The organism is Collinsella sp. AM17-1, assembly GCF_003470665.1.
In the GTDB taxonomy this organism is placed as follows: Bacteria; Actinomycetota; Coriobacteriia; order Coriobacteriales; family Coriobacteriaceae; genus Collinsella.
The window spans coordinates 243,585-301,255 of sequence record NZ_QRJZ01000001.1 but is presented as its reverse complement, the minus strand read 5'-3'; the positions used below and the strand labels follow the sequence as shown (position 1 = coordinate 301,255).

General features: G+C 58.0%; 52 protein-coding genes and 1 pseudogene (1 of these 53 only partly in view). 26 read left to right on the top strand and 27 right to left on the bottom strand.

The features are described 5' to 3' along the window. Nucleotides 1-206: 206 nt before the first annotated feature. Nucleotides 207-1,076: a patatin family protein gene (locus DW195_RS01250; protein WP_118205497.1), complete on the bottom strand. Its 870-nt coding sequence runs from the start codon at nt 1,074-1,076 to the stop codon at nt 207-209. A 319-nt stretch (nt 1,077-1,395) separates the two neighbouring features. On the opposite strand from DW195_RS01250, the gene DW195_RS01245 reads away from it, so the two are divergent. Both DW195_RS01245 and DW195_RS01240 read left to right on the top strand, forming a co-directional pair. Next, on the top strand, nt 1,396-4,113 hold the full coding sequence (locus tag DW195_RS01245; RefSeq protein ID WP_118205495.1) for an EAL domain-containing protein: 2,718 nt from the start codon (nt 1,396-1,398) through the stop codon (nt 4,111-4,113). A gap of 126 nt (nt 4,114-4,239) precedes the next feature. Next, complete coding sequence (locus DW195_RS01240; protein WP_118205493.1) at nt 4,240-5,769, top strand: diguanylate cyclase domain-containing protein; 1,530 nt, start codon at nt 4,240-4,242, stop codon at nt 5,767-5,769. A 284-nt stretch (nt 5,770-6,053) separates the two neighbouring features. On the opposite strand, the gene DW195_RS01235 is transcribed toward DW195_RS01240, so the two are convergent. Further along, nucleotides 6,054-6,374 carry a hypothetical protein gene (locus tag DW195_RS01235; protein WP_118205491.1) on the bottom strand — a complete coding sequence of 107 codons (321 nt, stop codon included), beginning with the start codon at nt 6,372-6,374 and terminating at the stop codon, nt 6,054-6,056. Nucleotides 6,375-6,708: 334 nt separating this feature from the next. Here DW195_RS01235 and DW195_RS01230 point away from each other — a divergent pair, with 334 nt between their 5' ends. From DW195_RS01230 to DW195_RS01215, 4 genes are all read left to right on the top strand, one after another. Beyond that, on the top strand, nt 6,709-7,332 hold the full coding sequence (locus tag DW195_RS01230; RefSeq protein ID WP_118205489.1) for a flavodoxin family protein: 624 nt from the start codon (nt 6,709-6,711) through the stop codon (nt 7,330-7,332). A gap of 17 nt (nt 7,333-7,349) precedes the next feature. Then, complete coding sequence (locus DW195_RS01225; RefSeq protein ID WP_055252194.1) at nt 7,350-7,691, top strand: arsenate reductase family protein; 342 nt, start codon at nt 7,350-7,352, stop codon at nt 7,689-7,691. 86 nt (nt 7,692-7,777) lie between these two features. Continuing rightward, a complete protein-coding gene (locus tag DW195_RS01220; RefSeq protein ID WP_117635529.1) occupies nt 7,778-8,908 on the top strand; it encodes a GTP-binding protein in 1,131 nt (376 codons plus the stop codon). A gap of 101 nt (nt 8,909-9,009) precedes the next feature. Next, entirely contained in the window at nt 9,010-9,609 is a 600-nt protein-coding gene (locus DW195_RS01215) for a tRNA (cytidine(34)-2'-O)-methyltransferase (RefSeq protein ID WP_117635530.1), read from the top strand. A gap of 183 nt (nt 9,610-9,792) precedes the next feature. Here DW195_RS01215 and DW195_RS01210 read toward each other — a convergent pair whose 3' ends face one another. The 9 genes from DW195_RS01210 to DW195_RS01175 all read right to left on the bottom strand — a co-directional run bounded on the left by DW195_RS01210 (nt 9,793) and on the right by DW195_RS01175 (nt 20,105). Further along, a complete protein-coding gene (locus DW195_RS01210; protein WP_118205487.1) occupies nt 9,793-10,854 on the bottom strand; it encodes a hypothetical protein in 1,062 nt (353 codons plus the stop codon). 9 nt (nt 10,855-10,863) lie between these two features. After that, the gene (locus DW195_RS10640) at nt 10,864-10,995 is read right to left on the bottom strand and encodes a hypothetical protein (protein WP_255413187.1); all 132 of its coding nucleotides are present in this window, start codon (nt 10,993-10,995) and stop codon (nt 10,864-10,866) included. A gap of 11 nt (nt 10,996-11,006) precedes the next feature. Then, nucleotides 11,007-11,651 carry a DUF4230 domain-containing protein gene (locus tag DW195_RS01205; RefSeq protein WP_118205485.1) on the bottom strand — a complete coding sequence of 215 codons (645 nt, stop codon included), beginning with the start codon at nt 11,649-11,651 and terminating at the stop codon, nt 11,007-11,009. Between the two features lie 144 nt (nt 11,652-11,795). After that, complete coding sequence (locus DW195_RS01200; protein WP_118205483.1) at nt 11,796-12,608, bottom strand: FxLYD domain-containing protein; 813 nt, start codon at nt 12,606-12,608, stop codon at nt 11,796-11,798. A 165-nt stretch (nt 12,609-12,773) separates the two neighbouring features. Beyond that, nucleotides 12,774-13,409, bottom strand: a complete 636-nt coding sequence (locus DW195_RS01195) for a recombinase family protein (protein WP_117582853.1) — start codon at nt 13,407-13,409, stop codon at nt 12,774-12,776. 189 nt (nt 13,410-13,598) lie between these two features. Further along, on the bottom strand, nt 13,599-16,091 hold the full coding sequence (locus DW195_RS01190; protein WP_118205481.1) for an excinuclease ABC subunit UvrA: 2,493 nt from the start codon (nt 16,089-16,091) through the stop codon (nt 13,599-13,601). Nucleotides 16,092-16,143: 52 nt separating this feature from the next. Beyond that, nucleotides 16,144-17,262: an AAA family ATPase gene (locus DW195_RS01185; protein ID WP_118205479.1), complete on the bottom strand. Its 1,119-nt coding sequence runs from the start codon at nt 17,260-17,262 to the stop codon at nt 16,144-16,146. 93 nt (nt 17,263-17,355) lie between these two features. Beyond that, nucleotides 17,356-19,359, bottom strand: coding sequence for a translation factor GTPase family protein (locus DW195_RS01180; RefSeq protein ID WP_118205477.1), 2,004 nt, complete (start codon nt 19,357-19,359; stop codon nt 17,356-17,358). A 257-nt stretch (nt 19,360-19,616) separates the two neighbouring features. Next, a complete protein-coding gene (locus DW195_RS01175) occupies nt 19,617-20,105 on the bottom strand; it encodes an N-acetyltransferase (RefSeq protein WP_118205475.1) in 489 nt (162 codons plus the stop codon). A 75-nt stretch (nt 20,106-20,180) separates the two neighbouring features. On the opposite strand from DW195_RS01175, the gene DW195_RS01170 reads away from it, so the two are divergent. Further along, complete coding sequence (locus tag DW195_RS01170) at nt 20,181-20,477, top strand: hypothetical protein (RefSeq protein ID WP_055310006.1); 297 nt, start codon at nt 20,181-20,183, stop codon at nt 20,475-20,477. Nucleotides 20,478-20,525: 48 nt separating this feature from the next. On the opposite strand, the gene DW195_RS01165 is transcribed toward DW195_RS01170, so the two are convergent. Then, the gene (locus DW195_RS01165) at nt 20,526-21,230 is read right to left on the bottom strand and encodes a class I SAM-dependent methyltransferase (protein WP_118205473.1); all 705 of its coding nucleotides are present in this window, start codon (nt 21,228-21,230) and stop codon (nt 20,526-20,528) included. Nucleotides 21,231-21,918: 688 nt separating this feature from the next. Between DW195_RS01165 and DW195_RS01160 the strand changes: the two genes are divergently transcribed. The 3 genes from DW195_RS01160 to DW195_RS01150 are packed head-to-tail and all read left to right on the top strand — an operon-like array spanning nt 21,919 to nt 26,313. Then, a complete protein-coding gene (locus tag DW195_RS01160) occupies nt 21,919-22,758 on the top strand; it encodes a transporter substrate-binding domain-containing protein (RefSeq protein ID WP_118205471.1) in 840 nt (279 codons plus the stop codon). Between the two features lie 12 nt (nt 22,759-22,770). After that, nucleotides 22,771-25,854, top strand: coding sequence for a mechanosensitive ion channel domain-containing protein (locus DW195_RS01155; protein WP_118205469.1), 3,084 nt, complete (start codon nt 22,771-22,773; stop codon nt 25,852-25,854). Nucleotides 25,855-25,914: 60 nt separating this feature from the next. Continuing rightward, the gene (locus DW195_RS01150) at nt 25,915-26,313 is read left to right on the top strand and encodes a hypothetical protein (RefSeq protein ID WP_118205467.1); all 399 of its coding nucleotides are present in this window, start codon (nt 25,915-25,917) and stop codon (nt 26,311-26,313) included. Nucleotides 26,314-26,497: 184 nt separating this feature from the next. Here the strand turns inward: DW195_RS01150 and DW195_RS01145 are convergent, their stop codons facing one another. After that, nucleotides 26,498-27,433, bottom strand: a complete 936-nt coding sequence (locus DW195_RS01145; RefSeq protein ID WP_158567870.1) for a LysR family transcriptional regulator — start codon at nt 27,431-27,433, stop codon at nt 26,498-26,500. Between the two features lie 195 nt (nt 27,434-27,628). Between DW195_RS01145 and DW195_RS01140 the strand changes: the two genes are divergently transcribed. Continuing rightward, nucleotides 27,629-28,030, top strand: coding sequence for a hypothetical protein (locus DW195_RS01140; RefSeq protein ID WP_117645806.1), 402 nt, complete (start codon nt 27,629-27,631; stop codon nt 28,028-28,030). A gap of 128 nt (nt 28,031-28,158) precedes the next feature. Here DW195_RS01140 and DW195_RS01135 read toward each other — a convergent pair whose 3' ends face one another. Then, nucleotides 28,159-28,974: a putative RNA methyltransferase gene (locus DW195_RS01135; protein ID WP_118205463.1), complete on the bottom strand. Its 816-nt coding sequence runs from the start codon at nt 28,972-28,974 to the stop codon at nt 28,159-28,161. 150 nt (nt 28,975-29,124) lie between these two features. On the opposite strand from DW195_RS01135, the gene DW195_RS01130 reads away from it, so the two are divergent. Continuing rightward, nucleotides 29,125-30,507 carry an MATE family efflux transporter gene (locus DW195_RS01130; RefSeq protein WP_118205461.1) on the top strand — a complete coding sequence of 461 codons (1,383 nt, stop codon included), beginning with the start codon at nt 29,125-29,127 and terminating at the stop codon, nt 30,505-30,507. A gap of 27 nt (nt 30,508-30,534) precedes the next feature. Here DW195_RS01130 and DW195_RS01125 read toward each other — a convergent pair whose 3' ends face one another. After that, the gene (locus DW195_RS01125; protein ID WP_118205459.1) at nt 30,535-31,401 is read right to left on the bottom strand and encodes a LysR family transcriptional regulator; all 867 of its coding nucleotides are present in this window, start codon (nt 31,399-31,401) and stop codon (nt 30,535-30,537) included. 158 nt (nt 31,402-31,559) lie between these two features. On the opposite strand from DW195_RS01125, the gene DW195_RS01120 reads away from it, so the two are divergent. Continuing rightward, nucleotides 31,560-32,462, top strand: a complete 903-nt coding sequence (locus DW195_RS01120) for a DMT family transporter (protein WP_117636901.1) — start codon at nt 31,560-31,562, stop codon at nt 32,460-32,462. A gap of 88 nt (nt 32,463-32,550) precedes the next feature. Continuing rightward, a complete protein-coding gene (locus DW195_RS01115) occupies nt 32,551-33,276 on the top strand; it encodes a uracil-DNA glycosylase (protein ID WP_117736490.1) in 726 nt (241 codons plus the stop codon). A 50-nt stretch (nt 33,277-33,326) separates the two neighbouring features. On the opposite strand, the gene DW195_RS01110 is transcribed toward DW195_RS01115, so the two are convergent. The 3 genes from DW195_RS01110 to DW195_RS01100 all read right to left on the bottom strand — a co-directional run bounded on the left by DW195_RS01110 (nt 33,327) and on the right by DW195_RS01100 (nt 36,509). Continuing rightward, nucleotides 33,327-34,007 carry an SDR family NAD(P)-dependent oxidoreductase gene (locus DW195_RS01110; protein ID WP_118205457.1) on the bottom strand — a complete coding sequence of 227 codons (681 nt, stop codon included), beginning with the start codon at nt 34,005-34,007 and terminating at the stop codon, nt 33,327-33,329. Between the two features lie 9 nt (nt 34,008-34,016). Continuing rightward, the gene (locus DW195_RS01105) at nt 34,017-34,739 is read right to left on the bottom strand and encodes a VUT family protein (RefSeq protein ID WP_233540776.1); all 723 of its coding nucleotides are present in this window, start codon (nt 34,737-34,739) and stop codon (nt 34,017-34,019) included. A 156-nt stretch (nt 34,740-34,895) separates the two neighbouring features. Continuing rightward, entirely contained in the window at nt 34,896-36,509 is a 1,614-nt protein-coding gene (locus DW195_RS01100) for a peptide chain release factor 3 (RefSeq protein WP_117563565.1), read from the bottom strand. 215 nt (nt 36,510-36,724) lie between these two features. Here DW195_RS01100 and DW195_RS01095 point away from each other — a divergent pair, with 215 nt between their 5' ends. From DW195_RS01095 to DW195_RS10710, 5 genes and pseudogenes are all read left to right on the top strand, one after another. After that, nucleotides 36,725-37,105 carry a GntR family transcriptional regulator gene (locus DW195_RS01095; RefSeq protein ID WP_118205455.1) on the top strand — a complete coding sequence of 127 codons (381 nt, stop codon included), beginning with the start codon at nt 36,725-36,727 and terminating at the stop codon, nt 37,103-37,105. Nucleotides 37,106-37,128: 23 nt separating this feature from the next. Continuing rightward, nucleotides 37,129-38,010, top strand: a complete 882-nt coding sequence (locus DW195_RS01090; protein WP_118205453.1) for an ABC transporter ATP-binding protein — start codon at nt 37,129-37,131, stop codon at nt 38,008-38,010. Continuing rightward, the gene (locus tag DW195_RS01085; RefSeq protein WP_118205451.1) at nt 38,007-38,708 is read left to right on the top strand and encodes an ABC-2 transporter permease; all 702 of its coding nucleotides are present in this window, start codon (nt 38,007-38,009) and stop codon (nt 38,706-38,708) included. Before DW195_RS01090 ends, DW195_RS01085 begins: the two co-directional genes overlap by 4 nt. Nucleotides 38,709-39,158: 450 nt before the next feature. Next, a pseudogene (locus tag DW195_RS10715) lies at nt 39,159-39,572 on the top strand (EamA family transporter); the annotation flags it as partial. Beyond that, complete coding sequence (locus DW195_RS10710) at nt 39,567-40,034, top strand: EamA family transporter (protein ID WP_370215080.1); 468 nt, start codon at nt 39,567-39,569, stop codon at nt 40,032-40,034. The pseudogene DW195_RS10715 and the gene DW195_RS10710, both read left to right, overlap by 6 nt. Nucleotides 40,035-40,195: 161 nt before the next feature. Here the strand turns inward: DW195_RS10710 and DW195_RS01075 are convergent, their stop codons facing one another. The 3 genes from DW195_RS01075 to DW195_RS01065 all read right to left on the bottom strand — a co-directional run bounded on the left by DW195_RS01075 (nt 40,196) and on the right by DW195_RS01065 (nt 42,622). After that, nucleotides 40,196-41,500: a chloride channel protein gene (locus DW195_RS01075; RefSeq protein WP_118205447.1), complete on the bottom strand. Its 1,305-nt coding sequence runs from the start codon at nt 41,498-41,500 to the stop codon at nt 40,196-40,198. A gap of 126 nt (nt 41,501-41,626) precedes the next feature. Beyond that, the gene (locus DW195_RS01070) at nt 41,627-42,160 is read right to left on the bottom strand and encodes a TIGR00730 family Rossman fold protein (protein WP_118205445.1); all 534 of its coding nucleotides are present in this window, start codon (nt 42,158-42,160) and stop codon (nt 41,627-41,629) included. A 36-nt stretch (nt 42,161-42,196) separates the two neighbouring features. Then, nucleotides 42,197-42,622 (bottom strand): potassium channel family protein, encoded by a 426-nt coding sequence (locus tag DW195_RS01065; protein ID WP_035136976.1) that lies wholly within the window; start codon nt 42,620-42,622, stop codon nt 42,197-42,199. 265 nt (nt 42,623-42,887) lie between these two features. On the opposite strand from DW195_RS01065, the gene DW195_RS01060 reads away from it, so the two are divergent. Then, nucleotides 42,888-45,692: a transporter substrate-binding domain-containing protein gene (locus DW195_RS01060; RefSeq protein WP_158567869.1), complete on the top strand. Its 2,805-nt coding sequence runs from the start codon at nt 42,888-42,890 to the stop codon at nt 45,690-45,692. A gap of 42 nt (nt 45,693-45,734) precedes the next feature. After that, nucleotides 45,735-46,214 (top strand): pyridoxamine 5'-phosphate oxidase family protein, encoded by a 480-nt coding sequence (locus tag DW195_RS01055; RefSeq protein WP_118205441.1) that lies wholly within the window; start codon nt 45,735-45,737, stop codon nt 46,212-46,214. 69 nt (nt 46,215-46,283) lie between these two features. Here DW195_RS01055 and DW195_RS01050 read toward each other — a convergent pair whose 3' ends face one another. The 4 genes from DW195_RS01050 to DW195_RS01035 all read right to left on the bottom strand — a co-directional run bounded on the left by DW195_RS01050 (nt 46,284) and on the right by DW195_RS01035 (nt 51,549). Then, nucleotides 46,284-48,476: an ATP-binding protein gene (locus DW195_RS01050; protein ID WP_118205439.1), complete on the bottom strand. Its 2,193-nt coding sequence runs from the start codon at nt 48,474-48,476 to the stop codon at nt 46,284-46,286. Continuing rightward, on the bottom strand, nt 48,473-49,342 hold the full coding sequence (locus DW195_RS01045) for an ABC transporter substrate-binding protein (RefSeq protein ID WP_117635835.1): 870 nt from the start codon (nt 49,340-49,342) through the stop codon (nt 48,473-48,475). The genes DW195_RS01050 and DW195_RS01045 overlap by 4 nt, the downstream gene beginning before the upstream one ends. Before the next feature lie 142 nt (nt 49,343-49,484). Further along, nucleotides 49,485-50,699 carry a MalY/PatB family protein gene (locus DW195_RS01040; RefSeq protein WP_117635836.1) on the bottom strand — a complete coding sequence of 405 codons (1,215 nt, stop codon included), beginning with the start codon at nt 50,697-50,699 and terminating at the stop codon, nt 49,485-49,487. 112 nt (nt 50,700-50,811) lie between these two features. Beyond that, nucleotides 50,812-51,549, bottom strand: a complete 738-nt coding sequence (locus tag DW195_RS01035) for a tRNA (N6-threonylcarbamoyladenosine(37)-N6)-methyltransferase TrmO (protein WP_233503087.1) — start codon at nt 51,547-51,549, stop codon at nt 50,812-50,814. Nucleotides 51,550-51,689: 140 nt separating this feature from the next. On the opposite strand from DW195_RS01035, the gene DW195_RS01030 reads away from it, so the two are divergent. The 3 genes from DW195_RS01030 (at nt 51,690) to DW195_RS01020 (ending at nt 53,396) form a co-directional block, all read left to right on the top strand. Further along, the gene (locus tag DW195_RS01030) at nt 51,690-52,517 is read left to right on the top strand and encodes a TipAS antibiotic-recognition domain-containing protein (RefSeq protein WP_118205437.1); all 828 of its coding nucleotides are present in this window, start codon (nt 51,690-51,692) and stop codon (nt 52,515-52,517) included. Between the two features lie 51 nt (nt 52,518-52,568). Next, nucleotides 52,569-52,814, top strand: a complete 246-nt coding sequence (locus DW195_RS01025) for a glutaredoxin (RefSeq protein ID WP_117635838.1) — start codon at nt 52,569-52,571, stop codon at nt 52,812-52,814. A gap of 315 nt (nt 52,815-53,129) precedes the next feature. Next, the gene (locus tag DW195_RS01020) at nt 53,130-53,396 is read left to right on the top strand and encodes a ribbon-helix-helix protein, CopG family (protein WP_055252530.1); all 267 of its coding nucleotides are present in this window, start codon (nt 53,130-53,132) and stop codon (nt 53,394-53,396) included. Nucleotides 53,397-53,554: 158 nt separating this feature from the next. Here DW195_RS01020 and DW195_RS01015 read toward each other — a convergent pair whose 3' ends face one another. Continuing rightward, the gene (locus tag DW195_RS01015) at nt 53,555-54,508 is read right to left on the bottom strand and encodes a tRNA-dihydrouridine synthase (RefSeq protein WP_118205435.1); all 954 of its coding nucleotides are present in this window, start codon (nt 54,506-54,508) and stop codon (nt 53,555-53,557) included. A 536-nt stretch (nt 54,509-55,044) separates the two neighbouring features. On the opposite strand from DW195_RS01015, the gene DW195_RS01005 reads away from it, so the two are divergent. Next, nucleotides 55,045-55,572, top strand: coding sequence for a DUF3592 domain-containing protein (locus tag DW195_RS01005; RefSeq protein WP_118205433.1), 528 nt, complete (start codon nt 55,045-55,047; stop codon nt 55,570-55,572). Nucleotides 55,573-55,635: 63 nt separating this feature from the next. Beyond that, the gene (locus tag DW195_RS01000) at nt 55,636-56,769 is read left to right on the top strand and encodes a hypothetical protein (RefSeq protein WP_118205431.1); all 1,134 of its coding nucleotides are present in this window, start codon (nt 55,636-55,638) and stop codon (nt 56,767-56,769) included. 36 nt (nt 56,770-56,805) lie between these two features. Here DW195_RS01000 and DW195_RS00995 read toward each other — a convergent pair whose 3' ends face one another. After that, a protein-coding gene (locus tag DW195_RS00995; protein ID WP_118205429.1) for an ABC transporter ATP-binding protein/permease crosses the window boundary here: on the bottom strand, nt 56,806-57,671 show its final stretch. It continues 2,389 nt past the right edge of the window; only the last 866 of its 3,255 coding nucleotides appear in the window; the start codon falls outside the window, past its right edge; it ends in the stop codon at nt 56,806-56,808.

Below are 57,671 nucleotides of genomic sequence, written 5' to 3'. Positions count from 1 at the left end.
ATATCTTCAGCAATGGAAAGCGCATCCCAGTTTGGACACCCATTCTGGGATGCGGTTTCCATATAGAGGCTTAACGGGAAACCGCATCCCAGTCTGAACGCATATTCCGGGACGAACTTTCCGAAACCCCACCGTTTGGGAAACTGTAACCCGTTCTGAGCGCTCATTCTGGGACGCGCTTTCCGCCGAGTCCGCGGCAGCTTGTCCTACCCCGCCAGATACGTTTCCAGCGCGGACAAAGACGCCTCCGCATCGTGGCGGCCGATCTGATAGATACGCTCAAGCTCATCGGGCTCGCGGCACAGCGACGGCACCTTTACCGATTCGCTCGGCCGCACCACAAAGACCTCGCCGGCAGCCTCGCGATGTGCCAGGTCATCAAGCGTGGCATTGTAGGCCTCATGCCGATGCTCAAGCGCCGCAACAAACTCCGGGTAGTGACGGAACACGCGCCGCAGCATGGGCATCACGCTGTTGGGCTGCTTCACAAAGCCCGCCGGCTGCGTGAGTACCACAATATTGCGGTCATACCCCTGCGCAAACAGCCAAGCACTGGGAATGGAATCGGCCACGCCGCCATCCAGATATTTATGCCCCTCAATGGCGACAGGACGCGTTGCCACGGGAATAGCAGACGACGCCCGAATCCACTCGATATCGCGCTCGTCGCCATACGGCAGATCGCGATAGACGGCCTTGCCCGTCTCGATATCGGTACACACGCACGTAAACCGCATGGGGCAGGCACGATATGTCTCCAGGTCGATGGGATCGCGCTCGATGGGCACCTCGTGATAGGCAAAATCTGCATTGAACATATCGCCGGTTCGCAGCCAGCTTGCTACACCCGCATAGCGCTTATCGGCGCAATAGGCCTTGTTGTAGCGAATGGCACGACCAATCTGGCGCGATTTAAAGTTGTAGCCAAACGCCGCGCCCGCCGAGACACCCACCATATGGTCGCAGGTCAAGCCACGCTCCATCCATACGTCGAGCACGCCCGCCGTATACATACCGCGGTAGCCGCCTCCCTCGAGCGCAAGCCCCACCGTGCGCGTCAGATTTGACTGTGCCATGCGACCATCTCCGTTCCTGCGTTTTAAAACGAAACAAGTATACCCGTCAACATATATCGCCTCAGTCGCATTTTCATCGAACATCGTCGCGTTACCGTTTGGCGAATAATGGCCGCCCGCAACATGGGCACCCCTACATAATTCCATACACTTGTTTATACTACTCAGTAGTTATCAGCAACGAACGTCAGCCGACAAATAAACCCAACGACGCAGCAAGGCGGGGGCTTGGAAACACGCGAGGCGTTGAGCAACAACGCGTGTGCACAACGAGCTCGCCCGACGCAATCCGCCCCGACCCCAGAAAGCCGCCTACAGCATGGATACCCCCAGCAATTACACTGAAACGCTCGAAAAGACCGTCCGCGACCTTCTCAAGCGTCAGGAGGATCTGGTCAGGACCGCCTTTACCGACCAGCTTACCGGGCTTGGCAACCGCGGCGGCTTTGCCCGTTCCCTCGAGGAGCTCTGGGAGCAGGACACCCCCGTTACCATGGCGTACATCGATATCGACAATCTCAAGCACTGCAACGACGTCTTTGGCCATGACGAGGGCAACCGCTATATTTTGCAGGTAAGCCTCTATCTCAAGCTGTATATGGAGGTGGACGAAGCGGCGTTTCGTCTGGGAGGCGACGAGTTTGCCATCCTGTCTACGATTGCAACCGAGGACGACCTCGCCGAACGTCTGGAACGCTGCCGAACGGTCCTGCTCAAAAACAACGATGCCGAGATGCCTCACTCGTTTAGCTACGGAGTGGCACACGCCGACCCCGCCCTGGGCGAAGCCCCCAATCGCTTGACGAACGATGCCGACCATCGCATGTACGACTACAAGCTACGTCATGCCGTGCACCTTGATCGACGCAATATCGCACAAGCCCACACCGACGACTTCGAAATAAGCGATCGAGTTTTCGACGCCCTTTCGATGCTCAACGAAGGCCGCTATTTCTTTATCGAGAACTTAGACAAACATCGAACCCTTTGGTCACAAGGCGCCTTGCGCGATCTTGGTCTTCCTTCGGAGCATATAGACAACTGTCACGATTATTGGAAAACGCGTGTCCATCCCGATGACCTTGAGGCCTATACCAACGACATCGACCAAATCTATGACGGCTCCAAACATCGTCACGTCATGCAGTACCGCGTGCGCAATGCCGCCGGCGATTACATCCTCGGCCGTGCTCGCGGGTTTCGTATCGACGGCGACGGAAATGTCCCCTCGCTCTATGTCGGCGAGCTCGTCAACCACTCGCTTGCCGAGACCGTCGACGCCGCCACGGGTCTCGGAACGCAGCGCACGCTGATCAACGCTATCGATGCCTGCCGTCGCGACCGTTGCGAGACGGGGCTTATAGCAGTGCGCGTTCGCGGCACGGCAAAGCTCAACGAGCTCTACGGGGCCGAGGCCGTCGACAACATGCTCGCCGAATACGCAGGCCGCATGCTGTCGATTACTCGCGGCAGGAGTCGCGTCTTCCGTTCACGCAACGCCCAGTTCGTCGTGCTCAGCAACGATTTGGACCATGAGGCGTTCGAGCAACTGGTCCATCATCTAAAAGAGGCCGTTTTCGCTCCCGTTCGAATCGCGGGCGACACTATTACCCCCGTCTGTCTTGTCGTTCCGGCCTTTTACGAGCACCTGACCAATCAAACGGCCGCCGTTTTAGGCGAACTCGACCGTCGCATTCGCACGGCCGGCGGGCTTGTTCCCAACGACAGCCTCCCCATACCCGAGGTGGAGCGCAAAAGCGCCATCGCCGAACGCATCGATCCGCTCACGGGTCTCTATCGACCCAGCGAGTTTATGCGCCGCGTCAACGAATTTCTCGAGACAAGGCGCAACGGCGCCTGGTGTATCGCCACCGTCGATATGGGGCACATGCGACTGTTCAACGAATGGCACGGACAGGCCGAGGGCGACCGCGTACTCGCCGATGTGGGCACGGTTCTCAAGGACATCGAGAATGCCGCCATGGGCGTCGCAGGGTACTGGGGCCAAGACGATTTTTGCGTACTCATCCCCTTTAAGCACGACACCGTCCATCAAATCTACAACCGCGTTCGCCAGGCCGTGGCCAAGCATGATGACGGCGTGGGCTTCTGGCCGTCCATGGGCGTCTACCCCATCGACTCCAACGAGGAAATCACCATCGATGCGCAGGCCAAGGCCATGTTTACCAATCGGCGCGCAAAAAACGACTTTAAGGAGCGCATTGCCATTTTCCGCCCCGAGGAATACGAGCACGAAATCGCGTTCCACCGCACGCTGACCGAATTCCAGTATGCGCTCTCAAACGGCCGCATTACCTACTACGTGCAGCCCCAGGTCGACATGGAAACCGGCGAGATCATTGGCGCCGAGGCACTCACGCGCTGGATTGACAAGGATGGCTCCCTCATTTCACCCGCTACCTTTATCCCCGCCCTCGAAGAAAGCGGTTTTGTGGTGACGCTCGACAAATACGTTTGGCAGGGCGTTGCCTCGTGGCTGCGCGAGCGCATCGATCGAGAGCTGCGCGTGGTTCCGATCTCGCTGAATGTTTCGCGCGTGGATATCCTTGCCTGCGACGTCGCCGAGCATATGGGGGCGCTCGCCGCCCAATACAACCTGCCGCCCGAGCTCATGCGCATCGAGATCACCGAGACGGCCTATACGGGAGAGTCCGAGGCCGTGGATAGGCTGACGGCTGACCTGCACACCCGCGGTTTCTCGACCTACATGGACGATTTTGGCACCGGCCAGTCTACGCTCGCGATGCTCAAGAACGTCAACGTCGACGTCATCAAGCTCGACCGCACGTTTGTACCCGCCGGCCGCGATCAAGGTCGCAGCGCGCAAATCGTTTCATCAATGCTCGAGATGGCACAATCGCTCCATCTGCCCGTTGTAATCGAAGGCGTCGAGACCAAAGAGCAGGCAAACATGTTGCGCCACATGGGTGCCCGCTACGCTCAGGGCTTCCTCTACTACCGCCCCATGCAGGCGGAGGATTTTGAAGCGCTGCTCGATGGCGGCGGCCGCAACTGATACGCTTACGCGCAAAACACTACCGCCGAAGGGGCGTTTGTCCCCATCGGCTAACTTATTCCCCCAATCCAAACCGAATTGGGGATATGATACAAACCACTGTTGTGCCCAAGGAGGTTATCCATCATGAACGAGTCGTATCGCCTGGGCGAGCAATCAATCATTACCCATCTTCAGCGACTCGCGAACGGGGCCTCAACCGCAGAGCTCGATGTCGCTGCACTGCCCACGGAGCTGCGCGCCATCGGCGAGCAGTTACAGAAGACATTTGCCATCCTGCAGCAAGAACGCGAGCTGCTTGAGCGCGGCGCCTATATCGATTCACTCACCAATCTTGGCAACCGTGGTGGGCTCGATTGCCATATCGACCAGCTCTGGCGCAAAGGTGTTCCCTTCACCTGCGCCTATATTGACATCGACCACCTCAAGCACTGCAACGATACGTTTGGCCACGCCGAGGGCAATCGCTACATTCTGAGCATCTGCCGCGCGCTTACCGAGACAATGGAACCCAATGACCTGCTGTTCCGTATCGGTGGAGACGAATTTGTACTTATATCCCCCACGACAGACGAAGCCGAACTCGAGCAGCGCCTGGAGCGGACGCGCGCCAACCTTATCGAGGCAACATCGGGCGGCAAAGCGCCCATGATCGCTAGCTTTAGCTTTGGCTGCTCGCGCGTCGACCCGCTGGCAGGCGATACGCGTCGCCAGATGACAAAGGACGCCGACCGCAAAATGTATCGCTACAAGCTCATGCACCGTGTGCAGCAGCCGAAGGAAAACGACGCATCCATGCACCCGATCGCCAATCAGCCTCCCTGCAACGACCGGGTGTTCCAAGCGATCTCCATGAGCTCCGAGACGCGCTATCCGTTTATCCTTAACCTCGATACCGGCGAATCGCAATGGTCGATTAATGCCGTGCGCGATTTTGACCTGCCCTCCCAGCATCCCTATAACTCGCTCGATATGTGGCTCGCCCGCGTTCACCCCGAGGACCGCGACAGCGTGCGCAGCGAGCTCGATATGGTGGTAAACGGCGCGTGGCACTTCCATTACATGCAGTATCGCGTCATGAATACCGCTGGCAAATATGCGCTGTGCGAGTGTACGGGCTACCGCTTGGATAGCACCGAAACCGAGCCCAACATGTATGTGGGCATTATCATCAACCGAAGCTTGGCGGATACGACCGATTCCGTGACCGGCCTGGGCGATATCCACGCCCTGGTCAACGCCATTGGCGAAATGCGTCGCGTGGCGCGCAAGGCAGGCCTGGTCGCCATCAAAATCGACGACATCGCCAAGGTCAATGCCCGCTTTGGCTTTGATGCGGGCGACCGCGTTTTGGCAGAAAGTGCCGCCTGCCTCATGGACTGTTCGCGCGGCAAGGGCCGTCTGTTCCGCTCGACCGGACCGATGTTCGTGGCGCTTTTCGATGACCTTGATCCCGAAGAGACCGACGCGATCGCAGAAGAAATCGAGCGGTTCTTGGGGTCGCCCGTACTCTTTGGCTCATTTGAATATCAGCCGCCCATTCGTGTGGCCACACTTCATCTAGATGCCGTCGACCGACAGCCCGTTTCCATTTTGAACGAGCTCAAAGCGCTACTTGAAGAGGCACCACAAGTACCGGGCACCAAGCTGGACTAGCGTTATGGGGCGCATGATGGTTAATTTCCGATCTCAACCGAACACATTGGGCAAATAGGTCGTACCCGCAGTTAGCCGAACGTCCCCGCAGTCCCTCCCGGGGCCCGGGGGCACCGTTTCGATACTCTTGGTTTACTTTGCCTGATGCAAATAAGTGCTCAACAAGATAGAACCTATCCCCCGCCACGGATATGCCCTCGAGTAAATCTGTTAAGCCAAGCCTATCAAATTCTATTGACAATTGGCTGCATTGGTCCATTTTGTCGTCCAGCCACTTCCGCTGGCTATCGCCTCATAAACACAAACCTAACGAGCCGCACGAACGACAAAGAGGCCAAGCTGAACAGAAGTAGAACCAAAACTTCAAAAACGCTGGTATTCCAATCGCGTACCCAGTCCTCTACCGCCCACAAGAAAAACAGCAGCCCCATCCATAACGTCACAGAAGAAATCAGCTTTGCGTAAGGGCGTATATCAATCTCGCTCCCCCTTTTTGTGACATCATATCCAGCAATTGAGCAGAGCCATCTTCCTCTTCGGTATTGGATTGAAAGGACAATCAAGGCAATCGAAGTCATCAAGCAAACAGCATCCTCTGTTTCCATAGAGTTTCCTTTGCTTTCCATCCTAGTTACGCATTCACAATCGAATCAAACCAAGTATGAATTACTCGATAGCAACCGCCTTAGTATAAACCATAGCCGCCGCAGCAGCCCGCCTTCCAAGGCCTCAAAGCTCGCCATCGAGGGCGACCCGCCCAGACCCCTTACAATCTGCTCGCACGAGGCCCCGCACTCCAACATCCTCTGGACCGTATCCCGCTCGTACCTGGTGAGCGTGCCTGCCGTGGGCCCTCGGGGCCGGCATCGTGCCCCACGTCATCTGCCCGCTCGTGCGATAATCCTCCGCAGAAGTCACCGACAGCAGAGGGAGTTTGTGATGAAGGTTCTTTTGGTCAATGGCAGCCCCAAGGCAAACGGCAACACGGCCCGCGCACTCGCCGAGGTCGCCGAGCAACTCAGGGCCGAGGGCATCGATACCGAGATGTTTCAGCTGGGCGCCAAGCCTATTCGCGATTGCATCGGTTGCGGCCAGTGTGGCAAGCTTGGCGGTCGCTGCACCTTTGACGACGACGTGGTCAACGAGCTGATCGCTGCCGCCGAACAGGCCGACGGCTTTGTCTTTGGCTCGCCTGTCTACTACGCGCACCCCAGCGGCCGCATTCTCTCGGCACTCGATCGCGCATTCTATGCCGGCAGTAAGGCCTTTGCGCACAAGCCGGGCGCCGCTGTCGCCGTTGCCCGTCGCGGCGGCACGTCGACCACGTTCGATGTGCTCAACAAGTACTTCACCATCAACCAGATGCCCGTCGTTGCATCTACCTACTGGAACAACGTCTTTGGTGCCATGCCGGGTGAGGCCGCCCAGGACGCCGAAGGCCTTGCCACCATGCGAAACATCGGCAAAAACATGGCCTGGCTGCTGCGTTGCATCGAGGCGGGAAAGGCCGCCGGCATCGAAGCGCCCCAGGCCGATCGCGCTAGGACCAACTTCATCAGGTAGAACGGCGGAACATAAATATGAACGTGCAAATCTTCGGCACCAAAAAGTCCTTCGATACCAAGAAGGCCCAGCGCTATTTTAAGGAGCGCCGCATTAAGGTGCAGTTTATCGACCTTAAGGAAAAGGAGATGAGCAAGGGCGAGCTCACGAGCGTGATGCAGGCGGTCGGCGGCATCGACAAGCTGCTCAACCCCAAAGCCAAGGACGAGGAGACGCTCGCGCTCATCCAGCACCTCACTCCCAGCCAGCGCTTCGACAAGCTGCTCGAGAACCAGCAGGTTCTGGCCGAGCCCATTGTGCGCAACGGCAAAAAGGCCACCGTCGGCTATTGCCCCGACGTATGGGGAGCCTGGGAGTAGCCTGTGTTTTTTGCCCGTGCGTGGGTATAAGAGCAGGCGTTTGGCATAAGATTCAACTGTAAGCCTTGTCTAACAAAGGAGGGCACATGCCCAACAAACCCGTGAAGATCATCATGCTTACCGGATACCTCGGTGCCGGCAAGACCACGCTGCTCAACCACATCCTCGCTAACGACGGCGGCATCCGCGCCGCCGTGATCGTCAACGATATCGGCGAGATCAACGTCGACGCCAGCCTTATCGCCGACGGCGGCCTTTCCGAGACCGACGACCTCATCCCGCTCACCAACGGCTGCATCTGCTGCACGCTTTCGGACGACCTGGCCAACCAGCTGCAGGGCATCGCCGATTCGGGCAAGTTCGACTACATCATCATCGAGGCCTCGGGTATTTGCGAGCCCATCCCCATCGCCTACACCATCTCGAGCTTCTGCGACGAGGCCAAGGTGGGCGGCGAGCCCAAGCTCGCGCTCGACAACATCGTGGCCGTGGTCGACTGCGCCCGCATGTACGACGAGTTCAACGGCGGTCGCGATCTGCTAGCCGAGGATATCGACGAGGACGACATCGAAAGTCTGCTCATCCAGCAGATCGAGTTTTGCTCCACGCTGATCCTCAACAAGACCGATACCGTCACGCCTGAGCAGATTGCCGAGCTCAAGGCCATCGTGCGCAGCCTGCAGAAGGACGCCGTGATTGTCGAGGCTCAAAACGGCGAGGTCCCCATGGAGGAGCTGCTCGACACCGACCGCTTCGACTTTATGCGCGCCTACAACTCCGCCGCCTGGATCGAGGCCATGGAACATCCCGAGGAGCACGACGACCCCGAGGTGCTCGAGTACGACATCGAGACTTTTGTGTACTCGCGCCGCAAGCCGTTTGACCTGCAGAAGTTCACCGATTTTGTTGAGCAGGAGTGGCCCGACGAGGTCATTCGCGTCAAGGGCCCGCTGTGGCAGACCGGCGATCCGGACATGTGCTACATGTTTGAGCAGGCCGGCCACCAGATGCGCCTGATGGAGAACGGTCTGTTCGTTGACTCCGCGCCCGAGGGCGAGAAGCAGAAGATCATCGACGAGAACCCCGAGATCATGCAGATTTGGGACGACGAGACGGGCGACCGCATGACGAGCCTGTGCATCATCGGCCGTCACATGGACAAGGATGCGCTCATCGCCTCCCTCGATGCCTGCCTGACCGACTGGCACCGCGCCTAGGTTTATCCAAGCGGGCATTTTTCTGCCTACGTAACCGCCAAACCACCACGAAGGTGCCTGTCCCCTTCGTGGTGGTTTTTCGTTCTGAGCCAAGGAGATTCATGTTCAACATTGTGCTGTATGCACCCGAGATTCCGGCCAATACGGGCAATATCGGCCGCACCTGCGTGGTTACCGGCGCCCGCCTGCATCTGGTGGAGCCACTGGGCTTTTCGCTCGACGACAAGACGGTACGTCGCGCCGGCCTGGGCTACTGGCAAAACTTGGATGTGACGACCTATGCCGGCTGGGAGGATTTTCTTGCGCGCAACGACCTCTCCCCCGCCGACGAGCGCCTACATCTGCTGACCAAAAAGGCACGCCGCACCTATGCGCAAAGCACCTACCGCGACGGCGACTACTTGGTCTTTGGCAGCGAGAGCTCGGGCGTTCCCGAGCCGCTGCTTGCCGCGGCGCCCGAGCGCTGCGAGCGCATCCCCATGCTGCGCGATTGTGATTCGCTCGATAATGCCGAGGCCTGGGAAGCCCACGAGGAATCGCTCGGGCATACCGAGGACAGCCATGAGGCCATCCTTCAACAGGATATCTGCGGCAACTTCGTCAACCCGGACGACTACCGCATCAGCGCACTCAACCTCTCCAACAGCGCCGCCATCGTCCTCTACGAGGCCCTGCGCCAGACAGGCTTTCCTGGAATGTGACAAAGGGACTGTCCCTTTGTCACATATTGCACCTACTGATTTAAATGGAATTAACCGGTTTTAAACGCTTTTAACTAGAAAAGATGCCAGTATATTACTAACTTTTACTGAGTTGCACCGTATGGGTTTCTATGCTTCCACCCCGTAAAGGACAGGAACCCCGCAGCAAATGGTCCCCACACATCAGAATTCAACTTCAAATACAAACGATTGCCGGAGTTCTCGCTTAGCTTGGCTTGTCAGGCTCGAATTCGCCCTTATGTTCAGTTTGCTGCATGCCTCGTCGATAGCCATAGCAAGTGATACAGACATGGTCATGGTCGTTTCACTTTTCAATTCGACCCGATAGCTCTTCGCCTTGTTTTTATCCTCTCCACCACATCTCGTCTCAATTAACAAGAGAACATCTGAGTCATGGGCATACCAATGGAGCTCAGGGCGCTGTGGAACCATGTCGCCCTCAAATTCCTGTGTAAACAGAATTTTCTTCTCGCTTCTCGTTGAATCGCTCAAGGAACCGTCGATTCGAACCGAGCCCTTCTTTCCCGCCTTGGCATTTCCCTTAACCTGGCGGCCTCGCCGAGTTTCCTCGTACTCCGTCACCTCCAGCTTGCAGCGCTTCGCGCCAAGCATGAACGCAATCCGTCTCAACTCGGCCATCTTGTCTTGTTGCATGGTTGCAAAATAAGAGTCAAGGTCAACAAAGCGAGACCGATCAAAAGCATCTATGTAATATGTGGAGTAAAGAGATGGTTTAGGATAGAAAGACAATTCGCTATCCCCGATTGCCTCGCGGTACAGATTGAAAATCTGCGTGCCCTTAACAGTATCCAGCCAACCAATAGCATCTCTACAGGCGTCGATGCCCCGGCGCTCATTTCCGTCAACAATTCGAATCATGTTCGGCAAATGGAATGAAGGACTCTGATAGGTCTCCTTGGTTACCGGCCTGTATCTATTAAGCTGCTGCTGGTATGCCCAATCGTTGACCGCGTCACCGATATCCGCAGCAGTACCTGCCGCACCATCGGCCGCATCAGCAATAGCTGCCAAGGCGTCATCGACCAGCGGAGTTGCAGCACGCATTGCACCATCGGCAACTTTCTGTACGGTTGCAACCGCGCCCGCCATCGCGCTTCCGGCGCCATCAACCAACCCGGCAGCGGCCTTACGGATATCAAAACTCTGCTTATGTCGCGGCGGCTCCTCCCTTTCGACAACAGCCAGATCGTCTTTATCCTCCATTGTGACCTCCTATTTCCGATAGTCGAAATCAACCGTATATTCATCGCCAAATGCCGAGTTGAAGGTAGTGTCGAGAAAGGTGGTGTAGTGCCCGATCAGAAGCGAGCCGGCCCCAGCGATCTGTTGCCGTTTATCCAACATGCTATTCACCCCTACTCAAACGCAACGTCAACATTGACGTCATCGCCGCATAAGGCTTTGACCTGTTTTTCGATAAGGGCGCAGGCTCTATCATCAGATTCTTGGAGCATATTGCTTTCCTTGACCTTCTTGGTCTGCTCTTTCTTTGCCTGTTTCAATAACGTGTTTAGATCATCCGTGCTTACTTGATTCCAGTTAAGAAAGCCATTGTCCTCAACATATTTCTTAAGCGTATTGGGGTCTGTCGAGAACGAGGCGATCTCCGAGTGAGGCAGTATAACCTTTACGCTCTTGACCTCTGAATTCTTATCGGCCATATTAGCCCGTACGATTGTAACCTTCATCTTATCGGCATCGATCCCGATGTCAGCTTTGCCGTCAATCGTTGCGACATATCGCTTAGACGTAAAGGGGTTTTCCCACCCAAGCGGATTGCCCGCCTCATCAATTGAAAGCAGCTGGGTGAAGTTGTACTCGTACGTCACGAGCTTAACGACTGGCGTGATCTCCTCGCGAATCGAATCATCGCTGATCGTTGTAGGATTACGCGTCAATGACATCCAGATACCCCAGGCAACCGCTAGAACCGTAACAACGACTAACCCGCCAAAGGCAACCTTTTGCGGTATCGTTGTAAGAAATTTTGTTTTTGCCATCCTGTTTCACCTTTCCTTTATTGCCCCGACGTTCCCATCATCTTCCAGCGCGAGCATGATGGCACGAATCATTCCGTCAACGGCTCAATGCAAAGCGCGACCGTTCAAAGAAAACGGCCGCGCTTTCTTTTCAATTCCCGCGAACTATTCCTTGACGCTGTAACCCGACACCGTCGGCGCAAGCCTCGAGGCGTCAACCTCGCTCATTACCTCAAACTTCACCTTCTCGCCAGGCGCCCAGGCAGATGTATCTGCGTAGCATTCTTCCGCCCTCACACCATCGGCATCGTAAAGGGCAACGTTTAGATAAACGTTTTCGAACGATATGTCAGAGGTATTTTCGACGATTGCGGTGTACGTATAGAGACCGTAGCCATCATCACTTTTCTCAAAACTCGCCGATGAGAGCAAACCGTTGATAACCTCATCGTTATGCGTCTTCTCCTCTACGGTCCTACCGTTCTTAATTAGCTCGTCAAACTCATCTTGATACTCGTCATCGACTGTTAAGTCATATCGATCGACCAGTTTCTTAAGCTGTGCGGATCGTGCATCGTAGGCCTTTTCCCATTCCTCGTAGTACTTAGGATCAGATTCCGCATACTTCTTGGTAACATCAAGCTGATTGTCAAGCAGGTTGAGATAGGCGATGACATCTTCCTGCATCTTAGCGTCTTTAAAAGGCGCCTTTTTGAGTTCTTTGTCGTTATCGATCTCGGTTTTAATTATCTCTTTTCGCACTTTATTCGAGCTTAGATCAGCATCCTCTCCAAGCGATTCGATATAATCCGACCGCTTTTGATAACCTTGAGCAATCACAGCCATTGCACGGTCATCGGCATAATCAGGTTCATCATTTTTCTTCTCAGACTGCGAACAGCCGCTCAGCAGAAGCGCCCCACAAAACACCATCGCAAATAGCGCGGTCACCAGAGCCATTCCATAACGCCTTTTCATTTCGTCCTCCTTTAAATACAAAACAAAACACGATATATAGCCCTCGTCAAAAAGCAGACATTTTGACGAGGGGAGTTAATTACACAGAGCCCACTCCTTCCCTCGATGTTTATCCAGTTCACGCCCTTGAACCAAATAGTGCCACCGCGTTCCCAATTCGTCTAGCTAAAGAGGACGAGCAGACGACAAACGGTCAAAACTGGTCGCGTCCGCCCGTCTCCAACGATCGAACGTCGAGACGCTGACGTTCAAAAGCGCAGCAGCCTCTCGCCTCGTAACCTCTCCCCCTTCGAATAATTTGATGACATCGCGATAGCTATCTGGGCGTTCGAATGCCGGCCTTCCAAATTTCACGCCACGCAAACGCGCCGACGCGATGCCCTCCGCCTGGCGTTGCTTGATGTTTTCGCGCTCTAGCTGCGCCACATAGCTCAAGATTTGAAGAACCAGATCCGCCATGAACGTTCCCGTAATGCCATCAGGCTGCTCGCGCGTATCGAGCAATGGCATATCAAGCACCACGATGGCAGCATTCCTATCCACCGTGATGCGTCGCCACTCATCGAGGACTTCACGATAATTGCGGCCCAAACGATCGATACTTTTGATCACGAGAACGTCGCCTTCGCGCAGCCTGCGAAGAAGACGCTGGTACTGGGGACGCTTAAAGTCCTTACCGCTTGCCTTGTCAGCATAAATCTGGCTCCGTTGCACGGGAAACCTTGCCAGCGCGTCTAATTGGCGGCCCAGGTTCTGGTCTGCGGAAGAGACACGCGCATACCCAAAGATTCGATTGTCCATAATTGCCCCTATCGGCTGCCTCTTGGCAGCATCAGCTCAAGCGAGAGCCCACTCACTATAGGGCGTGCAAATTTCGCGAATGGGTTGAGGCCATTTTGACCCTCACGCGAAAACTGTTCAAGCGCCATGCCGACAGATGCTGGCTTTAACGGGAATGTGACAAAGGGACAGTCCCTTTGTCACATTCGGTTATAGGTAGCGGCCGGTGATGCTTGCGGGGCAGGCCACGATGTCGCCCGGTGTGCCGACGCAGACGATTTGCCCGCCGGCATCGCCACCGCCCGGGCCCATGTCGATCACGTAATCGGCGTTACGGATAAGGTCGAGGTCGTGTTCGATCACGATGACCGTGGCGCCCTTGGCAACGAGTCCGTCAAACACGCTCAGCAGTACCTGAACATCGAGCGGATGCAGGCCGATGGTGGGCTCGTCGAACACGAATACGGCATCGTCCTGCACGCGGCCCATCTCGCTCGCAAGCTTAAGTCGCTGCGCCTCGCCGCCCGAGAGCGCCGGCGTGGGCTCGCCAAGTGTCAGGTAGCCCAGACCCAGGCCATGCAAGGTCTGCAGGCGCGCCTGAACTTTCTTGAGTCCCACCGTGGCGTCGAGGGCCTCGTCCACACTCATGTCCATGAGCTGCGGCAACGTGAGCAGACTGCCGTCCTTGCCCTCGCGATGAATATGCGAGGCTGCGTCTGCATAACGCGAGCCGCGACATGCAGGACAGACGATCTCGACATCGGGCAAAAACTGCACGTCAAGTGATATCGAGCCCGTGCCATCGCACGTGGGGCAACGCAAAGCGCCAGTGTTGTAGCTAAAGGCACCCGCTTTATATCCTGCCGCCTTGGCCTCGGGCGTACGGGCGAAGGCGCGGCGCAGCTCATCATGGATGTCGGCATAGGTCGCTACCGTCGAGCGTACGTTGGCGCCGATGGGCGTGGCGTCAATCAGGTTGGCGCGCGCGATGCCCTCGGCATCGACCCAGCGCACGTGCCTCGGCAGGCGCTCGCCGGCCGCTTGCGCCTTGAGCGCCGGGATGAGCGTCTCGAGCACCAGTGTCGTCTTGCCCGAACCCGAAACACCCGTCACAGCGACAAGGCGGCCGCGCGGGATATCGACTTCGAGTGGTTTGACGGTATGGATGGCATCGGTCGCCATGCGGATATGGCCTAGGTCGAACAGTTCGTCGTCAGCCACCTGCGGGCGCAGACGCTTGGGGTCCGAGCGCAAGAACGGCGCGATGCGGCTGCCCTGCGATTGTTCGACCTCGTCTACCGTACCGGCGGCGATTACATGGCCGCCGCCTGCTCCCGCAACGGGGCCCATCTCGACCAGATAGTCGGCTTCTGCCAGCACGCGCGTGTCGTGATCGACAACAACCACGGTGTTGCCGTCATCCACCAGATCGCGCATTACGCCCACCAGGCCGTCGACATTGGCAGGATGCAAGCCGATCGAAGGCTCGTCCAGCACATACAGCACACCCGTCGATCGGTTGCGCACCACGCGGGCAAGCTGCACGCGCTGGCGCTCACCCGTAGACAGCGTGGCACCGGCGCGGTCGAGCGAAAGGTAATCGAGGCCCAGGTCGACCAGGCGGCGGGCCGTACTCAAAAACGAATCGCAGATGTCCCCGGCCATGGGCCGCATCTCGGTCGGCAAGGATGCGGGCACCCCGCGCACCCACTCAATCGCCTCGCCCAGCGTCATGGCCGCCGCCTGCGCCAGATTGATACCGCGCACCTGGGGCTGGCGCGCGGCGTCGGAAAGACGCGTGCCGCCGCAATCGCGGCACGGTCCCTCGCGCAAAAAGCGCGCAACGCGCTTGAGCCCCTTATCGTCCTTAACCTTGGCGAGCGCATTCTCGACGGTATAGACGGCGTTGTAATAGGTAAAGTCGAGCGGCGTGGCGCCCTCGCCATTTTTGGGAACGTAGAGAATGTGCTTCTTAACTGCCGGGCCATGGAACACGATATCGCGCTCTTCAGGCGTGAGCTGGTTGAACGGCACGTCGGTGCGCACGCCCATCTCGCCGGCCACCTGCTTCATCAGATCCCACATCAGCGTGCCCCAGGGAAGCACCGCGCCCTCGTTGATTGTCTTTGACTCGTCGGGCACCAGGCTCGCCTCGTCCACCTCGCGCATGACGCCGGTGCCTCCGCAGGTAGGACACGCGCCGCCACTGTTAAAGGCAAGGTCCTCGGCACCCGGCGCATAGAACTCGCGCCCGCATGCGGGGCATGTGAGCGACAGACCCGCGGCCACGTTAAGGCTCGGCTCCACGCGCGCCCCGCAATGCGGGCACACGTGATGGGCGCAGCGGCTAAAGAGCAGGCGCAGACTGTTGTTGAGCTCGGTCATGGTGCCAAAGGTCGAACGCACGCCTGGCACGCTGGGGCGCTGATGCAGCGCGAGTGCCGCCGGCACGTGCAGCACCTCGTCCACCTGAGCGTGCTCTGCCTGCGTCAGCCGACGGCGGGTATAGGTGCTAAGCGCCTCCAGGTAACGACGCGAGCCCTCGGCATAGAGCACCCCCAACGCCAGCGAGCTCTTGCCCGAGCCCGAGACGCCGGCAATACCCACGAGCTTTCCCAGCGGAATATCGATATCGATGTCTTTGAGGTTATGGACGCGCGCACCGCGCACCTCGATAGCACTTGGTTGTTGCGACACCGTCATCGCTCCCCTTCCTGTTAATCGAATGTGACAAAGGGACAGTCCCTTTGTCACATCACTCGTGCCATAAAATGCGATCTCGAATGTACTCGCCCAGCATGGGCACGGTAAAACGGACGAGGCCGTATCCGGCGGCCTCGATGACGCGCTCGCGAATCAGGCTTGCGCGGTATTTGCTCGCCCAGCTCTGGGTGCGGTCGCAGCGCTCAATGATATCCGCCATACGCGTCGGCTTGCCCTCGTCAACCGCCATGGCCTCGATAAAGAGGCGCTGCGGGCTGCGCAGCCCGTAATACAGAGGCGCGTCAACCGCTTCGTAGAACTCAGAGACGGCATCCGCATGACCAACCTCGACATCGCACCCTTCAATGACCTGCGAGCCACGCCGGACAGCAGACCGCCACATGTAATATCCCACCAGCTGAACCATATAGGGATGTCCCATGCTCTTGTGCGCCGCAAGGTCCGCCGTCCCCGCATCAATGCAAAGACCAGCACATTCGACCGTCTGGATATATGAATCGCGCACCTGGGGCAAAGAAATCGCCCCCAACGTACGCTGCTGGGCGCGCCGCAAAAACGTCACGCTCGGCTCTTCGAGCAGATCGTCAACCATGCTGGGCAAGCCGGCAAAGACCAGCGCAAGACCGCGTTGCTCGTTATCGGGCAAGCCCGTGGCGTCCTGGTCTCCCAGCACCTGCTGATAGAGAACGGCGAGAGCCGCCAGTTCCTCGATAGACGCAGATTGAGCCTCGTCAATCGCAAACAGGATGCCCTTACCTGGACCGAGCTTCTTGAGACGTTCGTTGACCAGCCCTCGCAACGTCTCGCCTTTTGCCCGCGCCGCCTCAACCGACATCCGTCCAAACGATGGGCCAAACTCCATTGACGTCACAACGGGCTTATTCGAGCGGAGTGCGTCGGCCAAGCGGTCGCACAGGCCAAGCGAAGCGGAATCGGAGACAACCGCCCATCCGCGCTCACTGGCGAGACGCTGCAGCTCCCGCAGGAGAACTGTTTTGCCACAGCCGCGGTTTCCCGTAATGAGCATGAGCCTGCCCGGCGCTCCGGCGCCGTTATCGAGCCCTTCCCCAAAATCTTCGATGACCGACTCGCGACCGATGAGTATCGGAGGCCGCTTACCAGCCGTTGGCTTAAAGGGATTTGGATTCACATCGGCCTCCTCGGATTGGCAAAGGCTAGCAATAGTTATACCAACTTATACCGAGTTATACCAACTGAATGTGACAAAGGAGCTGTCCCTTTGTCACATGTGGCCGAAAAATTCCGCGTCGGCGGGGCGATAGGGGCGGAAGGTGGCGGGATCGATCTTTACGTGCGCCGCGGCGGGTACGTCGTACCATTTGACCGTATAGCCGGCGCCGTGGGCGCAAAAGACCGAATCGGGCGTGTTGGGCAGATCGGCCTCGGGCTCGTAGGCGGCCGCCTCGATGACGCGCTCGGCATCATGGCATGCCGCATAACCGGCGAACTCCAGGTACAGATGCCCGCGACCGCCCGTGTAGGCAGCCACCTCCAGCGCATAATCCTGCACCTCGGATGCCGGCACGCGACCCACAAGCTTCGCCCGGTCACCCATCACTGCCGGCGGCTCGTACTCGGCACCCATGCGCGTGGCATCCGAAAGCGCCCTGCCCACGCACTCCCCCGGCACCTCGAGCTCAAAGCGATACCACGGCTCCAACAGCACCGCCGCGCTGGCCTCGCGCGCCTGCATCAAACCCTGGCGAATCGCGCGGTACGTGGCCTGTCGAAAATCACCGCCCTCAGTGTGTTTGGCATGCGCACGGCCGCCCATGAGCGTAATACGTACATCGGTGATGGGCGAACCGGTCAGCACACCCAGGTGATCGCGCTCTATGGCGTTGGTGAGCGCCAGGCGCTGCCAGTTCAGATCGAGCTCGTCGGTCGAGGCAACGGTACCAAATTGCACACCCGAGCCCGCCGGCAGCGGCTCCAGGCGCAGGTGCACCTCGGCGTAATGACGCAGTGGTTCAAAGTGACCCACGCCCTCGACCGGCTGCGAGATCGTCTCCTTATAGAGAATGCCGCCGGGCTCAAACTCAATCGAAAGGCCAAAGCGATCGGCCAATACCCGCTGCACGACCTCGAGCTGCACGGCGCCCATCAACTGCAAATGAATCTGCTCAAGATGCGTATTCCAGCTTACGCCGAGCATGGGGTCTTCGTCCGCCAACTCGGTCAGCGCTTTGAACACCGCATGGACATCGTTATCGCCCGGCAGCACCGTATAGGTGAGAACCGGCGCAATGACGGGTGCATCGCACCCGGGCTCCGCACCCAAGGCGTCCCCCGGGCGAACGTGCGCAAGACCCGTCACGGCACAGATACCGCCAGCAGCAACTTCCTGGGCAAGCTCGTACTTCTCGCCGTTATAGATGCGCACCTGATCGACCTTCTGCTCCCATGCCTCGGCACCGGAGCGCCCCTCGATCATCTGCTTTGCATGCAGCGTGCCGCCGGTCACTTTTACCCAAGCCAAGCGCTCGCCGCGATCGCCGCGGCTGACGCGATAGACGCGCGCGGCGAACTCCGGCGGCCACGCCCTCTCATGCATCAGCGCGCACATGCCATCCAGCAGCTCGCCCACGCCCTGGTCCTTGAGCGCCGAGCCGGCAAAGCAGGGAAAGAGCTTGCGCTCGGCAACCATGCGCGACAGCGTTGCGACGGAAAGCTCGCCCGTCTCAAGAAACTCCTCGAGCGCGGCCTCGTCCAGCGCGGCAGCGTCCTCCCAAACGGCACCGCCCCTCAGCAGTTTGTTGGCATCCAGGCAGCCCTCGGAAAGACGCTGCCCAAGTTGTGCCAGCAAAACATCGCGGCCGGGATTCTCCAAGTCGATTTTATTGATAAAGACGAACGTCGGGATGCTATAGCGCGCAAGCAGGCGCCACAGGGTTTCGGTGTGTCCCTGCACGCCGTCGTTGGCCCCTACAACCAAAATCGCGTAGTCGAGCGCGCGCAACGTGCGCTCCGCCTCGGCCGAAAAATCCACGTGACCGGGTGCATCCACGAGCATGACGTGGGCATCTCCATGATCGAGCACAGCCTGCGACGAGAAAATCGTGATGCCGCGTTCGCGTTCGATAGCGTTGGTATCCAGGTGCGAGTCGCCGTCGTCCACACGGCCGCGCTTGCGAATGCGACCTGCGTTGAACAGCATGGCCTCGGCCAGCGTAGTCTTGCCGGCATCGACATGCGCCAAGATTCCAACGACAGCTTGCTTCGACATGGCTCTCCTCTTATTGCAAGCCCACCGCACGCGGCAACGGGCATTCTCGTTCCACACTGGATGATACAATTTACGGGCCGGCGGGCGAAGCGGGCCCTATCCCCCGACCGAGCTCATCGCCCCGCGTTGCCGCGCGGCGATTTTCGCAGGTTCGCGCCTTGCGAAAGCCGGCACCTCCCCTAACAGCGCAGCGACCAAAAATGGCCCCACCCGGGGCCATTTTCATGTACATGGATTGTTGATACGCGTCCTCGCTCTTATGCCTCGCGCAGCCAGTCGAACGCAACACGCGGCGTGCCGTCCGACACATACACGACGCCGGCGCGCTCGAACCCCGCTTTCATGCTCGCGCCCTGCATGGGCAGGTTGTCCGCGTGCGTGTCGATACGCAGGTGGTCAGCGCGCGCCTTGGCAAAGGCAAACATCGCGGCCGCGATACCGTGCACGGTGCCGTCGGACGCCACGCGGTGCAGTACGGCGTACGGAGTGTCGCTACGCCACTGACCGTCCTCGATGACGTCATAGCACTCGTCCGGGCCCGGCAAAAAGGCAAACGTCGCCACCACGCGACCGTCGACTTCGCACACATAGCTGCCACCGGCGGCGATATCGGCAGCCAGCTGCTCGGCCGAAGGCGTGCCCTCGGGCCACTGCGTGGCGTTGCCATGCGCGCGCATAAAGGCGCGGGCAGCATCATAGATGGCCATGACGGCAGGAATGTCGGTCTCGAGGGTTTTTCTGATCATCACGCGGCGACCTCACGTTTATTGGTATCACTTTGATTGAGCAATGATACCAGCGTTTGGAAAGGCAAGGAGCGGATGGGAAGCAAAAAGCGAGCCGCCTGGTCAAAAGCCAAAAGCGAGTTTTTGGGCGCTGCCACCGGCGGCGATATGAGCGACCTGTTTGCGCGCGAGGACGAGCGCCGCGATGCCCTGGACGCCGAGCGCGATGAGGCTTGGCGCTACAAGTCGTGCGAGCGCAAAAACCGCTACGACACACGCGCCGAGGCCGAGGCCGTTATGGCCGACTGCGAAAACCGTGGACGACGTGGCTTGGCCTGCTACAAATGTGAATACTGCGGCGGGTGGCACCTGACGTCGCACCCTTGGAAATAGGCGCCGCATCGGCGCGACGCTGACGGAGTGCCGGCCATCACGCGCAAACTACGGGCGCGGCGGCACCAAAACATCGTAGCGGACGGCCTTGCCCGCAAGCTGATAGCTCGGCTTAACGCCGGCAAGCAGCGGCCCCTTCACCGGCCGCTTGATAACAACCTTGCGCGGGTGCGGTGCAAGCGCAGCTTTAACCAGCGTCTCCTCATCGGCGCACGGCTGCTCCAAATGGTGCAAGAGCTGGAACTTCTTTTTAACCGCCGCGCTCTTGGTGCGCTCGGGAAACATGGGGTCCAGATACACCACGTCGGGAGCCGCGAGCTCACCGCGCTCGACCAGCTCAGCCGTATGGCGAAGGCCGGCAATGCTGTCCTCGCCCGCATGTAAGCGCATACGCGCCACGGCAGTCGCAAGCGCCGGATCATCCGCCGCGCGGTCCAAGGCATCCTTGAGGAGCGCCGCGATCACGCAGTCCTGTTCATACAGATCGACGGTAAAGCCCGCTGCCGCCAGCAGCAGCGAATCCTCGCCAAAGCCTGCCGTGGCGTCAATCGCCCATGGCTGCTCGATGCCTTTTGTGCGCGCAGCCTTCACCAGTAGCTCTTGCTGCAAACGGCCCTGCTTGAGCCGTGGAAGCATGCGGCCAAAATCGGCACGCAACTCCATCGTGCCGTCGGTGAGCGTAAGGCCCTCGGGCTTCCCGGTCAGCTCAAGCCCCGCGGCCCGAGCAACAGAAAAGGGATCGACGACGCCCATGGGCACTCCTTCACAAGCAAAACGGATACGCGGGCGCCGTTAATGTCGGCACCCAACCGTCCGCTATTGTCCCACATGCGACATGGCCCACAACATCCCAATGCAAAGCACCGCCATCAATCCCGTGCACACGGCAGCGATCACAGAATCACCCATGCGCCTTCCCAACGACCGCGGCTCACGCACTTGCCCTGCTCCGTACATCATGGCTCCTCCTTGAGACCAGCTCCTTGTTACGGCCCCATCATCTCAGCGCCGCACATGAGCTGCCATCGATTTGGCTTACGTCCAGCTTTCCTTTTTGAAAGGTTGAGGTGCGCAGGCCTAAAGCGCTTTCAGGCCGTGCTTACCCATCCCGCAATCAAGCAACTAAAAAGGGCCGATCGCGTTACTGCGCGATCGGCCCTTTACGTTTGCCCAGATAAAACCTGCCAAAACAAACCTGTCCCTTTTTGGCAGGTTGTTAGCTGTGGCGGTACTCGGCGATGATGAAGTCGGTATCGGTCTGAAGGGTGTCCAGGACCTAACGCCCATCGCAGCATGCTGACATCTATTTAGCAATAAAGTGCCCGATGCCGACAGATTTTATCCTCCGCCTCAACCCTTTGTTTACCTGCCGCTTCACGACTATTCCACAGTTACCCGTCCATATCATTAAAGAACTGAACAATCGTCGTGAGGAATGCAAATGGACCATTCAGTCACACGCCGAAATGCCTGCCGGCTGGCAATCTCGGCAACCGGAGCCGCACTTGCAGCCATGTTGCTACCAGCCTGCTCAAACGGCAATTCCGGCATGCCTGGCAAGGGCAAGCTGAGTGTAGGCGTCCGCTCGGATATCGTCGGGTTTAGCGAACGTAACCCCAACAACGGCAAGTACTACGGATTCGAAATCGACCTCACCAACGAGCTGGCAAACCGTCTCGGTTATGGAGACTGTTCGTTTATAACCGTAACGCCCGAGACGCGCGAAGAAATGCTCTCGTCGGGAAAAGTCGATTGTCTGATTGCTTGCTACTCGATAAGCGACGAACGCAAAAAGCTGTTTGACTTCTCTCCCGCCTATTACACCGATTCGGTAATTCTTGTTGTCGAAAACACATCGCTCATTCAATCCTTTTCCCAGCTTGAAGGCGGAACAATTGGCACGGTAGCCGGAACGAACGCCGCACCTCAACTTGCCGCGAAGTTTTTGGAACTGGGGCTTTCGGACGGCATACCCCGGCAACAGGATGCCGAGAGCGGCAGCATCGACTACGACACATGGCATCTAAGCCAATACGCGAGCTACGCCGAGCTTTCCCAAGCATTGGAAGCCGGCGACGTCGACGCCATGGCGACGGACGGCGCAATTGCCAAAACCTATCTCGATGGCGAGCGCACCGTCCTGCCCGATTTTGGCATCAACCCACAGCGTTATGCCGTCGCAACGAAGAAGGGCTCTGAGCTTTCGCCTAAGATTGCCGCCGAAGTGCGCTCAATGCTCAAAGACAAAACAGTCGATAAGCTCATCAATAAATGGAACTAAGGGAGCCTACCCATGTCCAAGCGATTAAAAAAGAAGTCTGTGGCGCTTGCCGTTGCCGTAACCGTCTGCGCATTGGCGATGGGACTCCTACTCGCCTCGATGCAAACGCGTCTATCGCAAGAGGAATACGCTCTGGAATTTGATCGCGTTGCCGCCGAACTCCCCGATCTCGTTAAAACGGCTCGGGCGGAAACGAAAGACAACACCCAAACATTTGATGACCTGTATCGCACGCGCGCCGCAAGCATCGCATTTATGGCGGCTAACGATGCCGGTTACGAAGCGACCGATGTCAAAATGGCCGAACTCAAGGACCTGCTCAAGGTCGATAACGTTCTCGTCGCCCGACGCGACGGCTCTATCATCGCCAAGGCAGCTGACACCAAAGCCGATTTTAGCCGCGCCCGCTTCAACCAGCTACGTCAGTGCTTCGAGACCGGCAAGCCCTCCGATCCGGTTGAGGTCGATCTTCCCGATCAAGACTGGCTCATGCGATACTATGCCGCCAAAATCGATGACGACACCATGGCCATCGTAGAACAAAATCCCCGAGAGCTGCACGCCCTTGTCAAGGACACCGGATCGACCGAGAGCATGCTCAAGAACATCTCACTCGGCAGCCACGGATTTGTCCTCGCCGTATCGGCAAAAACGCATCTGATCACCTACCATCCCGACCAGAACATGATAGGTACCGATGCACTCGACAACGGCATCGATATTAGCAATCTTGAGGACGGCAAAACATTCTTCACTTCCGTCAAGAACACAAGCCTGTACTGTCGCGTCAAGTTGGTCGATGACACCTATTACATTCTCGCCATTCCCGAAAGCGACACCGCCACCGCACGCAACATCACCGTGGGCGTCATCCTCTTTGCCTTCATCGCAATCGTCGCCGCCGTGGCGCTCTATGACCTGTTTGTCCTTGCGGATGACGAGCATAGCGACCAAGGCGATCACGAATACGTCAAGATCGGTCGCAACCTTAGGTTTAACCCCGCCGTGGGCAGGCGCGCAACAGCCTTGTCCGTTGCAGGACTCGTCTTGCTCCTGGCGGTAACCTTCTATATGCAAACGCTCTTTGCCCTTTCGAGCCAAGCGACGGTCAATCGAGAGCGCGTAGAGCAGATTGATCAAACGCTCAAAAACAATGCAATGCGCGAGGATGAACTTACGAGGCAATATAGTGACCACTACGCCACTACCTGCCATATTATCGCCTACATCGTTGAGCACAATCCAGAGCTCGCCACGCGAGCCGATCTGCACAGCTTGGCAGAAACGCTTGGCGTCGAGTCAATTTACCTCTACGACGGCGACGGCAATATGACGAGCTCGAGCACGTCACAACGATCCTATAGTCTTTCGACCAAGTACGGCGACTCCTCCTACGAGTTCCGCTCGCTTTTGGGCGGCAAGGATGAGTATATACAGCCCCTCTCTATCAACAGAACCACTGGCGAGACATATCAGTACATCGGCGTCGCACTCTACGATCAAGATGGCATTGCAGACGGAATCGCTCAGATTGCCGTGCGCCCTATGCGCTTAGAAGAAATGCTCAAGAGCACCAAGATCGGCGTGGTGCTCGACGGCATCAAGGCGGGCGCCGGAGGCTTCGCCTTTGCAATCGAGAAAAAAGACGGCACCGTTGCATATCATCCCAACAATCTTCTTATGGGGAAAAAGGCGTCCGAAATAGGACTGGCTGACGAGCACCTTGCAGACGGCTTTAGCGATTTCATTTACATCGACAACCAGAAACTCTACGCCTCCTGCCTAGAGACTGACGACTATTACGTTTACGTCGCGGCACCCGAAGACTCTTTTATGCACCAGCGCGTTCCGCTCACCATCGCAACCGGAATCATCGCCGCCATATGCTTTGTCCTTATCTACCCTCTGCTGACACTCGACACTATAAGAGTCGAAGAAAAACGTTCGAAGCGCGAAGACGATTTCACGGCAAGACGGCACAACATCACAGTCACGACATCCGACGGCCGTATCAAGCACAGCGAAAGTGCCATTGGCCGATGGCTCAACATTTCCTTTAAATGGGAAGACAAAACCCCCGAGCAAAAACTCGGCACGGTCCTTAGATGGTTTACCGGTATCGGAGTGTTTATCGTCTTTTTGGCCGTCTTGTTTAAAGACACTCTATTTGGCCCGCGTTCGGTATTCACCTACATTCTGGGCAATGACTGGCAGCGCGGTCTCAACATATTCGCGCTCACCGCTTCAATCATGTACGCCTGTGTGGCGCTCACAGTGTGCGCAATCGCACAGTCGCTTCTTCGCATGTTGTCCAACGTGCTTGGCGCGCGCGGCGAGACGATATGCCGACTTCTCTCGAGCCTGACAAAATACGGAACCCTCATCGCCATGCTCTATTGGTGCCTAGGCGTTTTGGGTGTCGACACCGCAACGCTTTTGGCCTCGGCAGGCATCATTACACTCGCGGTCTCCTTTGGAGCCAAAGACCTCATCACGGATATCTTGTGCGGGCTCTTTATTATCTTTGAAGGCGAGTTCCGCGTTGGAGACGTCATCTCGGTTGGCGGCAATACCGGCACCGTTATGGAAATTGGCGTGCGAACCACAAAGATCAATGACGGCAACGGCAATGTTCTACTGCTGCGCAATAGCTCGATTTCGAATGTCACCAATATGACCAAACTTAATTCTTACGCCAGCATGGACATCACCATACCGGTGGGAGAATCTCTACCCTATGTCGAAAAGGTGCTTAAAGACGAGCTCAAAAGTGTGCATGACCGCGTTCCCGCCATTATCGAAGGCCCCTTCTACAAGGGCGTGGTCGACCTTAGCAGTACCGCTATGACCATTCGCGTTGTCGCCACCTGCAAGGAGACAGACCGCGGCAGCGTCATGCGCTCTTTGCGCCGCGAGGTAAAGCTTATGCTTTCCCGCCGCGACATCGCCCCCTATCAACTCGTTTTCGATCATTGCGATGCCGTTGAGTCCGCTCCAAAGGCAGCTACCGCCGAGGAACTCGCCGAAGCGGACGAGTTTAACGAAGAACAGAAACTCGCCTCGCAAGATCTGGGCAACGAACCCCTCAATCAGTAATTCATGGCGCCAGGCAATACGTGCACGGTGCCATAACGGCTCAAGGGAAAGGAACTGAACATGAGCAACAACCGTAAAGTCCTAAAGGTCATGTCCATCATCTATCTATTGGGAGGTATTTTTAGCATCGCCGCGGGAGCGTTGGCACTCACTGCGGCTTCGGGCGACGCCAGCGGCGACCTCTCGGTTTACAGCGTTGTCGTCATCGTGATGGGCATCGTCGAAATCATCGCTGCCATATTGGGCATCCGTGCCTCAAATAACCCCAGCAAGATTGGCATCGTTTGGGTCTGGGCTATCATTTGCCTAGCATGCGCCGTTGTGAGCCTGCTGCTTTCCGAGCCCTTCTTGGGCGGAGTCGGCACCAGCGCCACCGATGTCACCGCCGTGGTCGTAAGTGCCGTGTACTTCGTTTTCGCCAACCGCGTTAAAAAGGAAAGCCAGGAGCGCCTGAGCTAGGCAACGGGCTCAACTGTACAAAGCGCCACGCATAAAAACCGCCCTCCGTTTCTCAGACAGACGAGAAACGGAGGGCGGTCTGCTATTGATGGCGTTTGCGTTCATTCGATTGCGACACACGGCACAATCGACAGTATGTCGTCAGGCAGCAAAGCCGACAGCGGCGAGCGCATCGACGGATATGCTAGCGAGCGGCGGACCCGTTGGCGCAACCCACCATGCGAATCAAGTAGTTTTCTACGACGTGATAAGCTTGGGGTTTTTCATCTTTAAGGGAAACTAGGCACACCGGAACTGTCAGGGCCCCTTTACCCGCAATGGGGACAACCTCAAACCCGCTAGCAATCTGACCGGGAACGGGAAGAATCGCATTTAAGAAAAAGCCGTGCTCTGCCACCAAAAACGACCCAAATTGAGCGGGGCCATCGATAATGCGCGTCTCACCAAGGACACCGCGGCTTTCGTACTGCCAAAAAATCGAATTATTAAAGTTATCAAACGCAGCCGACTGTCCTGCCGGATATGAGCTCAAATCAGCCACAGTCACAAAAGGCCTCTTAGCGAACGGATGGCCGGCGGCGACGACAATACCCGTGGGCAGGGTTCCCAGCTGCTCGCAATCATCATTGGTATTGTCATATGTGCCCACCGTAAGCAAGGCGTCGAGGTCACCCTGCTCGAGCTCCTGCTGAGCGATCCCGGGATGCACGGCACAAAACTTCACGCGCACGCGGGCACCACGCATGATAAGCGCAGACAACCCCTTATATAGCTTATCGTCGTTATCGAGTGCGGGAACGCACAGGCCAATCGAGAGTTCCGGCATCGCTTGCGCCCCAGAGGCCGACGGGACGGTCAGGTCGCATCCAAACGGATCAAAGTTTTCAACCTCACGATACGCCTCGACGGCGTTGCGAGCCTTGGCATAAAAGCTACGGGCGGCCCGAGTCGGCTTTACGCCACTATTTCCACGCTCAAAAAACTGAACGTTAAACAACTGCTCGAGCTCGCTAATTGACTTGGAAATGGCCTGGACGGTCACGTTGCACTGGTGTGCCGCAGCGGTAAAACTCTTCGTCTCAAATACGGCGATAAAATAGCCAACCTGCTTGATATTCACCATTCACCTCAAATAAATGCACAGTATGATCCAGTTAAGTAAAAACCTAGCACAACGCAAGTGCCGGCATGTCGCGAACGGAGCGTTCAACTATTGGATGAACGTACGCAGCGCCTTGTTGAATTACAATATGCTTCGCGACATGCGCCATGCATGCGCATCAAATACGTCATGTCCACTTCGAAAGGACCAGCCATGAGCTACACTCGCAAGACACTCAAAGTCCTTGCCCTCATTTACTTTGTTTTGGGCATCGCCAGCCTCGTCATCGCCGGCGTCGGCATCGCCAAGGGCAGCCTCGATTCCACGTACGGGTCGAACGCCATGCTCGCCGCGGCCGTACTTGTCATCAAGGGTCTTGTCGATCTTGCCGCAGGTGTTGCGGGCATCAAGGGCGCCAACAAGCCTTCGCAGGTGGATGGTGCGTTTAAGCTCGGCATCGTCGCCGCAATCGCCACGATTGCGCAGGCCGTGCTCACGCTTCCCGCGTTTGGCGGCGACGCCATCAACTTTGGCGCCTTTGTCATCGTGGTGTACGACCTATTCTTTATTCAGCAGGCACACGACATTAAGGCCGAGAACAAGGACCGCCTGTAAGCGCCCGCTTCTCATAACCTTTGTAGCCAAGCAACTAAAAAGGGCCGATCGCGCATCTCCGCGGTCGGCCCTTTACGTTTGCCCAGATAAAACCTGCCAAAATAAACCTGTCCCTTTTTGGCAGGTTGTTAGCTGTGACGGTACTCGGCAATGATGAAGTCGATATCGGTCTGAAGGGTGTCCAGGTTTGTCAGGCGCTCTTTATCGGCAGGGCGCGTGCGGTAGTAGTACGGCGTCATCTGGAACACCGCCTCGATATCGGCCTGCGTCTGAAGCGTAATATTCGCAGATACCCGTTGCGTTCCCACCAACTCGAGCTCGGTCGTCTTCGGCAGCTTCTCATCGTTGAGATATGGCGTGTCGTAGAGCACCTCCTTGAGCCCAAACAGATGCCGAGCACCCGGCACCACGGTGTAGAGCGAGCCCTCGGGCGCCAGCACGCGGGCAAATTCACGCTCGTTAAAGGGGGCGAAGAGCTCGGTCACCATATCGAAGGCGCCATCAGCCACGGGGATATCCTTCATGTTGGCCACGAAATAGGTCGCATCGCCGCGCTTGGCAGCCAGGCGCACCATCTCTTTGCCCAAGTCGAACCCGAAAGCCTCCACGCCCGGCACCGCACCCATGGCGCTCGTGTAGTAGCCCTCGCCGCAGCAAATATCGAGCAAGGTCATGGGGCCGTTCGTAGACGCGGCACGTTCAGACACCCGCTCGCGCACCTGCTCGACCATCGCATCGCGCAACGGCGCATAGTATCCACGGTTCAGAAAGTCACGACGGCTGCGCGCCTGCGACTTGGGATCGCCCATGGAGTCGCCGCTCTTGGACGAGCGCAGCAGATACAGATAGCCCTCGCGCGCACGGTCAAACCGGTGTCCGCCCGCACATGCAGCACCGCGCTCGTCGTCCACCAACGGCTCATGGCAAACGGGACACAACAACATGGCAACTCCTTAGCGCGAACAACACAACGCCCACCATTGTCGCACGCCTTCCCCACCTAGTCATTGGGACGTTCTTAAACGACTAGTCGATTAGGAGTATCATCGTCTGCGCAAATAAGGAGCGAATCGCATAGTAGAGATTGAGAGCGTATGGCTGATACCGCATCTAAGCACATTGACATGACCACCGGCTCACTGTGGCGCAATATCCCCCTGTTCGCCTTTCCCGTCGCCGCCACGAGCATCCTTGAGCAGCTGTCGAACCTCATCGCCACGGTCATCATCGGTAACTTCTCGGGCGACCAGGGAACCCTCGCCATGGCGGCGGTCGGTTCCAATGTTCCGCTTACCAGTCTTATGATCAACCTGTTTATTGGGCTGTCGCTTGGCTCCAACGTGGTCATCGCCAACGCCATCGGCCGCAACGATCAGAACATGGTCAAGCGCGCCGTCCATACCTCGATTCTGATGGCACTCGTGGGCTTTGTCGTCATCGCACTGGGCGAGATCTTTGCCGAGCCCATGCTCGCCGCGCTCAACGTCCCTGACGAAACCATGCCGCTCGCATCGCTCTACCTGCGCGTCTTTTTGCTCAGCATGCCCTCGATCTTGCTCTACAACTTTGAGGCCGCAATCTTCCGCTCCGTCGGCATCACCCGCATGCCGCTGCAGGCGCTTGCCGTGTCCACCGTCCTCAACATTGGCCTGGACCTCATCTTTGTCCCCGTGCTCCACTGGGGCGTCGCGGGTGTCGCCATCGCCACCGCCATCGCCTATACCGTCAGCGCAGTCACGCTCTTTATCCGTCTGCTCAAGACCGATTCCGTCGTCCGCGTCACCCCACGCGACTTAGGCTTAGACCCCGTCGCCCTCAAGCGCATCGTTAAGATCGGCCTGCCCGCCGGCATCCAAAGCGCCGTCTTTGCCGTCGCTAACATCATCATCCAGTCCGCCATCAACAGCTTGGGCACCGAGGTCATGGCGGCATCCAGCGCTGCCATGAGCCTGGAGTATGTGTGCTACAACCTGCTCAACAGCTTTAGCCAGGCTTGCACCACCTTTGTGGGACAAAACCACGGTGCCCGCCAGATCGACCGCTGCACCAAAACGCTCAAGGTCTGCCTGGTCGAAGGCGGTATCGTCGCACTCACCACCATCGTCATCATCGTCGGTCTGGGGCGCGAGATCCTGGCGCTCTTTAACAGCGATCCCAACATCGTCTCGATCGGCTATATCCGTGTGTGCTCGATCTTCCCGGCATACGCCTTTAGCATGTTCTACGAGAATATGTCCGGCTACCTGCGCGGCTTTGGCATCTCGCTCATGCCCGCCCTCATCACCATGATCTGTGTCTGCGGCATCCGCTTCTACTGGGTATTCTGCGTGTTCCCGCACTTCCGCACCTTTGCGAACATCATGATGGTCTACCCCATCAGCCTGGGCACCACAGCGTTCTTTATGGTCGTGGCGGTACTACTCTGCCACCCGGCACGCACCTATCGCGCCGCCCAAGCCAAAGCGACAGCCCGCTAAACACCGCACTCAACGCCATGCCAGTCATTAATTGACAATATGCGAGCTCATATAGTCGATAAAGTGCCTCGTGGCGATAGGCATGGTGTCCCAGCTGCGCCAGGCTGCCACTACGTCACGCGAGGGAGCATGCACGATGGGACGCACGCGAATATCGGCCCTCATGCCCTCGACGGTACGGCGATACAGCATACTCACGCCTAGGCCCTCCTCCACCATCGCCATGATGGTGTAGTCGTCGGTCACCTCGCTCGTCACGCGCGGCGACAGCCCATGCGCGGCAAAGGCATCGAGCACCAGACTCTGTTCGCCCTCATCCAACAGCACAAACGGTTCGGACGCCAGGTCGGCGAGCGTCACCTTTTCCTTTGCCGTCAGCGGATGCGCGGCCGGCAACAGCGCCACCAGCTCGTCGTGATAGACCACGCGCTTCTCGAGCCCCGCGGTAAATCCGCGTGCCGTAAAGCAAAAGTCAACCACGCCATCGTGCACCCACTGGGCGTTGCGCGTGTAATCGCCCTGCTTGAGGGTAAAGCGTACGCCCGGATGCAGGGCCCCAAAGTCGCGGATCACGCGCGGCAACACGGTACGGCTCACATTGGTAAACGTCGCAATGCGAATGTCGGCCGATGAAAGCCCCAGCAACTCCTGACGCTTGCCCTCGAGCTCGGCCTCGGCAGTTACAATCTGGCGCAGATACGGCAGGTACTGTTTGCCGTCGCGCGCAAGCGACACGCCCTGCTTGCCGCGCTCGATAATCGTGGTGCCCAGCTCGCGCTCGAGCGCTTTGACGGCCTGGCTTACCGCACTTTGCGTATAGCCCAGCTCGTCGGCCGCGCCCTTCAGGCTGCCGCAATCGACCACCATACATACAATCTGATACCGCGATGCCATCGTGCCTCCACATCGATGTAGCCGTAAAACGTTTTGCCAGCGCTTTTTCCGCCTACATTAGTATTACTTAATCATACTGAAGATACATTCGCTTTACTACATCTAAATCTGGGAGCAGAATCCTTTTTGCGAAACCGTTCTGTAACAAAAGGAGTCCCATGGATCGCAAAAAAGCAATCGCGCTCTCGTTTTCCGTTCCCGTCGCATGGGGCTTTTCGTACCCCCTCATGAAGATCGGCATGGACAGCATGAACGCCACGAGCATCGTTGCGCTGCGCTGCATCATCGCCTTTGTGGCCTGCCTGCTGCTCTTCCACAAGCACGCGCTGCGCATTAACCGCGACCTGATGGTTCGCGCCGCCATCATCGGCGCCATCATGGCAACCGAGCTCACCTGCATGTGCTTGGGCTCCAGCCTCACCTCCGCCTCAACCGCCGGCTTTTTGCAGAGCCTGACGGTCGTAATCGTGCCGTTTGCCAACGCAGCTCTGCTGCGTCGCGCCCCCGAGCGCAAGGTGCTCATTGGAACTGCCATCGTCACCTGCGGTATGCTGCTGCTCTCGGGCGCCGACTTTACCAGCCTGAATCCCGGCGCGATCATCATGCTGCTCTCGGCCTTTATCTATGCCGGCCACATTATCGTAGCCAAGCGCTTTGTCGAAGAAGTCGATCCGCTGGCCCTGGGTGTTTGGCAGCTGGGCTTCGGCGGCCTGTTCTCGGGCATCGCCGCATTTACCTTTGGCGGCTTTACGCTTCCCAGCACGCCGAGCGAGATCGTCGTTGTCGTCGCACTCGCACTCATCTGCTCTGCCTACGGCTTTATCACCCAGACGCTCGTACAGCCCCACGTGCCCGCCGAGACCACGGGCTTTGCCTTCTCGCTCGAGCCGGTCTGCTCCGCCGTCTTTTCGTTCTTCCTGGTCGGCGAGGTCCTGAGCCCCATCGCCTTCTTTGGCGCCGCCCTCATCCTCACCGGCGTCATGGCGGCAACCGTCGAGCTCCCGCGCCTTCGCTCGCAAGGACACGCTCACATGGCAGGAGCACCCGAGCACGTCTCGTAGGCCCCACTCTTCATACAGCCGCGGCATAAAGGCAACCGGTGCGCCTTTACAATAGATGCCAACAGAGCATCTGCCATAAAGGAGCCCCATGGACACCGCAACTCGCGACCGCAACATAGCAACTTGGTTGGGCGATGCGCCGCAGCCGGTACGTGACACGACGGACCAGCTGCTCGAGCGCATCGCCCTTTTACGTGCCGAGCAAACCATTTACCCGGCACAAGACGACATCCTCAATGCCCTCGCCTATACGCCGGCCGACCATGTCAAAGTTGTCATTTTGGGTCAAGATCCCTATCACGGACCCAACCAGGCCATGGGGTTATCGTTCTCGGTTCCCGCGACGCAAACCAAGTTGCCGCCGAGCCTGCGCAACATCTATAAGGAACTCAAAGCCGATCTGGACTGCCCCTTTCCTGCCACGGGAGACCTAACCCCATGGGCACAACAGGGCGTCCTGCTCCTTAACACCACGCTCACCGTGCGCAAGCATGCCGCCAATTCGCACGCCAAGCTGGGCTGGAGCACGCTCACCGACTATATTATCGAACGCTGCTGTCAGCTGCCCCAGCCGGTAGTCTTTTTGGCATGGGGTCGCTTTGCCCAGCAGATGGTCGAAGGCAAGCTCGCCGCGACCGGCGCAGGCAAGGCAGCCGGTAAGTTCTGCCTGGCCTCCACACACCCCTCGCCGCTTTCGGCCAACCGTGCCACGGCAGAACTCCCCGCTTTTATGGGGTCGCGCCCCTTCTCGGCATCCAATCGTCTACTCGAACAGCACGGCTCGATCCCCGTCAACTGGACTTGCCTCGGCTAAAAATCGATACATCAAAAACGCGTCCGACGGCTTTCCATCGGACGCGTTTCCTATTCGGGCCAAATAAACTGGGTACGGTCTGCCTCGCCACCGTCAATGAGCAGGCTCTGCCCGGTCATAAACCGGTTGGTCACGCCCACAAAGTAGATCCACTCGGCGATCTCTTGGGCGGTGGCCCAGCGTTTAAGCGGCGTGAGCTCCATAATCTGGTTCCACAGGTGTTCGTCTTCCATCACGCAACGGTTGAGCGGCGTGATAACGCCGCCCGGGTCCACACTGTTGGCGATGGCCTGCGGCGCCAAGCGGTTTGCAAGGTTCTTGGTGTAGGCGATAACGCCGCCCTTGCTGGCAGCATAGGCGGGAAACTCCGATCCCGTATGCCCGCTCGCCGACCCCACATTGACCACGGATGTAATAGCCGGCGCCGGCTTGGCGGCAAGCCCCTCCCCCACAAAGGCGTAGCGCTCGGTCACGTTGATGGTGCCGCACAGGTTGGCGGCAATATCGTCGGCCGAGTCCTGCGTACCAGCAACATTCACGATCACCTGGGGTTCAAGCTCGCCTGGAAACGAGTCCGGCTCGCGGACATCAACGATCAGATGGCGATAGCGCTCGTGCTCGACGGCCGCCGGCAGCAGATCAAAGCCCACGACCTCGTGGCCCTCGTCCAAAAAGCGCTGCACGCACGCGGCTCCAATGCCGCCCGAAGCGCCCGTGATCAAAACCCGCATAGGTGCTCCTTAGGCAGCTGCGTGGCGCTCGAGGTACTCGGAGCCCACATTCTCGCGCTCCCAGCCGCGCACGACCTTATAGCCCACGGGGCTCAGAAAGACCTCGCACAGCAGCTCGGCGACAGCGCCGGTCAGCGAGCACATAAGGACCTGCACCCAGGTCCAACCAAAGAACGTGTGGCTCACCACAATGGCAAAGACCAAGTTGTCGATAAACTGGCCAACACCCGTGGACACATAAGAGCGGAAGGCAAAGCTCGCAAAGTTATTCTTTTTGAGCATGCGGCCGAGCGACTGGTTGAGTGTGGAGTTAACCACGGCAGAAACGAGCATTGCCAGCGAAGAGCCCAGCACCACGTACCAGGTGCCGCCGATGGTGGCGTTAAGGGCGGTGTTGACCTCGATCATACCCGTGTCGTAGTAGGCGCCCCACATGCCGGGCGTGAGCGAGCATGCCCAAAAGCACAGACTCACGGCCAGATTGACCAGCAGCGCGAGGATAGAGATTTTGATGGATGCCTTGGCGCCAAAGCGCTTGCAGATCATGTCCTGGCACAAAAACGAAACCCAGCTCACCACAAAGCCGCAATCGAGTGCCAGATACGGCAGGCTGATGAGCTCTTTGTTGGCCAGCAGGTTCATCATGATGACGCTCACGAAAAACAGCGAAACCGTCGCCGCGGGAATGCTCCGCAACAGGACCTTATAGTCCTCCATGACCTTCTTGATCATTATGTACTCCTTTGGTTTTAGGTTTAACGAGCAGGATATCGGACCCGAACTGCTCGGACGCCCCGGTCTTGAGACGACGGTGGGTATGATAGCCGCTCACACGGCATCAGGCAAGCAACCGGCGCGGCAGCCCCGCAGGGCCACCGCGCCGATGCGTTAAAACGCTACGTTGCCAAACTCCGACAGGATCAGGTCGGGGTTGTGGTCGGTTGCCCAATCCACGTTCCACGGACTCGTGAACAGCAGCAGCTTACCGCCGCGCATGTCCTCGACGCGCAGCGTGTCGCGCGTAAGCGAAAGGCCCGGGATATCGATGGTGTCGGGGTCGTTTTGGATCCAGCGAATGTCCGTATAGGGCAGCGGCTGGCGACGAACCTCAACACGGTACTCGGCCTTGAGGCGGCGCTCGAGCACCTCAAACTGCAGCACGCCGACCACGCCCACGATGACGCTCTCCATGCCGGCACCCAGCTCGCGGAAGATTTGGATGGCACCCTCCTGGGCAAGCTCCTCCATGCCCTTCACAAACTGCTTGCGCTTGAGCGTGTCGACCTGCGTAATGCGAGCAAACATCTCGGGGGCAAACGTCGGGATCTGCGGATACTGCACGTGGCGCTTGCCGGAGCACACGGTGTCGCCGATGCTAAAGATGCCGGGGTCGAACAGACCCACGATATCGCCGGCGTACGCCTCGTCCACAATGGCGCGGTCGTCGGCCATCATCGAGGTGCCCGTGGCCAGCTTGAGCTTGCGGTTGCCCTGCATATGGAAGGCATCCATGCCGCGCTCGAACTTGCCCGAGCAAATGCGCACAAAGGCAATGCGGTCGCGGTGGTTCTTGTCCATGTTGGCCTGGATCTTAAAGACAAAGCCGCTAAAGTCGTTCTCGGCGGGCGCGACCGGCTCGCTGGTGAGCGTATCGGTATAGGCGCGCGGCGTCGGCGCCAAGCGCAGGAACTCCTTAAGGAAGGGCTCCACGCCAAAGTTGGTAAGTGCCGAGCCAAAGAACGCCGGACTCAGCTTGCCACAGGCCACGGCATCCAGGTCGAGCTCATCACCGGCGCCATCGAGCAGCTCGATGTCGTCCATCAGGTTCTTATGGTTCTCCTCGCCAATAAGCTCATCCATGGCGGGATCGCCCAGCTCGGCCTCGACCTCGGCGACCTTCTTGGTGGCATTGGCGTGGCCGTCGCCCTCAAAGGCGATAACGCGACGGGTCTGACGGTCGAACACGCCGCGGAAGTTGCGGCCGCTGCCAATCGGCCAGTTCATGGGATACGTATTGATACCCAGGACGTTCTCGATCTCTTCCATGAGCTCAAACGGATCGCGAGCCTCGTGGTCGAGCTTGTTCACAAAGGTAAAGATGGGAATATGGCGCAGCGTACAGACCTTAAAGAGCTTTTTGGTCTGGGCCTCGACGCCCTTGGCGCCGTCGATGACCATGACCGCGGCGTCGGCCGCCATAAGGGTACGGTAGGTATCCTCCGAGAAGTCCTGGTGGCCGGGGGTATCGAGGATGTTGACGCAGGCGCCGTTATAGGTGAACTGCAGAACCGAGGAGGTAACGGAAATGCCGCGCTCCTTCTCGATGTCCATCCAGTCCGAGACGGCGTGCTTGGCCGAGCTCTTGCCCTTGACCGAGCCGGCGGTCTGGATGCTGCCGGTATAGAGCAGCAGCTTCTCGGTAAGCGTGGTCTTACCGGCGTCCGGGTGGCTGATGATCGCGAATGTGCGGCGCGACGAGATTTCATCCGACAGGCTTGCCATGCGGATCCTTTCTTGCATTGAGTGCATTACGTCGTTGTAACCGTACTATTGTAGCCGCGAAATCCCGCCATAGGGCACCTATCAGGACAAATTCATCAGTCAGGGCCCGGGCAGCCGGCCCAATCCGAATTTGTCTCTTGCGTAACTGTACATAGTGTATATATACTGTGCTTACCGGTTATATACACGTGTAGCCCAACAGCTAAGGAGCCGCTGTGGACATCATCCTATCCAATTCGAGCGACAAGCCCATCTACGAGCAAATAGCCTCGCAAGTCAAAGCTCAGATCCTTTCGGGCACGCTTGCTGCGGGAGCCAAACTCCCCAGCATCCGTGCACTCGCGAGCGATCTTGGCGTGAGTGTCATCACCACCAAGCGCGCCTACGCCGACCTGGAGCAACTCGGCTTTATCTGCACTGTGCAGGGCAAGGGCTGTTTTGTCGCCGAGGGCAACCAAGAACTCTTGCGCGAAAATCAGCTCTGCCATATCGAAGAGCTGCTCGCACAGGCAGCAACGCAAGCCGAAGCCGTGGGCGTCACGCGCGATAAACTGCACGAGATGCTCGACCTGGTAGCCCCCGAAACCATGCAGTAACCATCTGCAAGAAAGGCTATGCCATGCAAAACTTGCTAGAACTCAAAAGCATCTCACGCCGCGTGAGCGACCGCTTTTCGCTACGTGGCGTCACGTTGGCCGTGGAGCCCGGCCAAATTGTTGGCTTTGTGGGCGCAAACGGCGCCGGCAAGACGACGACCATTCGCGCCACGCTTGGGCTTATAAAGCTCGATGCCGGCGAGGTGCACCTGTTTGGTCAGCGCTGTGGCACCGACGCGCCCGATGAGTCGCAACGCCACCTGCGCTCTCGCATCGGCCTCGTGCTGGACACATGCCCCTTCCCCTCCACGCTCAAGGTCGGCCAGATCGAGGCGCTCGTAGGCCCGGCGTACCCCACGTGGGACCGCGAAACGTTCGCCGGATTCATCAACCGATTTGGCCTCGATCCCAAGACAAAGGTCAAGGACCTCTCCCGCGGCATGGGTATGAAGCTGCAGCTCGCCTGCGCGCTCAGCCACAATGCCAAGCTGCTCGTTTTGGACGAAGGCACCGCGGGCCTCGATCCCATGGCACGCGAGGAACTGCTCGATGAGCTGCTCGCCTTTGTCGCCGACGGCCAGCGCAGCGTGCTGCTCTCGAGCCACATTACGTCTGATCTCGATCGTGCTGCCGACCGCGTCATCTGCATCGATAACGGCTCGATTGTGTTTGACCTGCCACGCGAGGACATTACCGACCGCGCCGGCATCGCCCACTGCACCCAGGCACAGGCCGCCGAGCTCATGGCTTGCGTCGAAGGCACCCGCGCCGCCCGCCACGCCTACAGCGTGGACGTGCTCGTGCCCAACCACCGCGAAGTGCTCGAGGCCTTCCCCGAGATTCCCTGCGATCGGGCAACCATTGATGACTATCTTCGCTTCATGCTGAAAGGGGCTTTGAAATGAAACGCGCCATTATGTCCGAGCTTCCCATCGTTCGCACGCTCGTCCCGAGCATCGCAGGTGTCGGCCTGTTCATCTTCGTCGTGCTGACCGCCGTCAGGGCATCGAATGGTGATTCCGACATGAGCGCCGCCGGCGCCTTCGCGATCAGTGCCATGTCGCCTATCATGGCCATGACGTCGCTGGCCGGGCTCGACAACCAAAACGGATGGGAGCGCTATCGGGCAACGCTGCCCATCTCACGCAAAGACATCGTCAGCGCACGCTACCTGTGCATCACTATTTTCTCGGTCATCATGGCGTGCGCGGCCGTGCTGTTGAGTATCGTCGCCATCCCGATCTTAAACAGCGTGGGTATCCCCTCCACGGGAGAGACCGTCTTTGAGACCGCAATCGCCTCGGCAATATCGATGCTTTTCTCCCTCATGGCGGTGTTTTTGGTACTGCCTCTGTTCTTTCGATTTGAACACATGAAGGCGCAACGCCTATCCGTTGGTCTGTACGCCCTATTCATGTGCCTTATCATGGTCACGCTAAACTCATTCAACCCCATCAGCAACCAGCTCATGTCGATTGCAGGGACGAATCCCGATCTTGCCGTCCTCGGTTGCCTGTGTGGTGCCGTCGCGCTGGCAACGGTCGTCCTTGGCGTTGTCAGCTGTGCCATCAGCACCAAGGTCTACCGGGCACGCAACCTGTGATCGACAGCTAAAGGACTTGGGCGGCGCCCCACCTCATTTACTAGATAAGAGAAGCAGCAACAACGTCGCTACCACCCTTCACGGCGTACCGTTTAGATCTTGGCGACCAAAGAGAAGCCGACAGCATATCGAGGGTGAATGTTTTTCCGAGAAGTGAACGAGTAAAATCAGTACCCTGTATCATCGACATTTTTATGGGCTTAGTTCCTGCGCTTTTTGCCAAGAAATCCAGCGGTTTTATTCGAAAAAAGCCTGCATGCTCCAGGGGTCCATATTGACTCGTTCACTTCTCGGAAAAACATTCACCTTCAATTCGAGCCTTAACCAAATGGCTCCCCGCAACATGACCCCCGTCTCGCCGCGGCCATATCAAACCTTCATGGCGGGGCGGTATCCTCATGTCCATAAAACTCGCAGGATAAACCCATTATCCAAGGAGGCACCGCACCCGTGTCGTGGGTCGTCGCAGCATTTGCGTCAGCATTCTTTGCCGGCATCACATCTATCTTGGCCAAATGCGGCATCAAGCAGACCGACTCCGATGTCGCGACGGCCATTCGCACCTGCGTGGTGCTCGTTTTCGCCTGGGCAATGGCGGGTATTTCTGGATCCATTGGAACCATTGGCATCATCGAACCCAGATCATGGCTCTTTCTCATCCTCTCGGGACTCGCTACCGGAGCTTCGTGGATCTGTTACTTTAAGGCGCTGAGCATCGGAGACGTCAATAAGGTCGTACCGGTTGACAAGATGAGCACCGTGCTCGCCGCGCTGATCGCCATCGCGCTTTTTGGTGAGACGAGCAACCTTGCGGTTAAGCTCGTGGGAACCGCCGTCATTACCCTCGGCACGTTTTTAATGATCGAGAAGCAGCAATCCGCCGGACCCGAGCAACAGCAAGACCGGACCTGGCTCGCTTACGCCCTCGGCGCCGCCGTGTTCGCGGCACTCACGTCCATCCTCGCCAAGGTTGGCATCGAAGGCGTCGAGTCCAACCTGGCCACGGCAATCCGTACCTGTGTGGTACTGGTTATGGCATGGGCAATCGTGGCAGCTAAAGGCAAGATGGGCCAAGCCGTGCACATAGACCGCTACGAACTCGTATTTCTCGCGGCATCGGGCATCGCGACTGGAGCATCGTGGCTGCTCTATTACTATGCCATCGCCGCAGGCCAAGTGAGCGTCGTGGTGCAGATCGACAAACTATCGATTGTCGTATCGGTACTATTTGCGCGCCTGGCATTCAACGAAAAACTCTCGCGACGCAGCGCCATCGGTCTCGCCCTCATCGTCTTGGGCACTGCGGCGCTCGCGGTTTGGAAGTAGCGCCGATGCCGAGCGAGATCTAGGCGCTGGCCGTGGTTTGTTGCGCCGTTCCACCTCCGTCATCTGGCATATTTTATTCATGACTGTTGGAACAGCAGCCCAGCAGACGCTACATTCTCACGCCGGGCCTGGGATGCCTGTATTGGCCGCGCACCACCACGTTACTTGCGCAGCGGCTTGGGCAGCGGAATGCCGGCGGCGATAACGGCGGCGATGATCATACAGACGATACCCTTGAGCGGGAAGCACATGAGCAGCAGGCCCACGACCATGACGGGCTGACGCATAACGGCGCCCATCGTCGAGGCGGTGCAGACGGCAACGCAAAAGACCGGATCGGCGCCGGTGAGGATGGCAAGGCCATAGCCCAGACTTACGCCCGAGAAGATAACCGGGAAGAAGTGACCGCCGCGCCAACCAAGGTTGATGAGGGCGGGCGTCAGCATGGCCTTGACCAGACCGGTCGCGATAAGCACACCGGCGGGGATGGTCAGATAGGTCTCCCTGAGCACGTCGGCCTGGGTCTCGCCGGCAAACATGGTGTAGGGCAGGACCGTGCCGCAGATGGCGAGCGCCAGACCAGCCAGCATTGCCTTAACGACAGGACGCTCTCCTATGGCACGGGCAAACGCTTCGCTCGCGTACTCAGAGACAAAGTACAGCCAGCCGCAGATTGTTCCAATCAGCGACAGAGGAATGAGCCAGGTAAGCTCCAGGTTGCCCACCACGGCAGCCTCGAACCTCGGCATACCCATGCCGCCGCCCATAAGCTGGCCGAGCAGCAGGTAGGTGCCCAGGCCGCCGGCAATCGCGATGCCGTAAACCACGGTCTTTTGCGCCTTGGGCAGCCTGATGGTGATCTCGCCGGACGTGGACTCATCGTCGGCGTCTTCGCCCTGGCCGTCGGCGCTACCGGCAAGCGGTGCCACAAAGCCAAAGACGGGCGCGGTAAAGAGCGCCGTCAACGCGGCCTGGGTACCCAGCAGCGTAAGCTCCCTAAACTCGGCGCCGAAGCGACGCATGCGGTCGCCAACCCAGCTGCACAGACCCGCGATAACACCAGTCAGGCCGGCCTCCGGTCCAATACTTCCGCCAAACAGCAGCGGCAGCAACGCCGCGAGCGAAAGCTTGCCCAGGTTGTCATACGGGTAGCGCCCGTCTTGCTTAACCTTAGCCATCACCTGGTTGAGGTCATCGGTCTTGGTGCCCGTAAGCTTTTCGTACAGACCGATCAGCAGGCCGCCCAGCAGGCAGACAAAAAACGGGTACGGCAAAAAGCCAAACGGGCCACTGGCAAGCTCGGGCGAAGCGACGCCCAGCGCGTGCGGAATCTTGGTCCATAGATAGTCGATGCCGTGCTCCATCGCGAAAAAGAACAGCCAGACCGCGGCACCTGCGAACGCACCGGTCACGGCAACGCTAACTAAAAACAGCGCGCGGTTTGTGGGTTTGGCAAGGTTATCCATCGGGTCCTCCCGCGGTCAAAGTCGACATAGTTACGTTTTATTGTAGGGCGGGCACGGCGCGGGCGGGCTAACCATCTGCGCCGCGAACGACACCGTTGGGCGCCGCACGCGCGGCAGGCCCGAGGCCTAGTTGTCGATAATCGATGCGATTTGGTGCAGGTTATCGGCAAAGTAAATCCCCTGCTGGCGCTGCGGGCTCGATAGGCCCTTATCGATCATATGCTCGAGCAACGCCTTGAGGTCGTTGTAGTAGCCCCCGAGGTTGTACAGGATGCACGGCGCATCGAGATGCCCCAACGACACAGCGGACATGACCTCGGCAATCTCCTCGAGCGTGCCCGTACCGCCCGGGAAGGCGATGAACGCGTCGCCGAGCTCGATCATCTTGGCCTTACGCTCGGTCATGCCGCTCGTCACGATAAGGTCGTCGATGCCATCGTGCTGAAACTCGGCCTCGATAAAAAAGCTCGGCTCCACGCCCGTCACATAGCCGCCGACATCGAGCACGCTATCGGCGAGCGCACCCATCAGACCCGACTTGGACCCGCCGTATACCAGCGCGTGTCCGTTGGCGCCAATCCAGTTGCCCAGCTCCTGCACCGCGGGCAGAAACGCCGGGTCATTACCGACGCTGGCACCCAGATACACGGTGATATTCATATTCAGTCCCCCCTCATCGTGGCGTGCGGCGCCCCTCTAGCGTTGGCGTCGGCGATATTCGCGCACGCGGCGCGACAGGTCGGCGAGCTCATCGCGGTCGAGCTCTTCCAGGTGCTCAAGATCGTCCATAAAGCGCGCCATGGTGTCCTTTTGGCGCATCTTGATGAGCGTATTGCAGTAGTTCACCGCCACGCCCGTGAGCATGGCGATGTAGAAGATGCTGATGACGCTCAAAACGACGGTGATAGCGCGGGCAACCGGAGTTTCGGCCGGGATATCGCCAAAGCCGATCGTCGATACAGTCTCAAAGCTAAACCAGAGTCCATCGCCAAACGTAAGGGTCGTGGGCTCGGACAGCCAGACAGCCGTCGAGCACAGCAGGTAAAAGATAAGAAACAGGCCCGTGATGCGCGCAAAGCCAGCCTGGCGCAACACGTCGGCAAGTGTCCTCAACTTGTTCATCGCGACCCCTTTTCCAGACGTCCCATCACGTTCGCTCGGTATTGTCCCACAACCGGCAGCTGGGGACGTTCCTTTTGTGTCGGCAGAAAGGGACTGTCCCCAACTGCCGGCACAAAAGGAACGTCCCTAAGTGCCAACTCCGGCAAAGAGTGTCCCCAGCGACTAGTCGTTTAAGAACGTCCCCAATGACTACCCATCTGCCGGGTGTTAGGGTGGCTGAGCTGGTATCCTTATGCGGTATTATCTCAACTCGATAGGATTGTCTGTGAAACCTTCCGCCGTCCTTCGCTTAGCTCTATATCGCACCCTAGCCGTCGCGCTTGCTGCGCTCACACTACTGAGCGCCGTCATGCCCACCCCGGCCTTTGCCGCCGACTCCGACCAGCAGGTCAAGACGGTCCGCGTCGGCTGGCTTGTCAACAACGAGGGGTTCCAGGAAGGCACACCGGGCGAGCGCCTCTCGGGATGGGGTTACGAGTACCTCCAGACCCTCTCGTACTACACCCCTGGCTGGCAGTACGAATACGTGTCCGGCACCTTCACCGAGCTCATGGACATGCTCGAGAAGGGCGAAATCGACCTCATGCCCAACATCTCGCATTCAGTAGAACGCGAGCAAAAGTTACTCTTTTCCTCAAACCCCGAGGGCACCGAGCGCTACTACATCTACGCCAAGCCCGATCGCGACGATCTGGCCAAGGGTGACCCCCAGGCACTCCAAGGCCTCACCATCGGCTGCAACTCTGGCGTTATGCAAACCTTCGTCGGCCAGCAGTGGCTCGCCAACGAAGGCGTCACCTGTACCTATAAAGAAATCGACACCGGCGGCGCCCTCTTTGCGGCACTTTCAGACGGCGAGGTCGACGCTGTCATCATGAACGACACCATTTCGTCGCCCGATGCGTCGCCCATGTTCTACGTAGGCTCGAGCGACTACTATTTTGCCGTTCCCAAAAGCCGCCCCGATCTGATGAACGACATCAACTCGGCCATGGCGGCAATCAACCGCACCAACCCGCGCTACAACGACGAAGTCAAATCCAACTACTCGGCGCAAAATAGCGGATCCGCATCACTTACCAACTCCGAACGGTCGTGGCTCAAGGCCAATAACAACACGCTTACACTTGGTTATCTCAACAACAATCTCCCCTTCTGCAACCAAGATGCAAACGGAGAAATGGAAGGGTCACTCGTCTCACTCGTTACGACGCTCCACGACAAATATGGCATTACCGTACACACGCTCGCTTTTTCAAGCAACCAGCAAATGACGGAAGCGCTCTCAAAGGGAAATATCGACATCGCCCTACCGGCATTTCGCGACTACTGGCTTGCCGAGCAAATGGGAACCGTTCAATCGATTTCGATGGGAACGATCTCTCTTACCGCCATCCACGCCACCAGCGATCTCAACAAGGATCTCCGCAATATCTGTTGCACAGGGTTTTCCATCGTCAACCGCAGCGAATTAAAAACTATGTTTCCAAATGCAAATGTAACCGAGTATCCGTCTGCAGACGACATGCTTTCTGCCCTTAAGGACGGAAGATCAAGCTGCATCGTTGTTCCCAACGCACGGCTGGAAACCATCCGAGATAGCTACGATATCAGAGACTACGAGATACAGGAACTCTCACGCACGGCCGAACTTTCTTGCCTTATGCGACGCGGAAATCCCGAATTATTGAGTATCGTCAACAAGGGCATCATCAACGCCGGAGAATCGCTTTCTGCGAGCAATTATTCCTCTACGTCGTATAGCGCACAGGAATCAGACGCGTTCAGATTTATATATCGTCATCGTAGCTCGATTGTCGTCATCATCGTCGGTGTACTGTTGACTGGGGTAGCGGTTCTAACCTGGGCCCTGCAGCGAGCCAGAGTAGAGCAAAACAAGGCACTCGCCGCCAATGCGGCCAAAACGGCCTTTCTCGCCCGCATGAGCCACGACATCCGCACGCCGCTCAACGGCATCCTGGGCCTTATCGAAATTGAGGAATTGAGAGAAGGCGACATGCAGGTCGCCCGCGAAAGCCGCGCCAAGGCGCGCGTTGCCGCCAATCACCTTCTGTCACTGATTAACGACATCCTCGAGATGGGCAGGATCGAGGAGCGCAAAGTGACGCTCGAGCACGAATCATTCAACCTTAAAGAGCTGTGCGACAATGCGCTCGTACTGTGCAAGCTCCGCGCATCGGACCGCGGCATAACCATGCTCGACACCAGCGAGCCCTACGCTGTCGACCAATATATGATCGGCAGCCCCACCCATATTCGGCAGATCCTTGTCAACCTGCTCGACAACATCATCAAGTACAACAAGCACGGAGGCACCGTCACGTTCTCATCGACCATCAAACCGGTCGACGACGAGCACGCCGTGTTTTGCTTTAGCGTCTCGGATACCGGCATTGGTATGACATCCGAGTTTTTGGCACACATCTACGAACCGTTTGCCCAAGAGGGCAACGATGCCCGCAGTAAATTTCAGGGAACTGGCATGGGCATGCCGATCGTCAAATCGCTCATAGACATGATGGGCGGCACGATTGAGATTTCGAGCGAGGTCGGCGTGGGAAGTACGTTCAACGTCCAGATTCCGCTCGATATCGACAAGAACCCTCAGGCAAGAGAAGGCGCGGGCGAGCAGGCGATCAGCTGCTCGCTTGCCGGCATGAACGTTCTTTTGGCCGAAGACAACGAGCTCAATGCCGAAATTGCCCAGGCCCTGCTCGAAAGCGAAGGCATCGTCGTAACTCGCGCCGCCGACGGCAAAGAAGCGGTCGAACTATACACTAGTCGTCCCGCCGGCAGCTTCGATGCGATCCTGATGGACATCATGATGCCGGGTATGGATGGCTACGAGGCAACTCGCGCGATTCGTCTGAGCGAGAAGGCCGATGCAGCCGACATCCCCATCATCGCGCTCACCGCCAATGCCTTTGCCGAGGACGCCAAGGCGGCACACGATGCCGGCATGAACGCCCATCTGCCCAAACCGCTCGACTTTAACAAGCTCAAAAACATCCTCGCCCGCATCAAGAAAAACGGAACTGTTTCGCTATAGTTTGTGCCCACCCACCATGCACAGTTAGAAAGGAAGCCAACGATGTTTAGGCCCTTACGCCGAAAGAAACGCGCCATCACTGACGAGGAAGCGCGCGAGTTGCTCGCTATCTGCAAGCGCGGCGTCTTTGCCGTCAACGGCGACGATGGCTACCCGTATGCCATTCCCGTCAACTACTTCTTTGACACCGAGCACGACAAGATTTATTTCCATGGCGCCAAGGCTGGCCACAAGGTCGATTCACTCAGGCGTGATGACAAAGTCTGCTTTACCGTTTACGGCAACGAGTGGTACAAGGACGATGACTGGGCTCCCTACGTTATGAGTACCGTGGTCTTTGGCCGTTGCCGTCTGGTAGATGAGGCCCCCGCGTTTATCGAGGACAAAGTCCGCCAGCTCGCGCTTAAGTATTACCCTTCCGCCGAAGAAGTCGAGGAGGAAATCGCCAAAGACATCAAGGGCGTCCAACTCTATGAGATTTCGATTGAGCACCTTTGCGGCAAGCAGATTCAAGAAAAGTAAGCCCAAAAACAGGTCCTGCAAATAGCAAAATGGCTCGGTTCCAACCAGTATTGGAACCGAGCTATTTGTTTATGAAGCGTCGGCAGCTATGTGCGCAAGCGCCTCAACGAGATCCTGAGAACTCACGGGTTTGCTCAGATGCGCGTTCATGCCCGCCTCGCGCGAAAGCCTACGGTCGTCGGCAAAGGCATTGGCGCTCACGGCGATAATCGGCGTGGTCGCGGCGTCCTCGCGATCGAGCGCTCGAATCTGACGCGTGGCCTCAAGGCCATCGATGCCGGGCATCATGATGTCCATCAATACCACGTCGTACTCGTGCAGCGCACTCGCGGCAAACGTCTCGACGGCAGACTCGCCATCTTTGACATGTGTCACGACGGCACCGGCGCGGTCGAGCGTAAACTGTGCGATCTCGGCATTCAGGTCGTTATCCTCTACGAGCAAAACGCGCAGGCCCTGGAGCACGTCGCTGTCGCCTGCATCCACGCGAACTGCCTGGGGAATCTCGGAACTCTTGCACTTCTCAAACGGCAGGCAAATGGTAAACGTCGTCCCCTGCCCCAAGGCGCTCGTAAAGCTCATGGTTCCGCCCATAAGCTCGACCAACTGTTTGGCAATAGACGCGCCCAGGCCAGTTCCCGATGAAGCGCCTTCCACCTGTTGTTCCTCGCGGCTGAACGGCTCGTAGAGGTGCTGTTGAAACTCCTCGCTCATGCCAATGCCGTTATCGGCGATCGTGTATTCATAGACGGGGACACCGTCCACCGGCTCCACCTCGCGGCATGTCAGGCGAACATAGCCGCCCTGGCGGTTGTACTTGACGGCATTACCGGCAATATTGAGCAACAGGCGCTTGAGGTGCGTCACGCTCACCCGGGCATAGGGATGATCAAGAGTCCGTTGGTCGCAGATAATTGTCACCAGGCGCTCCTCGGCCTGGCGCTCCAGGATATCGCACACCTCACGGTTGAGGGCCACCATATCTGTAGGCACGAGATTCAGGTCGACCTGCCCGCTCTCCAAGCGGCTCATATCGAGTGCCTCGTTCGCAAGGTCGAGCAACAGTCCCGACGCCGTCCAGATCTTTGAGCGGCACTCAGTCTGCTTTTGCAAGTCGTCCGCGTTGGCATTGCCCACCTCGACCATACCGCGAATGCCGTTGATGGGCGTGCGCAGGTCGTGACTCATGCGACGCAGGAACTCCGTCTTTGCAGAGTTGGCAGACGAAGCTTCGCGCGCCGCTTTTGCCAGTTTGTCGCCATAGTCGCGCTCCTGCAGCAACAGGTCGGCAAAGCGTTGGCTCTCGGCGCGGCGGCGCACCAACACAACAGTGGCTATAACACCGCCGTAGAGTGCCAACACGCTGGCAACAACAGCGGCAACAACCTCAAAGTAACGCTGCGCGGGAGCATAGGTGTACACGTAAAAATCGCGCGCTTTACCAAATGTGCCCAGATACCACTCACCGCTGTCGTTAACCAATCTGACCTTACCAGCCAGGCAACGCTCCTTAATGCCGTTGACAACGATGGCATCCGTCGCAGGCAAATCGAACACGCCTGACACGGCGGGCTCAACAGCGTTGGTCGCAACGACCTTACCGTCGTTTTCGATCACGATATTGCCGCTATCGATGGTCTCATAACCATCGAGCAAGCTCTGCAACTTGAGCGTATTGCTCGCGACCGCCTTGGCGCTCTGGTGCCTCACCGCGACAACGATGCCCTCACCGTCCCGCCGGGCCACGCAGCCAATGTCTGCGACCGAATCGTCCGCAAGCGTAATGCGAGCGGTATAGGACTTAAGCGGATGGGCTGCCACCTCCAGCACAGGCGCCTCTTTGAGATTCGCGGCGAGCGACTCGTAGCCCACGTCATCCTTCGAGGACTCGGACACCAAGTTGCCCGATGCATCCGTTACGATCAGCGCTGTCACATTAAACTGGTCAGCATATTGCTCCAACGTAGCGTTATCCACCGAGCCGTCGCGCTCCATATCGCGCGCCGCCTCTCCGGCGATCTCCATAACGCGAATCAGGTTTTTGGTCGCATAGGCGCTGTTGAACGCATCGTAGGAAAGGCTCTGTGTCGCCACGTAATCGACAACGTCGGCAAAGCGCTGCTCGGCCTGAGCTGTCGTGTAGGCGTAGCTCGTCACGCCGGCAACAATCGAGAGCGCTATCCCCAACAGGACGACGATGAGCCATTCCCGTGCCGAACGATCGCCCCGCTCCTGAGCGGTGTGGTCGGACGCATCAATCATGACAGGCCCTCCACATTCAAAAAGGGCGAAGGGTCATCAAAATACTTTGACACCAGGCGCTCCATGGTGCCATCGGCAAGCATTTCTTGGTAGGCATGGGTGAGCTTAACGTCGATGCCGCGTGTGTCGTTGATATCGAAAGCGGTGCCCAAACCAACCTCTAGCAGCGGCTCAGACAAAATGCGATACGTCACGCCATAGTCTTTTTCGTAGGTGAGCAGCGAGGACTCATGCGCGGCGATGGCGTCGACTAGGCCCTCGACAAGCGCCGGGTTCAGGTACGAGCGGTCCGAAAAGCTGTAGAGCTCCTTAATCTGCGGAACGTTTTCATTGGTGTGATTGAGCAGAATCGATTCGGGCTTGGTGGTGGACTGGACCGCCACGACCCTACCCTCAAGATCGGCAAGCGTGTAGATATCGCTTTCGGGATCGACAGCAACCACCTGTCGGCTCGCAAGGTACGGCCCCGCCCAGCGATACTCGCCTTCGCGGCCCGTCATACTAAAGCTGCCCATGACGCAATCGAGCTCGCCGCTCGCCAGCAGCTCTTTCTTCTTTTCCCAGTCGATCAGCTGGTACTTTGGCTTGTAGCCAATGCGGCCCAAAGCCTCGGTCAAAATATCGACATCCAGGCCAACAATATCGCCGTACTCGTTGCTATACACAAACGGTGGATAGAGGTCGCTGCCAACGTTGAGCGTCTTAAGGTTGTCGTCTTTGACCTGCGAGGCGGCTGCGCCTTCTGATGCAGACGCCGCGGCCCCATCATTCAACCCGGAACAGCCAGCTATCGCCACGACAAAGGCGCCCACCACTGCAAGCGCAACAAACAACGATATGGCGGCCGAGCGACGAGGTCTTTTCATCGAGCTCCAGACGATCCTGTTTACAGACTCAAGAGCAAAGATATTAGCAGACAAAACCGCGCTTGCGCTCAATGGTTACAGATGCTTTACCATACGGGGCCTTCCAGCCAATCTGGCAGACAGCCCCGCATGCAGCACTCACTTACCGTGCATTAAAAACGTAGCGGTCCAAGCGGTCGCACGCCTCCCTTACACGCGAAAGCGGCAGCGCCAGATTCACGCGAATGTGGCAAGGTCCATGGAATGGACGGCCGTCCTGATAGCCCACGCCCACACGCGCCCCCTCGTCGAGCAGCCACTGAATATCGTGCCCATGCACGCAGCACCACTCCGTGCAGTCCAGGAACACCATATAGGTGCCCTGCGGGCGCGAATAGGACACGCCCTCAAAATGCTCGTCCACGTAATCGCAGAAGTAGTCAATGTTGCCCTCGATAACCTCGTTGAGCTCATCGAGCCACTCGTAGCCCTGCGGCTGGTAGGCGCCGATAAGCGCATGCATCGAAAGGACATTCATCTCGTTGTAGTGGGTCTTATTGGACACGGCGCACACGCGGTCGCGCAGCGTCTCGTTATAGATGATGTGGTAGCTGCCGACCAGGCCCGCCAGGTTAAACGTCTTGCTGGGCGCATAGAGGGCGACCGTGCGCATGCGGGCATCCTCGCTCACCGACTGCGTCGGGATATGCTTGTGACCGGGCAAGATGATGTCGGACCAAATCTCGTCCGAAATCACCACGCAATCGTGCCGGCGATAGATGTCCATGGCGCGCTCGATCTCGTCGCGCTCCCATACGCGGCCACAAGGATTGTGCGGCGAGCAGAACACCGCGGCGTGGATGTGGTTTTGGGTGAGCTTGCGTTCCATGTCCTCAAAGTCCATGCGCCACACGCCCTGGTCGTCGAGCTTAAGCGGGCTGTGGACAATGCGATAGCCCGCGGCTTCGATGGACTTGGTAAAGCCGATGTAGGTAGGGCTGTGGACCAGCACCGCATCGCCCGGCTGGACATACGCCCGCAGGGTCGACACGACACCGCCCAGCACGCCGTTTTCGTAGCCGATATGCTCCGGGAGCAGACCCTCGACGCCATTACGTCGGCTCTGCCATTCGATGATGCGGTCGAAGTACTCGTCGCGCGGATCGAAATAGCCAAACATGGGATGCTGGGCGCGCTGAATGATGTGCTCCTGGACCGTGGGCACCGTGGCAAAATTCATGTCCGCCACCCACATGGGGATGCGGTCGAAGCCCTCGTCGGGCGCGTTCGGAGCCATGCCAGGGATCTCGCCCCAGGAGTCAACGGCGATGGCGTCCATGCCGTGGCGGTCGATAAGCGAAGTAAAGTCGTATTTCATGCTGAGCTCCCGTGCAAAGCGGATTGTTTTGATAGGCGTTATTGTCCACCAGCGTGGGCGATTTTGGCACGGGGTTTGGCGTTGAATTTGGCGAGCGCCATCGAATGGCTGGCTAGTCCCGCGCGTCGTTGACGGCGGTTACCGTCAACTTGGATCCGTCAACCGTAAAGGATATGTCGAGCCCAGCGTAAGCCAAGTGGTAAATGCGGTTTGGCTCGTGCTTGCTACCCGCGCGGCGCGGATCTTGGCGAAGGACCTCGACCAACCCGGGGAGCTTCGTGGGCGGGACCATCTCCTGCAGCGCTTGCGGGAAGTCAACGTCGAGCTCTTGCCACGGCGCATCCTCAATCCAGCCGCCGGTCGCATCCGAGTGGCAGTCCGCAAACGGAATGTAGGGCTTAATGTCGTAGATGGGCGTGCCGTCACGCAGATCGGCCCCTAGCACATGAATGATGGGGCCATCGTCGGTAAGCCCGACATGATCGAGTTTGACGCAGGTAAGCCCAATGGGATTAGGTCGAAACGGGCTGCGCGTGGCAAATACGCCCACGCGCTCGGCTCCACCCAAGCGCGGCGGACGCACGGTCTTCGACCACTTGGCGTTGGTGCCGGACCTATCCTGTGTCTTGGCATCGGCGGCGATGTCTTCGGCCGCGCCGCCGGGTGTTCCGTTTTCAAAGCGCCAGAGCAGCCACAGGTGAGAGAAGGAGTCCAGACCCTCAACTGCCGCGCTGGAGGCAAATTCCGGCTCAAAGACGATGCGTCCCTCAAGATGGGGCGCCAAAAAGCTGTTGCGCGGGATGCCGAACTTTTGCGGCAGGTCGGTATGTATGTGTGCAATAGGTTTCATGCCGGTCATTGTACGGCATGAGGGCATGCGCGATGCGCGTAATCCCTCACCGCGACCGCCCCTTTTGCAACCAACGGTTGCTTGGAAGGGCGTCGGCCGCCGCGTATGCTTAAGCCAACAAGCAGCAGAAAGGAGCCGTTATGGCCTTTGCAGAAAAACTCATCGCCGTCCGTCGCGCCAACAACCTTACCCAAGAGCAGCTTGCCGCCAAGCTCTATGTCACGCGCCAAGCCGTCAGCCGCTGGGAGCGCGGCGAAGTCACCCCGGGCATCGACATGATGAAGCTCATTGCCGCCGTAACCGGAGAACCGCTGTCCCACCTGCTCGAAATGCCCGAGCACTATTGCCAGAGCTGCGGCATGGTGCTCACACCCGACGACTGCGGCACCGATGCTGCGGGCACCGCGACCGATCATTACTGCAAGTGGTGCTACGACCACGGCAAGTACACCTACGACACTACGATGGAGGCAATGATCGAGGATTGTGCCCCGCGCCTGGCACAAAACACCGGTATGTCGCTCGACGAAGCTGTCTCGCTCATGGGCGCCGTGCTGCCGCAACTGGAACGCTGGCGCGCCGTGCAAGAAAACGAGGAGCGCTACGGCGCCGAAGCGCGGGCGCGCTATGGCGATGAGGCTATCGATGCAGCAAACGAAACGTTACTGGATATGGATCCTCAGACATGGAACGACATGAAGGAACTTGAACGCGCTATTCTGGGCCAGCTCTCGATTGCCATGAGCGACGGCGAACCGGATGGAAGCGAGGCTCGCAAGCTTGTCGCGATGCATCGTCGCTGGATTGCTCTCAACTGGGGATGCGAGCCCCAGAACGAAGCGTACTTGGGCCTCGCCCACGGCTATCTTGCCGACCAGCGCTTTGTTGACTACTACGACAAGCCCTGCGGCACCGGCGCCACGGCGTTTCTGGTACAGGCAATCGAGTCGTCGTTGACGCGTGCATAGACCGCGGCGGCTTTGGGTATTTCAATCGAAACCTCAACCGATTGGAGACCTATGGCTACTGATCACGAGCTCGCGCTCTACGTTATGACCGGCTGCCCGTATTGCATAAAGGTCAAGCGTTTCCTGGCCGATAACGGCGTGACCATCCCCGAGCGTAATATCTCGACCGATTCCGATGCCGAGCAGACGCTCATCGCCGTCGGCGGAAAGCGCCAAGTTCCCTGCCTGTTCATTGACGGCACGCCACTCTACGAGTCGGGCGACATCATCGCGTGGATACAGAAGAACCTGCTCTAGCGTTCTATTGCGGTCGGCCGGCCCCAACGCACAAACCCATACGGCACAAACATGTACGTCAGCATCCAAAGTCGATATTTTTCGACATCTTTGGATGCTGACGTACAGCTATTTGTGGGCAGTCGTTGGGGACGTTCTTAAATGACTAGTTACTTGTATTTTTGTCTACAAAATTGTATACAAAAAGAGAAGCCGCCTCATGGAGCTCATCGCTCGATGTTGCCCCGATCGGGATGGTTACATCATTTACCACGCCCTTGTCCCTCCTACGCGCAAGGTGCTCAGGGAAATCGGAATCGATCGATAGGAGGCGCTATGGACGCTAAACAGCTCGAAAAGATGATGGGGTTTGCTCCCGGTGAGCTAGAAAAAGCCGCAGCGGCATACGAAAAAGATGAGTGGCCGAAGGGCCACACCGTCAAGTTGGGAAGGCCGCCGATTTCCGATGAACCAAGCGTTGTTTTATCGGCACGTGTGGGCGAATCGGTTCTTGAAGCATTTGACGCAAAGGCAAAGCGCCATGGGCAAACGCGCACGGAGCGACTCAGGGAACTCATTACACTCGATGCAATGATTGCCTAGTCCCCTGCCGAACCAAACATGTACGTCAGCATCCAAAAACGATATTTTTCGACATCCTTGGATGCTGACGTACAGCTTTTTGCATGGGCCCAGCACAGGTAGTCATTGGGGACGTTCTTAAATGACTAGTCGTTAAAGAACGTCCCCAACGACTACATTTAGCCGCAAAAGCGGGCAACGGGTGCAAGCGGCTGCTCGCGAAAGACGCGCTCGACAGCGGCGCGGTATTCGTCGACCTTTTTAGTCTTGCGTACGAGTTTGTGAACGGTCGCGGGATCGGCGAAGGCGCATTTGGCGTAGAACCACCACTCCTTCATGCGAAAGACCGCGTTGCCGCCAATCTCTTCCGCATAGGCCGCAAACAGCATGTCGTGGAAACGCTGCAGTTCAGCCGCCGTGGCAGCAGGACCGCCCTTAACCATGCGAGCCAGAGCGGGGTTCGCGAGCAGACCACGCCCCAGCATCACATGGCGTGTCCCGGGATAGGCCTCCACCAGCGCATCCATATCCTCAAGATCAAAAATGTCACCGTTGTAGGCGACCGGAAACGACGCACGCTCCAGCGTCTCGCCATAGAACTCCTTGCGCGGCGAGCCCGTATAGCGGTCCTTTTGTACGCGCGGATGCACGATCAGTTCTGCCAGCGGCACGTGACAGTACAGGTCGAGCACGCGCCCGTATTCGTCGTCGCTCTCCAGCCCCAGCCTGGTTTTTACCGACACCGGCAACGGCGAGCGTTCGCACACATCGCTCAAGAACACCTCGAGCTCGTCCAAGTTACGCAAAAAGCCCGATCCCTTGCCCTTGGCGACAACCGTACCCGAGGGGCAGCCAAGGTTGAGATTGACCTCGCGGTAGCCCATGTCGGCGAGCACTTGCGCCGCCCACACAAACTCGTCCGCGTTCTTTGACATCAGCTGAGGCACCACGTTAAGCCCCTGGTTATTGGCAGGGTCGACCTCTTTAAACGCCTTGCCGCCGAAGCGGTTGCCTACCCGCGGCGGCGGCAAAAACGGCGTGTAATAACAATCGAGCGCACCGAAGCACTCCGCATGCACGCGACGGAACACATGCCCGGTAATCCCCTCCATGGGGGCCAGCGATATATACATCAACATCCATTCTCAAATCAATGTGACAAAGGGACTGTCCCTTTGTCACATCCCATTCAAGCGGTTCAGGAACTCTTCGCAGGCGCGAGAACGCAGGCGATATTTTTTCCACACCAGATACGATGCAACGGTGAAGGGGCAAAAGGACAGTCCCTTTGCCCCAAGTGCCGGCTACCGAACGCAAGCTAGTTGCCGTTCGCGAACACCGCCCATATTTCGAGGTCTAATACTTTTCCCGAGAAGTGAACGGCTGTATTTGGACCCCCGAAGCATTGACATTTTTAGGCGTCAAAACCGCAGGATTTGACTGGCAAAACCGCAGGAAATTGCACACCAAAAGTGTCGATGCTTCGGGAGTCCGTTTTCACTCGTTCACTTCTCGGGAAAAGTATTGGACCTCGATTCCGCAGTCCCCGATGTGACAAAGGGACAGTCCATTTGTCACATTCAGAATTGACCCCCCCGCAATAGCTCATCGATGGCGGGATTCTCTATACTGGGTCACATATGACGGTATCGCGCCAAAGGAGAACGCCGTGACCACGTCGCAGATATCCCTGCTCGCGCTCATCTTGGTTGGGGGCATCGGCATCCTGCTTATCGGAGTGAGCGCGCTCATGAAAGCCGCCGCTCGCAAGAAAGTCAAGGCCTGTACCGCCGTGACCATGGGAACGGTCATCGACCATCGCTTTATGGGCGAAGGCAGGATGTATCCCGTTTTGGAATACGCCGTCGACGGCACGCAATACCGCGCGAAAAAACAATTCCGTGGCATAAAGACCAAAAGCTTGTCGGGACTCCCCATCCGCACGCAAGCCACCGCCTACGAAGACGCCAAGGGCTGGCTGCACGTGCAGACAGGCCCCATCGCCCGCCTAGGCACCCTCGCGGAGCAGCTTTGGCCCCTCGGTAGCCAAATGACCGTGTACTACAACCCCAGCAACCCAGACAAAAGCTATGTCGAACGCCCCGTCGTGGGCAACTTTGCCACACTGATGTTTAACATCGCAGGCTTCTTGCTCATCGCGATGAGCATCTTGCTCTATGTTCTTATCCAGCGCTAGCTCAAACTGATGCGCCCCGCGCCCCATGCGCCGCAACGACCGTTACGACACCAAGGATCAGCCATGGCAACACTTTCCGAACAAGAACGCAAGCGTATCCAGCGATACTGCATCTGTCCCAAGGTTGCCGGCGCGGCGCTTGCCATGGCGTTTGTGCTGCCTTTTTTGATCATTCCCTTCGAAATGATTGACGACATCGTCTTCCATCACGAAGGCTTCCAGGAGACGGGCATGATGACCGCCTTGGCGCTCACCGCCGTCGAGCTCGCCATCTTCTGCTACTGCGCGCTCGCGCCGCGCTTTGGCATGCGCGGCAAGCAGTGGAAAGAAATGCAGCACCGACTCGTCGTCGAGCAGGCTGAGAAAGACCGCTCGGCACAAATCGCAGGTGTTATCGGTACGCAGGCCGCCGCGCGCCTGCTCAAGAACAGCGACAACGAGACCGCACGCAACCTGGGCGGCGCGGCAGAAGTCGCCGCTGCCGTAGGCGCCGTCGCCACCGCGGCAGACGTGCTTGCCGAAAGCTTTGCCAACGCAAAGGCCATGGCAGAGGCCTGTGGCGTGCCTATCCCCCGTGCAAAAAAGTGGATCGTCGCGCTTGTGGCACTGCCCCTCGCAATCGTGTGCGGTGCCTATATCCCGCAGCTGGCGCAGGGAAACATCGAGATGCAACAGAACGCCGCGGCCGCGGCCGAGCAGATCGCCATCGCCCGCAAGACGCTAGAACCCGCATGCGAGTACGTGTCCGCCGATGACCCTTACGAGCGATATCAAGATTACGGCTATCACGTCCGCGGCTACCTTCACGACGGCGACTCCGATACCCAGAAGACCTATACGTACCTGGATTTCGACAACAAGGGAACGCTCAAGGAAGTGAGTTACATAGCAGAGATCGACCCCGACGCGAGCCTTGAGGACAACCTCGCCCGCATCGAGCTCGACTTGGACGAACTTTCCTCTGCCGTTCAAACCGTTGACGTCAAGACGGTGAGCCCCGAGCTCTTGGCACCGCAGAAACTCCCCGAAGAGTTTAGGCAGACATTTTTGAACGGCTCACTCTACGAGAGAATCTCTATCAGGACGAGTGACGACCTCATCAAAACGTATTACTCGTTTGATACGGATCCCGAGGACGAGTTTGACGAGTACACCCATCCAAGCATCCGTATCACGTTGGTGGGCAAAACGAGCTAGGCGCAAATGTGACAAAGGGGCAGTCCCTTTGTCACATTATTCGGAGCGTAGGGCTTCCACAGGGTCTTTCTTGGATGCGCTGCGAGCCGGCAGCAGGCCGGCAACGACCGTCAGCAGCACCGAAATTACAATGAGCATCAGCGCGTCTTGAACGGGCAGGCTCATCAGGTTGGGCACCTGCTTGGCCGCAAGCGCCCAGGCATTAACCGGAAAGCTCACGGCCACCACGACGACAATGGCAAAGACGCCGGCAATGAGGCCTTCGATAAAGGTCTCGGCATTAAATACGTTGGCCACGTTGCGCTTCGACGCGCCGATCGCGCGTAGGATGCCGATCTCCTTCTTGCGCTCCAGTACGCTGATGTAGGTGATGATGCCGATCATGATGGAGCTCACCACCAGACTGATGCTCACGAATGCGATGAGCACCAAGCTGATGGTGTTCACGATGTCGGTCACCGAGCCCATGATGATGCCCATGTAGTCGGTGTACGAGATGGCCTGTTCGTCGTGGCCGGCGGCTTTGACCTGCTTGTTGTACGCATCGATGTGATCAAGCACGCGCTCCTTGGCCTCAAAGTCGCGCGGGAAAATCTTGACCGAAATGGGGTCCGCCTCGTCCGCATAGCCCAACGTGGTCAGATTGTTGTCGTAGGTGAGCTTCGACGCCTTGGCATAGCTCATCATGAGCGAACTCAGGTCCTCAGCGTCCATGTTAAAGTGGATAGCGCGAGCAAAGGCGTTCGCATCCACGCGCATGGCGCTCGCCAAGTTGGCAAAACTCGAAGACATCTGCGTCGCCATTTGGTCCATGAGCCCTGCCGCACCCGCCTTGAGCTGGGTTGATACCGTCGTCGCAATCTGCTCGCTGACCGCCTTCATCACCTGATCCATAGACTGCT

Coding starts and splice junctions, on each gene's coding strand:
- DW195_RS01175 (WP_118205475.1), bottom strand. CDS start 20,105: ATGATCAGAAAAACCCTCGAGACCGACATTCCTGCCGTCATGGCCATC.
- DW195_RS01035 (WP_233503087.1), bottom strand. CDS start 51,549: ATGAAACCTATTGCACACATACATACCGACCTGCCGCAAAAGTTCGGC.
- DW195_RS01075 (WP_118205447.1), bottom strand. CDS start 41,500: ATGGATAACCTTGCCAAACCCACAAACCGCGCGCTGTTTTTAGTTAGC.
- DW195_RS01090 (WP_118205453.1), top strand. CDS start 37,129: ATGCAAAACTTGCTAGAACTCAAAAGCATCTCACGCCGCGTGAGCGAC.
- DW195_RS01220 (WP_117635529.1), top strand. CDS start 7,778: ATGCCCAACAAACCCGTGAAGATCATCATGCTTACCGGATACCTCGGT.
- DW195_RS01190 (WP_118205481.1), bottom strand. CDS start 16,091: ATGACGGTGTCGCAACAACCAAGTGCTATCGAGGTGCGCGGTGCGCGC.
- DW195_RS01065 (WP_035136976.1), bottom strand. CDS start 42,622: ATGAACAAGTTGAGGACACTTGCCGACGTGTTGCGCCAGGCTGGCTTT.
- DW195_RS01170 (WP_055310006.1), top strand. CDS start 20,181: ATGGGAAGCAAAAAGCGAGCCGCCTGGTCAAAAGCCAAAAGCGAGTTT.
- DW195_RS01200 (WP_118205483.1), bottom strand. CDS start 12,608: ATGAAAAGGCGTTATGGAATGGCTCTGGTGACCGCGCTATTTGCGATG.
- DW195_RS01250 (WP_118205497.1), bottom strand. CDS start 1,076: ATGGCACAGTCAAATCTGACGCGCACGGTGGGGCTTGCGCTCGAGGGA.
- DW195_RS01050 (WP_118205439.1), bottom strand. CDS start 48,476: ATGATTGATGCGTCCGACCACACCGCTCAGGAGCGGGGCGATCGTTCG.
- DW195_RS01225 (WP_055252194.1), top strand. CDS start 7,350: ATGAACGTGCAAATCTTCGGCACCAAAAAGTCCTTCGATACCAAGAAG.
- DW195_RS01100 (WP_117563565.1), bottom strand. CDS start 36,509: ATGGCAAGCCTGTCGGATGAAATCTCGTCGCGCCGCACATTCGCGATC.
- DW195_RS01025 (WP_117635838.1), top strand. CDS start 52,569: ATGGCTACTGATCACGAGCTCGCGCTCTACGTTATGACCGGCTGCCCG.
- DW195_RS01115 (WP_117736490.1), top strand. CDS start 32,551: ATGGACACCGCAACTCGCGACCGCAACATAGCAACTTGGTTGGGCGAT.
- DW195_RS01245 (WP_118205495.1), top strand. CDS start 1,396: ATGGATACCCCCAGCAATTACACTGAAACGCTCGAAAAGACCGTCCGC.
- DW195_RS01150 (WP_118205467.1), top strand. CDS start 25,915: ATGAGCAACAACCGTAAAGTCCTAAAGGTCATGTCCATCATCTATCTA.
- DW195_RS01055 (WP_118205441.1), top strand. CDS start 45,735: ATGTTTAGGCCCTTACGCCGAAAGAAACGCGCCATCACTGACGAGGAA.
- DW195_RS01045 (WP_117635835.1), bottom strand. CDS start 49,342: ATGAAAAGACCTCGTCGCTCGGCCGCCATATCGTTGTTTGTTGCGCTT.
- DW195_RS01215 (WP_117635530.1), top strand. CDS start 9,010: ATGTTCAACATTGTGCTGTATGCACCCGAGATTCCGGCCAATACGGGC.
- DW195_RS01020 (WP_055252530.1), top strand. CDS start 53,130: ATGGACGCTAAACAGCTCGAAAAGATGATGGGGTTTGCTCCCGGTGAG.
- DW195_RS01000 (WP_118205431.1), top strand. CDS start 55,636: ATGGCAACACTTTCCGAACAAGAACGCAAGCGTATCCAGCGATACTGC.
- DW195_RS01135 (WP_118205463.1), bottom strand. CDS start 28,974: ATGTTGTTGTGTCCCGTTTGCCATGAGCCGTTGGTGGACGACGAGCGC.
- DW195_RS10640 (WP_255413187.1), bottom strand. CDS start 10,995: ATGTTGGATAAACGGCAACAGATCGCTGGGGCCGGCTCGCTTCTGATC.
- DW195_RS01195 (WP_117582853.1), bottom strand. CDS start 13,409: ATGGACAATCGAATCTTTGGGTATGCGCGTGTCTCTTCCGCAGACCAG.
- DW195_RS01165 (WP_118205473.1), bottom strand. CDS start 21,230: ATGGGCGTCGTCGATCCCTTTTCTGTTGCTCGGGCCGCGGGGCTTGAG.
- DW195_RS01120 (WP_117636901.1), top strand. CDS start 31,560: ATGGATCGCAAAAAAGCAATCGCGCTCTCGTTTTCCGTTCCCGTCGCA.
- DW195_RS01240 (WP_118205493.1), top strand. CDS start 4,240: ATGAACGAGTCGTATCGCCTGGGCGAGCAATCAATCATTACCCATCTT.
- DW195_RS10710 (WP_370215080.1), top strand. CDS start 39,567: ATGATCGAGAAGCAGCAATCCGCCGGACCCGAGCAACAGCAAGACCGG.
- DW195_RS01205 (WP_118205485.1), bottom strand. CDS start 11,651: ATGGCAAAAACAAAATTTCTTACAACGATACCGCAAAAGGTTGCCTTT.
- DW195_RS01155 (WP_118205469.1), top strand. CDS start 22,771: ATGTCCAAGCGATTAAAAAAGAAGTCTGTGGCGCTTGCCGTTGCCGTA.
- DW195_RS01105 (WP_233540776.1), bottom strand. CDS start 34,739: ATGATCAAGAAGGTCATGGAGGACTATAAGGTCCTGTTGCGGAGCATT.
- DW195_RS01230 (WP_118205489.1), top strand. CDS start 6,709: ATGAAGGTTCTTTTGGTCAATGGCAGCCCCAAGGCAAACGGCAACACG.
- DW195_RS01180 (WP_118205477.1), bottom strand. CDS start 19,359: ATGTCGAAGCAAGCTGTCGTTGGAATCTTGGCGCATGTCGATGCCGGC.
- DW195_RS01110 (WP_118205457.1), bottom strand. CDS start 34,007: ATGCGGGTTTTGATCACGGGCGCTTCGGGCGGCATTGGAGCCGCGTGC.
- DW195_RS01085 (WP_118205451.1), top strand. CDS start 38,007: ATGAAACGCGCCATTATGTCCGAGCTTCCCATCGTTCGCACGCTCGTC.
- DW195_RS01210 (WP_118205487.1), bottom strand. CDS start 10,854: ATGGAGGATAAAGACGATCTGGCTGTTGTCGAAAGGGAGGAGCCGCCG.
- DW195_RS01160 (WP_118205471.1), top strand. CDS start 21,919: ATGGACCATTCAGTCACACGCCGAAATGCCTGCCGGCTGGCAATCTCG.
- DW195_RS01030 (WP_118205437.1), top strand. CDS start 51,690: ATGGCCTTTGCAGAAAAACTCATCGCCGTCCGTCGCGCCAACAACCTT.
- DW195_RS01130 (WP_118205461.1), top strand. CDS start 29,125: ATGGCTGATACCGCATCTAAGCACATTGACATGACCACCGGCTCACTG.
- DW195_RS01040 (WP_117635836.1), bottom strand. CDS start 50,699: ATGAAATACGACTTTACTTCGCTTATCGACCGCCACGGCATGGACGCC.
- DW195_RS01235 (WP_118205491.1), bottom strand. CDS start 6,374: ATGGAAACAGAGGATGCTGTTTGCTTGATGACTTCGATTGCCTTGATT.
- DW195_RS01015 (WP_118205435.1), bottom strand. CDS start 54,508: ATGTATATATCGCTGGCCCCCATGGAGGGGATTACCGGGCATGTGTTC.
- DW195_RS01140 (WP_117645806.1), top strand. CDS start 27,629: ATGAGCTACACTCGCAAGACACTCAAAGTCCTTGCCCTCATTTACTTT.
- DW195_RS01125 (WP_118205459.1), bottom strand. CDS start 31,401: ATGGCATCGCGGTATCAGATTGTATGTATGGTGGTCGATTGCGGCAGC.
- DW195_RS01070 (WP_118205445.1), bottom strand. CDS start 42,160: ATGAATATCACCGTGTATCTGGGTGCCAGCGTCGGTAATGACCCGGCG.